Below are 51,692 nucleotides of genomic sequence, written 5' to 3'. Positions count from 1 at the left end.
CTGGGGCTGGTCCGGCACACCAGCGGCGTCATCGCGGCGACCAGCGGCGCGGTGCCGATCGGTGACCTGAGGACGGCGGCCGGTGTCAGCAGCACCCATCTGGCGCAGCGGTTCAGGGAACTCGTCGGCGTCACGCCGAAGCGGCTGGCCCGCACCTACCGCTTCGCCGCCGCCGTGTTCGCGATCGACCCCGCCGGGCCGGTCGACTGGGGTGAGCTCGCAAGTCGCGCGGGCTACTTCGACCAGGCCCACTTCGGCCACGAGTTCCGGGCGTTCACCGGGCTCACGCCGACCCGGTACGTCGAGGTCCGGCGGCGGTTCCTGCGCGAACACCCCGGCCACGTGATCGACGGCTGGCCGCTGCCGGCCGATTGATTTCCTACAAGAACGGCGGCCCGCGGGACGCTAGCTTGGGGGCACCCGAGGCAGAGGAGAACCGGCGTGGGCACTGTGGTCCTGTACAGCTCGGTGTCGGTGGACGGCTTCGTCGCGGACGACAACGACCAACCCGGCCCGCTGTTCGACTGGTTGACCAGCGGTGACGTTCCGCTGGACGACAGCGGCGCGCTGAAGGTGTCGCAGACGTCCCACGACTACGTCCGGCCGTACTGGGACCAGATCGGGGTGACAGTCGTCGGACGGCACGTCTTCGACCTGACCGACGGCTGGGACGGGACGCCGCCGAGCGGAATCGACCACGTGGTCGTCGTGACGCACCGGCCGGCGCCCGACGGCTGGAACCCCGAGGCACCGTTCCACTTCGTCGACGGCGTCGAGGCGGCCGTGGCCAGGGCGCAGGAACTCGCGGGGGACCGCATCGTCGAGATTGCCGCCGGTGACGTCGGAGGCCAGGCGCTCGCCGCGGGCCTGGTCGACGAGGTACGGATGGACGTCGTACCCGTGGTGTTCGGGTCCGGCAAGCGCTTCTTCGGGTCGGTCGACGCGCAGCACCTGCTGGAGGATCCCGACGTGGTCCTTCCGGGCGAGCGGGTGCTGCACCTGCGCTACCGGGTGCGCCGCTGACCGAACGCGAACGCGGCGTCCGATCCCCGCCGGACAGACGGCCCGTCGTCGACCAGGCTTGCTCCCATGAACAACGCACTCGACGGCAAGGTAGCTCTCGTCACCGGTGGTGGCCGTGGCATCGGCGCGGCGGTGGCCCTGCGCCTGGCCGAGGACGGCGCCGATGTGGCGCTGACGTTCCAGCAGAATCAGCGTCGCGCCGACGACGTGGTGGAGCAGATCAAGGCTGTGGGACGGCGCGCGATCGCCGTGCGGGCCGACAGCGCCGATCCGGCAGCGGTGATCGCGGCGGTGGACCGGGCCGCCGGTGAGCTGGGCCGGTTGGACTCCTGGTCAACAACGCGGGCGCGTTCCTGCTCGGGCAACTGGAGCAGTTGAGCCTCGACGAGTTCGAGCAGACAGTCGCGGTGAACGTCCGGGCGCCGTTCGTCGCCTCGCAGGCCGCGGTGCGCCACATGCCGGCGGGCGGACGGATCGTCAACATCGGCAGCAACGTGGCCGAGCGGGCGGTCTTCCCGGGCTTCTCGCTCTACGCGATGAGCAAGACCGCCCTGATCGGTCTGACCAAGGCGCTCGGGCGCGAACTCGGCGGTCGAGCGATCACGGTGAACCTGGTGAACCCCGGTGCCACGGACACCGAGCTGAACCCGGCCGACGGCCCGAACGCGGACACGATCAACGGGTTCACCGCCCTCGGCCACTACGCGCAGCCGGCCGACGTGGCCGCCGCGGTGGCGTTCCTCGCCGGCCCGGACGGGCGTTACGTCACCGGCGCGACTGTGAACGTCGACGGCGGATTCACCATCTGACCATCGGGAACGGCCAGGGTCGTGACGGGAAGGACAGCCGCCCAGGACGATCCAGAGCATCGTCGTGGTCGGGTCAGGCGGGCGACCGCAGCGAGTCGAACCGTACGCCGGTGGCCTGTTCGGACAGCTCCCACAGGCGGCGGCCGTGCTCGGGGTCGGCCGCGGCGGGGGAGAGCTTTCCCGGCGCGGGGTGGCCGCGTAGTTCGCCTGGCCCGCCCGGGGCGATGAGACCGCCCGACGGCGCCGTGGGGTCGGTGGCGGCGAACAGTTGCGGCCAGGCGCCGTGGTCGGCCGGCTGGGCGAGCAGCGGGTTGCCGATCCGGCCCAGCAGGATTCGCCACATTCCGGTGGTGGCGCCGGTCTGCAGGTTCGTGGCGGTGTAACCGGGGTGGGCGAGGATGCTGCGTAGCGGGCTCGCCGCGGCGCTGAGCCGACGGTGCAGCTCGACGCCGAACATGGCGTTGGCCAGCTTGGACGTGTTGTAGCAGCCCATCGGGGAGTAGCGCCGCTCGCGGGCCGGGTCGGCGAAGGGCGGTTTCGCGCGCTGGTGGTTGACCGAGGTGACGGTGACCACCCGGGGGTCGCGGCCGGCCAGCAGCAGGTCGAGCAGGAGCCCGGTGAGCGCGAAGTGCCCGAGATGATTGGTGGCGAACTGGAGTTCGTGCCCCTGTGGACTGAGGGTGTGCGGCGTGGCCATCACGCCGGCGTTGTTGATCAACACGTCCACCCGGCGGTGGTCGGCGTGCATCCGGTCGGCGAACTCGCGTACCGAATCGAGGTCGGCCAGATCGAGCCGCCGTACCTCCAGATCCGCGCCGGGTTGGGAGGCGGCGGCCCGGCGGCCCTTCTCCTCGTCGCGGACGGCCAGCACCACGCGAGCGCCGCGGGCGGCGAGCGCCCGGGTGGTGGCCAGGCCGAGGCCGCTGGTCGCGCCGGTGACGACGAAGGTACGGCCACTCAGGTCGGGGATCCGCTCCGCTGTCCAGCCATCAACACCCATGAGTCTCACTGTGCGCTCGGTGGCACTGAGTGTCAACGATTGCGTCAGATGTCATCATCGGCATCGCATAGCATCGGTGAATGGGATCTCGTGTGGACGGCGGCATGGCCGAACGCAAACGGCAGCTGGTCGCCGACGAGTTGCGTGACGCCGCCCTGATGCTGCTCGCCGACCGCGGCTTCGACGTGGTGACGATCGACGACATCGTGGCGGCGGCCGGCATGTCGCGGCGTACCTTCTTCCGCTACTACGCGTCCAAGGAGGACGTGGTTGTCCGGTTCCTGGCCGACATGGGGGCGGACGTCGTCGCCGAACTCGCCGCGCGGCCACGCGCCGAGCCACCGTCGGTCGCGCTGCGCCACGCCGTCTGGGTGCCGCTCGCCTCCTGCGCCGGCCATCCCGACCACGCCGAGCGGGCCCGGGTCGTGGTCCGGTTGATCCTGGACACCCCGGCGCTGCAGGCCCGCTGGCTGGAACGCCAGATCCAGTGGCGCGCCGGTCTGGCCGCCGAACTGGCCGCCCGCCGCGACCTCGACCCGGGCGCCGACCCCTATCCGGGGATGGCCGCCGGGATGGCCCTGCTGGCATTGGACACGGTGCTGCGGCAGTGGCGGGCGGGAGACGACGAGCAGCGTCTGGCCGAGTTGACCGACCAGGCGTTCACCGTCGTGGCCCCGGCCCTCGACGCGCCTGCTGCGCCGGGCGCCGACGGTTTGCGTTGACATCAGCCCGGGACCGGGCCACTGACGGTGGTGCGGACCCCTCCTACCGTGAGGACATGCGGTGGTATCTCCTGCTCGCCGGCATCGGGCTCACCACGGGCCTCACAGTCCTGATCCGTCTGCGCGTACGCCGTCGCCCGGAGACCGCGGCGGACAAGGCGGCGGCCGCGCGGGCCGCCATGCGATCCATTCGCCGTAGCTCACCGCGTCCCGGTCGCGACATCTTCGAGCGCGGCCGAGGCGTCCCCGACCGGCACTCCGCCGCCATCGCGGAGAACGCTGTCTACGGCGACGCCGCGACCTTTGATTCGGGCGGTGGCGGCGGGGGAGTGGACTGAGGCGGACAGCGCGCCGGATACCCGCTGGCGTGTGCCGGGCGCGGCGGGTACACCTGGGCGGTGATCCTCATCCAGCGGGTCCGCGTCCGGTGGACCGCCGACGCCCGCGGCGCGCCCGCGGCGAACGCCCGCCGCGGGCTCGTCCGGGCGATGCCGCTGCCCCGGGCGCTGCCGGAGGGCGAGGTGGTCGTCCACGACGTGCTCGCCGACCAGGCGGCCGGCTACCGGCACCGGGACGGGGTACGCGCCGCAGGCGTCGCGCTGGCCCGCGAGGCCGGGCTCTGGATCGGGTATGACCAGGCGTCGATAGTCGTGGACCGGCTGCCCGGGCCGGCGGCCTTTCCGCGCCCGTCGGCGTCGTCGCGGCTGTTCACGCTCGCCCCGGGGCAGGTCGGCCGCTACCGGGCCAACTTCCGCTTCACCGGCTGCTCGTGCAGCCCGAGCTGGTACTACGAGGAGTGGCTGGTGCACGTCGTACACGGCGCGGTGGCATCCTTCGGCCCGCCGGACCGCGACGTCGACCACCGCGTGCGCCTGTACGGGTGACGCGTCAGCTGCCGAACCAGACGACGAGTCGTACGTGGTCCTCGCCGTACCGTTCGGCGCGTTCCACCCGCCACATCATGTCTCCCGAGCGCACGGGGCCGCAGTCCCGGTCTGCCCACTGCGGGGTGGCGCGGTGGCTAGGCTGTGCCGGTGTGGAAGACGGTGTGCCGGGGTGACCGTCATGGTTGACGCGGACGACGTCCGCCGGCTGGCGCTGTCGCTGCCCCACGTGGTCGAGATCGACAGCGACGGCTTCGACTTCCGGGTCGCCGGCAAGGGGTTCGTCTGGTCCTATCCGGAGCGTACGCCCGGGAAACCGCGGCGCATCCGCACCGACATCGCCGTGCTGTACGTGGGAGACGAGGCGGAGAAGCAGGCGTTGCTCCTCGGCGAGCCCGACCTCTTCTTCACCACCCCGGCGTACGACGGGTCACCCCTGGTCATGGTGCGGCTTGCGCACGTCGGCGTCGAGCGCCTGACGGAACTGGTCACCGACGCGTGGCGGATGCGTGCCCCCGACCCGCTCACCGGTGACCTCGGCGAGGGCACCGGAGCGTGACGCCGCCCTTCCCGTCCTCGTCGGTGACCGACGATTGACACGTCCGAGGCGGAGGAGGAATAGTCGGCGTCGACCCCGCTGTTCGCGTGGGCACTCTGCATGAAGGAATGACGCCTGTGATCCGGGTAGGCCGAGCGGCCGCCTGAGTGTCGGGCGCGCGACGGACGACCGTCGTGCGGCCGCGACACGGTGGGAGCGGCCCGATGTCTCCTCCATCAGTCGCAGTTCCCCTCATGCAGCGAGGTTTCACGTTGAGCATGGATTTCCGCATCCAACAATCAGTCGTCGTCAACCTGTCCCGTCGGCCCGCGCCCGTCGAGGTGGGGCCCTTCGTGCTCGGGCTGGACCCGACGACAACCAGCCCGTACGTCAACTACGCGACGCCGCGTCCCGGCGCGGCCGTCACGGCGGCCGACGTCACCACGCTGGTCGCGGCGTTCCGCGCCGCGGACCGCACACCCCGTCTGGAGTACGTCACCGGTTGCGCTCCCGATCTGGAGGCGCTGCTGACCGCCGCGGGCTTCGTCGTGGAGGCCCGGCACACCTACCTGCTCTGTGTGCCGGCGACGCTGGTGTCCCCACCGGTGCCGGACCGTTTCCGCCTGTGCGAGCCGGGTGCCGACCCCCTGCGCGCCGCGCTGATCAGCGTGCAGAACGAGGCGTTCGGCGACGACTCGGTCGCCTCCGAGGCCGACGTGGCTCGGCTGCGGCACCAGCAGGACGCCGGGGGCGTGGCCGTCATGGCTCTCACCGAGGACGGCGGCTGCGCGGGCGGCGGCGGTGCGGCTGCGCCTGCCGGCGCGGTCAGCGAGGTGGCCGGCATCGCCGTCCGCGCGCCCTACCGCCGCCGGGGACTGGCGTCCGCGATCACCGCCGAGGTGACCCGGCGGCTGTTCGGCGCCAGTACGGAGGTCGCCTGGCTGGAGGCCGGCGGCGAGGACTCGTGGCGGGTCTACGAGCGTGTCGGCTACCGGCCCGGCGGTCAGCGGCTCTACCTCGCGATGAACTGAGACGGAGAGCCCGGGCCGGGTTGCGGCGACCCGGACCCGGGCCACCTCTGCGGCAGTCGCGAGGTCACAGGCCGTGGCACCGCGTTACGCCAGGACACGATCAACGGGTTCGCCGCCCTCGACCACCACGCTCAGCCGGCGGATGCGTGGCCCCGACTCGTCGAGCGGCACGTCACGCCGCCCGCTGTCCGTCGATGATCTGCTCCCGGAGGATGTCCGCGTGCCCGCAGTGCTGGGCGAGCTCGCGCAGGACGTGGAGATACACCCAGCGCAGCGGAACCGGGCCCCGTCGGTGGCCGGTGAGGATGTCGTCCAGACCTCGCGTGGAGGTCGCCCGGCGTGACGCGGCTCGGGCGTCGCGGTAGGCCTGTCGGACCCCGGCGATCGTGTCGCCGTCGTCGAGGAGGAACGAGTCCTCCGACCGCTCGGGGATGCCGATCTCGGCTCGCGACCGACCGGTGACGGCTTCGTCGAACCAGACCTTCTCGACGAAGGTCGCGTGCTTCACCAGACCCAGCAGCGTCGTCCGGGAGGACACCAACGATCGGCGTGCCTGTTCCTCGGTCAGTCCGTCCAGGAAACGGTCGAGCGCGTCGCGGTGCTCGTCGAGAAACGCCTCGAACTGGGCCTGGATCGGCTGCGCGACGATCTCGGCGGAGAAGGTGGGCGGGAAGGACGGCATGGCCGAAGCATTCCAGATCGGCGCCCGCAGCCCCGCGGACAAACGCCGGACCGGTGAGGTGAGCCCGGGCGAGGAGACCGGGCTGAAGGGCTCGGAGCCGCAGGGGACGGTCGACGGACGTCAGCTCCGCACCCGTGCGCCCGGATGAGCGCAGGGCGTCTCAGGCGGGTCGCTGACGTACCGCGACGATCTCGGCGTGGTGAGCGACCGCCCAGTCAGCCAGCGCGGAAAGCGGATCCAGAAGGCTGACACCGAGTGGCGTCAGCCGGTACTCGACGCTCGGCGGCAACGTCGGAAACACCTCACGTTCGACCAGGCCGTCGTTCTCCAACGCCCGCAAAGTCCGGGTGAGCATGCGCGGGCTGATGCCCTCCACGGCCCGGTGCAACTCGTTGAACCGGTGCGGACGTCGGCCGAGCAAGGTGATCAGCAGCAGCGTCCACTTGTCGCCCACCCGTCGCAGCAGGTCGGTGACCGGACAGCGGTCGTACTCGCCGGCCGGAACCGGCATCGGCAGCCGATGATCGTGCAGCGAGGCACTCACCTCGGTGTTACCTGTGGACATGAAAGTGCCTTCTTTCGCCTCCGCCGCCCTGCTGCCCACGATGAGGCAGGCCGATGAGCAGAACGATAGGGGGCGTCGTGGGCGTCGTGGTGGTCAGTGGCGGTACGAACGGGATGGGACGCGCGTTCGCCCTGGGGCGGGCCGAACGTGGCGACCGGGTCCTGGTGCTCGGCCGCAACCGTGAACGCGGCGAGGCGATGGCCGGTGGCCTGATCGCCTTCCTTCCCGTCGATCTGTCCAGCGTGGCCGAGACGCGGCAGATCATCGAGCACATTCTCGGCGAGCACCAGGTCGTGGACGCGTTGGCGCTGTTCGCCAATGCTGTGACGCCGCGTCGTGTCGTGACGGTGGAGGGACTGGAGCGCACGTTCGCGCTCTACTACCTCAGTCGCTACCTGCTCAGTTTCGGTCTGCGTCCGGCTCTGGACCGGGCGACCGCGCCGGTGATCGTGAACGTCGCGGGTGTCGGTGTCAGGAAAGGCGAGGTGCGCTGGGCTGATCCGCAGATGACGACGGGCTACTCGGCCATCGCCGCGCAGTTGCAGGCCGGTAGGGCCAACGACCTGCTCGGCGTGGGCTTCGCCCAGCGGTCCGGTAGCCGCGCCCGATACGTGCTCTACCATCCCGGGTTCACCAGGAGCGGTGACCGCAGCGCGCTCCCGTTCGTGGTCCGGGGAATGCTGGCGGTGGCGGCGGCGGTCGCCGCCCGGTCCGTCGCGGACGCGGTGGCGCCGATTCACCGGTTCCTGGACGCGCCGCCGACCGCACCGGTGACCGCCGTCGACCGGGGGAAGCGACTTCCGCCCGGTTTCCCGACCCTCGACCCCCATGACGCCGAGCGGTTGATGGACCTCACGGAAAGGCTCCTGCGGTGAGGCGCCGCGCCCACTCTACGGCTGGAAGTATTCGGACATCATGTCGCTGACCCACTCCGGCTGTCGGACGTCGGCGGGGACGAACTCCTTCATCACCGGCTTCAGGTCGATCACGGGCGTGCCGGACACCGCGTCGAGGCCCACCACCGTCAGCTCGCGGCCGTTCACGGCCTCGATCGCGCAGCACGTCACGCCGATGCGGTTCGGCCGCCGGGGGCCACGGCCGGCGAAGACGCCCATCGGCGGCAGGCCGGCCCGGCCCCGGTAGGGACGGGGCTCGCGGTGGTCGCCGTCGTCCGCGAACCGGTCGAAGACGAACACGACCTCCACGTGCGAGAACTCCTCCAGGCCCTGCAGGCACGCCTCGCCGAAGCGCTCGTCGACGACGATCGTGCTGCGGACGGCGCCCCAGTTGTCGCTGTGCTGGATGTCCGTCCGGTCGTTGTGCACCGTGCCGATCGGCGTGATCTCGAAGGAGCTCATGACCGGAGACTAGTTCCGCATCGAGCGCACCGGTGTCCCTGCTGCGCCGGGAGCCGGTCACGGGGCAGACGAGCCGGACCACCGGCGCTAGGCTCATGATCATGGACATTCTCCGATACGCCGCGTTCACCGCCGACCCCACCGGTGGCAACCCGGCCGGTGTCGTCCTGGACGCCACCGGGGCGGGCGACGCGGAGATGCAGCAGGTGGCGGCCGAGGTCGGCTACTCCGAGACGGCGTTCCTCGTCCCCGGCGGGGACGGGCGGTTCACCGTGCGCTACTTCAGCCCGAAGGCGGAGGTGCCGTTCTGCGGCCACGCGACAATCGCCTCGGCGGTCGCCTACGCCGAGCGGCACGGCCCGGGTGTGTTGCACCTGGACACCCGCGCCGGGCTGGTCGAGGTCGCCACGAGCGTGCAGGCGGACGGCATCACCACCGCCACGCTGACCAGCGTCGCGCCGCGCAGCGTACCCCTGGGCGTGGACGACCTCGGGGCGCTGCTCGCCGCGCTGCGCTGGTCGCCGGAGGATCTCGACCCGGCGCTGCCGCCGCGTGTCGCGTACGCCGGGGCCTGGCATCCGATCGTGGCCGCCGCGACCCGGCAGCGCCTGGCGGACCTGGACTACGACATGGCGGCGCTGAGCGCGCTGATGGCCGAGCGGGACTGGACGACCATCGACCTGGTGCACCGCGAGTCCGAGCTGGTGTTCCACGCGCGCAACCCGTTCCCGCCCGGCGGCGTGGTCGAGGACGCCGCGACCGGCGCGGCGGCCGCCGCGTTCGGCGGCTACCTGCGCGAGCTGGGCCTGGTGCGACCGCCCGCGACGGTCACCGTGCGGCAGGGCGACGACATGGGCCGTCCGAGCCTGCTCACCGTCGGCATTCCCGCCGATCCCGGCGCCGGGATCGCGGTGACCGGCACCGCCGTGCCCGTCCCGCAGACAGCCCGATGAGACCGGACCACTACGACGGTTTCGCCGAGCGGTACGCGGCGGAGAACGAGTCCAGCCTGTTCAACGCCTACTACGAGCGGCCCGCGATGCTGGAACTCGCCGGGGACGTGCGGGGCCGGCGGATCCTCGACGCCGGCTGTGGCGCCGGCCCGCTGTCCGAGGCGCTCGCCGCGCGCGGCGCCGTCGTGACCGGTTTCGACGCCAGCCCGGCGATGGTCGAGCTGGCCCGCAAGCGGCTCGGCGGGGCCGCGACGCTGCTGGTGGCCGACCTGGGCGGGCCGCTGCCGTTCGCCGACGACGCCTTCGACGACGTGATCGTGTCGCTGGTGCTGCACTACTTCGAGGACTGGACCGCGCCGCTGGCCGAGCTGCGCCGGGTGCTGCGTCCCGGCGGCCGGCTCCTGGTGTCGGTGAACCACCCGATCGGCTACGAGGTGGCGTTCCCGGAAGCCGACTACTTCGCCGTCGCGAGATGGTCCGAGGAGTACGACTTCGACGGGCAGCGGGCCACGCTCACCTACTGGCACCGGCCGCTGCACGCGATGGCCAAGGCGTTCACCGACGCCGGTTTCCGCCTGTCGGCGATCAGCGAACCGCCGTTCTCGCCCGACACGCCGCGCGAGCTGCTGCCCCCGGAACTCGACGGCCGTACGGCGTTCCTCTGCTTCATCTTCTTCGTTCTCGAAGCGCGGTGAATCCGCCGGCGGCGTGACGTCGGATTCGCGGCGGCTCGTTCGTCGTACAGGTGAGGAGGCGGCCGGACCGGGCCGCCCGGACAAGGGAGTCATGGCATGCCGCGGTACCTGATCTCGTTCAACGACGGCGCGATGGACCACATCCCCGCCGAGGAGCTGCCCGAGGTGGGCAGGGACGCGCACGCGGTCATCCAGGAGGCCGTGAACGCGGGCGTGTTCGTCTACGGCACCGGGCTCGAACGCCAGCAGGCGAGCATCGTGGGCACGGACGGGATGGTCACCGACGGGCCGTACCCGGAGACCAAGGAGGTCATCGGCGGGTTCGTGATCCTCGACGTGGCCTCACGCGACGAGGCGCACAAGTGGGCCGCCAAGATCGCCGTCTCGTGCCGGTGCGCCCAGGAGGTCCGGGAGATCATGCCCGACCCCGAGACGGAGGCGATGCTCCGCGCGGCGGGCCGCTGACGGGTCCGATGTCGACGCGACGACGGTGGGCGGGGCACCCGGACGGAGGTCACGCCCACCATGATCGCTAGCCTCGTGCGGTGAAACGTGAACTCGCCGCGCTGTCCCTGCTGTTGGTCGTCTCCGCGTGCGCGCCCGCGGAACCCGCGCCGTCGTCCTCCACCGCGCCGTCGTCCTCCACCGCGCCGTCGTCGTCCACTGCTCCGCAGGCCGGCTCGACGGCGCCGGCGGACAAGTTCGCCGCCGGGGCGTGCAACATGGTGGCCCGGGTGATCGAGCAGCAGGACGTCAAGTTCACCTCGAACACGTCGATCGCCCTGCGTGCGGCAAAGGCGACCGATCCGGGCGTACGGGAGGCCGGCCAGCGACTCGCGGTGGTGACGAAGGAATCCGGAGACATGTTCGTCCGCAACGACCCGAACGAGGACACCGGCCCGGTCGACGCCCGCATGGCCGAGGCGCAGCGCGGGCTCCTGTCCGCGTGTACGGCGCTGTTCGGGCCGCAGCCGTGGCCGTTCGCCCCGTCGCCGACACCGACCACCTGAGCCGCGGCGCTGATGCCGGCTCATGCCGGGCCGGCGGCCCCGGCGATGGCGAGGGTGTGCTGATATTCGCGCCAGTGGGCCAGCTTGCCGTCCCGGGTCCGCAACACGCCGATGAACGGCGCGGAGGCGGTCACCCCGGTCACCGTGTGCGTGCCGACGAGTTCGTACTCGACCACGATCACCTCGGGATCGGCGGTCTCGTGTACGACCACGCCGCGGCAGTCGTCGAACCGCACCGGGAACGACGCCCGGCCCGCCCGCATGTACGCGAGAACGGCCTGCTTCCCCTCGGTGCGCGTCGGGTGGCCGGGTGCGGCGAAGGGCGTCTCGATCACCACGTCGTCGGCCAGCGAATCCGCCTCGAAGGTGGGCAGGTTCGCCAGCCACCGGGCGCACATGCCCTCGAAGATCTGCTGTGGTGTCATGCCGGCCTCCGAGATAATGAGTCGTAACTCGACTTGTGGCACGAAGAATAATGAGTGGAGACTCACTTTGGTAGAGGGTCCGCCCCTGCGCGCCGACGCGCAACGCAACCGGGCACGCATCCTGGACGCCGCCGAGGCGGTCTTCGCCGAGTTCGGTACCCGTGCCTCCACCGAGGAGGTGGCCCGCCGGGCCGGCGTAGCCATCGGCACGGTCTTCCGTCATTTCCCCACCAAGGAGGACCTGCTCGCCGCGCTGATGAAGCGACTGCTCGCGCAACTCGCCGAGGAGGCCGGAAGACACGACCTCTTCGGGTTCTTCCGGCACACGGTGGCGCAGGCCGCCGCGAAGAAGACGGCAGTGGAACTGCTCGCCGGATCCGGGGTGGACGTCCGGCTTCCGGACGCGGTGGGCCACCTGGAGGAAGCGGTGGGCAGGCTGCTGGAACAGGCCCAGGCCGCCGGAGCCGTCGCCGACTCGGTACGGCTCCCCGAGGTGATGGCGCTGCTCGCCGGCATGTGCCAGGGCGCGCTGCACGGTGGATGGGACGAGCATCTGCAAACCCGGACGCTGGCTGTCGTGTTCGCCGGCTTCGAGCGCGGCTGACGGCCCGGCGCGGATCACGCCGCGATAAACCGGTTGGCCGGCCCCGGCGAGCGCTGCTAGCTTGCCGGTGGCCGTGCCGGAGGACGAGGGAGGTGGTACCCGTGACCGCAGTATCGACATGGGTGCTCCCCTCGGGGGTCACGGCCGGGCGATAGGTCGTCCGGGAGCGCCGTCGCACTCCCGAAAGGCACGACCATGCGCTTCACCTCCGAACAGCGCCTCGCCGACGGCGTACGCGAGCGCGAATTCACCCTCGGCGACATCCCCGGCCTCCTGTGGACGCCCGCGTCCGCGTCCGAGCCGGTCCCGCTCATCCTGCTCGGCCACCCCGGCGGACTGCGCCGGATGTATCCGCGCCTGGTGGCCCGGGCACAGGGCTGCGTCGAGCAGGGCTTCGCCGCCGCAACCATCGAACTGCCCGGCAGCGGCGACCGGCCCGCGTCCGCCGCCGCCGAGCAGGCCCGCGCCGACCTGCGCCGGGCACTGACGGCCGGCGAGCCGGTCGCCGACGAGGTCGTCGACCGGCTCGTCCTGCCGCTGGTGGAGAAGGCGGTCCCGGAGTTGCGGGCCGCGCTGGACGCGCTCCTCGCGCTGCCCGAGGTCGGCGGCCCGGCCGGGCACGCCGGCGGGGTGATCTCCATCGGCGTACGGCTGGCGGTGGTCGAGCCGCGCATCGCGGCCGCGCTCCTGTTCGCCGGGAGCTTCGTGCCGCGCGCCATCGTCGCCGAAGCCCGGCGGGTCACCATTCCGCTGCACGTCCTGCTGCAGTGGGACGACGAGGGCAACGACCGGCAGATGGCCCTGGACCTGTTCGACGCCTTCGGCTCGGCCGAGAAGACGCTGCACGCCAACATGGGCGGGCACACGGGCGTCCCGTGGTTCGAGGGGGAGGCCGCGAACCGATTCTTCGCCCGGCACCTGAAGGCGGCCCCACCGGCGGCGACCTCGGCGGATCCGGGGGAGCGGACGCCGTCTCGCCAATAGGGTGATCGCATGGCGCCCGTGACCGGACTGGACCACGTCGTCATCGCCGTGTCCGACTGGCGGGCCGCCACCGACTTCTACCGCGACGTCGTCGGCGCCGAGGTGATCGGCGTCGGCGGCGACCGCGTCGCCTTCCGGATCGGACCCCACCAGTTGAGCGTGCACGGGCCGGGCGTAGACCTCGGCGGCAACGTCGCACGGATTCCCGTCCGCCCGGGCAACAGCGACATCTGCTTCCTCTGGGCGGGGCCGATCGAGGAGGCGGTGGCGCACCTGCGGCGGCACGACGTCGAGGTGGAGACCGGACCGGTCCGGCGGATCGGCGCCGGTGGCACCGGGACGAGCGTCTACTTCCGTGACCCGGACGGAAGCCTGCTGGAGTTCATCTCCTACCAGGAGACGCCGTAACGATGTCCGGTCAGAGCGGCGAGGCCACCGGCGGCGCCCAGGTGGGTCGCGGGATCAGGCAGAACGGATGGCCGGCCGGGTCGGCGTACACGTGGTCGCCCGGCAACCGCCGCGCGCCCAGCGCGAGCACCGCCGCGCCCGCCGCGTCCTGGTCGTCGACCATCACGTCGAGGTGCATCTGCTGCGGCACCGCCGGCTCCGGCCACGTCGACGGCGTCAGCCCGGGGGCGCGCTGGAACGCCAGCCCGGACGCCGCCGTACTGGCCGACACCACGGCGAAGTCGTCGTCCGCGTACGTGATCGGGTCGCCGAGGACCGCGCTCCAGAAGCGTGCCTCGGCCATCGGATCCGGGCAGTCGACGATCAGATGGTGGAGCCGCCCGACCGGCAACGCGATCACCCCGTTCCGCCGCGGCGTCAGCTCAGCCGCAGATCGTGTTCGGCGAGGGCGGCCTCGATGATGCCCAGCGCCTTCGGCCCCATGCCGTGCAACCGGGCCAGCTCCGCTCGCGGCACCCCCGCGAGCCGGCGCAGCGTGGTGTAGCCGGCCGCGTTCAGCGCCCGCGTGGCCGGTGCGCTGATCTTCGGCAGGCGGTCCAGGGGCGACGTCATCGCCCGATGCTAGACCGCCACGGCACGGCTCGCCTGCCCGTCCTCCGGCCGTCAGGGCCGGAATGGGGGAAAGACCCGACGGGCATATCGGGGCGTTTCCGTATGGGACTCGGGTGGGACGCCGCTGAAGAATCGACAGGCATCCAGACACCGGGAGGTGCCGTGTTCCGACGTACCGTGGCCGTCGCCCTGACCGCGCTCACCGTCCTGGCGGGACTGCCCGGCCCGGCCCGCGCCGGTGGTCCGCCGCAGCGGCTCGTGTGGGGCGAGTGCGCCGACGACCTGCCGAACGTCCCGCCGGATGAGCGCGTGCGATGCGCCCGGCTCCGCGTGCCGGTGGACTGGGCCCGGCCGAACGGCCCGACGTTCGAACTCGCCGTGGCACGCCGGCTCGCGCGAGCGCCGGAGCGGCGGGTGGGCACGCTGGTGTTCGGGCCGGGCGGCCCCGGCGACTCGGGGGTGGAACGCATCCGTAAGGGCGACCGGTTCAGCGACGAGTTGCTGGACCGGTTCGACCTGGTCAGCTTCGACCCGCGTACGGTCGCCCGCACCGCCGCACCCGTCTGCACGCCGGATCCGGCGCTGCGCAAGCCGCCCGTCCCGCTGACCGGTCCGGCCGACTTCGACGCCGCGGTGGCCTACAACCAGGCCCTGTGGGCCAGGTGCCGCCCGACCAGCCCAGTGTTCGACCACGCCGACACACTCAGCACGACCCGCGACCTCGACGCGTTGCGGCGGGCGCTGGGGGAGCGCCGGCTGTCCTTCCACGGCAGCTCGTACGGCACACTGCTGGGTCAGCAGTACGCCGAGCGGTACCCCGGCCGGGTACGGGCGGTCGTGCTGGAGGGCGTGTTCGACCACAGTCTCGACGTGCGATCGTTCGTGCGGACGCAGGCCGCCGCGTTGCAGGACTTGTTCGACGAGTTCGTGTCCTGGTGCGACAGGTCGGCCGACTGCGTGCTCCACGAACGGGACGTGCGGTCGGTGTGGGCGCAGGTTCTGGCCCGCGCGGACCGTGGCGAATACGCCCCCCGTACCGCGTTCGACGTCACCGCCGTGGCACTCGGCCTGCTCGCCGGCCCGCGCTGGCCGCAACTGGCCGCGACCGTGCGGGACATGGACGCCGGCACGCCGCCACCGGCTGTGAACCTCCCGCTCTCGGTCGCGGCGTTCTGCGCGGACTGGCCGGCGCGGGTGCGCGACTACACCGACTACGCCGGCCTGGTCCGAGACGCCGCGGCTGCCGCCCCGGACGTCCGGTACGGCGCCGGTCTGCTGGCCGTGCAGACCTGCCTGGGCTGGCCGTCCCCGGTCCGCAACCCGCCGCACGCGCTGAACGTGCACACCCGCACGCCGCTGCTGCTGCTCAACGCCCGGCACGATCCCCGCACCGGCTACACCTGGGCGGTGAACGTCGCCCGGCAACTCGGCCGGCACGGGCGCCTGGTCACCTACGAGGGCTGGGGCCACGGCACCTACCAGCGCACCGACTGCACGGAGGCGGTGGTGGACAGGTACCTGGTCGACCTGACGGTGCCCGCCCCCGACGCGCGATGCCCGGCGAACTGACCGCTGCTAGACCGCCGGCCCCGGCGCCCGGCGAGCGGGCGGGCCGCCGGGCGCCGGTAAGGCAGCGCCGCCAGGCCCAGCACGAGCAGCAGCAGGGCCGTGCCGACCAGGAACGGCAGCGACAGGGCGGGCTGGCCGAGCCACTCCCACGGCACGTGCCAGCGCGGATGCGGCTCGTCCAGGTGGTGCGTCAGCATCAGCGGCGCGCCCAGCAGGATCGGCCCGGCCCAGAACACCATCGCGACGCCGTACAGGACCTTCGCGGGCCCCTGCACCAGCGGGCGCCGTCCCTCGGTGCGCCGGCTGGCCCAGCCGAACAGCACCCAGCCGCCGGCCAGGCCCAGCACGAAGCCGAGCAGCCCGGCCGGGTAGGCGGTGCCGGGAGTGGCACGACTGAGGGTGACATTCGTCGAGCCGTCGCCGGTGAGTTCCACGGCGAGGATGTGGTCGCCGCGTTCGGCGTACACGGTGATGTCGGAGGGGATGGACGCCGGGTCGCATTGCGGAGTGTCGGGGACGCAGTCGTAGGCGTTGGCGTAGAAGGGCTCGTGGCGCTTCCACCCGGCGGCGTCCAAGCGCTGCCGCAGGTCGGTGAGGCCGCCGGCCGGCGTCTGGTCGAACGACGCGGTCAGCTCGGCCAGCGCGTACTCGCCGCCGTCACCGAGCAGCAGCTCGGACAGGAGATCCTCGTTCAGCGGGTGGCCGTAGATGAGGAACACGGCGGGCGGGTCGTCCTGGTCGATGTGGCTGACCTGCCGGTCCGGGTAGAGCTGCCCGACCACGGCGGCGAGGTCCCGGTGGTCGAGCGGGCGGGAGCCGAGCCAGGCGAGCCAGGTGCCGAACGACGCGGCGAACAGACCGCAGACCACCGCGAACACCGACGCCCAGGCCACCACGGAACGGCTCGCCGGCCGTCCCAGCCGGGCCCGCAGACCATGGCGTACGAGATTCGCCGCCACCCGGGTACGGCGGTGGGCCGGGCCGACGTCCCGTACCGTCTCCAGGATCTCGGCCCCGCGCGCGCGGCGGTAGTCACGGGGGTAGGCCAGCAGCAGCCAGCGGTGCATGGGTTTCTCCCTACGGGACCGCGACGGCCGGGGTCAGGCGGTGCGGGGCCGCAGGGCGCGCAGCCGGGTCTCGGCGGCGGACGCGAGCTGCCGCAGCCGCTCGGTCTGGCGTGCCAGCTCGGCCTGGCCGTCGGCGCGCAGCCGGTAGTAGCGGCGCAGCCTGCCGTCGACCACCTCTTCGTGGCTGAGTTCGACGAGGCCCTGCGCGACCAGCCGGTCCAGGGCGGCGTAGAGGGTGCCCGGCAGCAGGTTGACGCGACCGCCGGACAGACCGGCGACCTCCTGGATGATCCCGTAGCCGTGGCGCGGCTCGTCGGCCAGCGCGGTCAGGATCAGGAAAGTCGCCTCGCGCATTTCAGTCACCGAGGCAACATATACAGCCGATCAATACATCGTCAACGATTGCCGAGCAGTCCGCGTCCGGTCAGGAAGGCGCGCAGCGTCCCGGCGTCCTCGGCGGACATCAGCCACCGGGGGATCACAGTGGCCGGCATCCGTCCCACGTACACGATCCAGAAGTCAGGGGTCTCGGTGACCCGCTCGACGCCGTCCCAGGCGATGCCGCCGGACTCCGAGCCGCTGCGCATCATGATGTTGGTCTCGTCGATGTCGTAGCCGCCCTCGACGGCGTAGCCGCCGGAGCGGCGCCGGGCCCGCCACCGCACCCACGGCGCGTACAGCATCGACAGCACGCCGGCCACGATGAACGCGGTCCACAGCGACGCGAACCGGCCACCCCGCTCCGACGCCTGCGAGGCGACCCAACCGATCACCCCGATCGCGGCGAGGACCGCGCCGATGTAGCCGAAACGGCGCAGCCGGGCGGCGGCGAGCGCGGCGGCCACGCGGGCCGGATAGGCAGGGTCGGCCGGTACGGCGAAACGGATCTGCATCGGCACCGAGGACCACCCACCGGACTCGTGTTCTGGACGGCGGGAGCGCTGCCCCGCGACGACGTGCGGCTCCACGTTACCGGTGGCCGGCGGGGGTCTCAGATCCGGCGCAGCACGAACGTCACGAAGCCCAGCATGTTCCGGTACCCGCGCAGCCACTGGTCACGGTGCTCGCGGGCGGCCGTCAGCGCCCCGGCGGCGTCCGGGTGACCGGGGTTGTCCAGCGCCCACTCGGTGAGCGAGCCGGTCCACGACCACTCGTAGTCGTCCCACTCGGCGGTGTCGCTGACGTGCGCGTACACCGGGGTCCAGCCCGCCTGCTCGGCGGCGTCGACCAGACCGGCGAGGTCGGCGTGGTCGTCCGGTTTCGCGCCCAGCGCCGCCAGCGCCCCCGGCGTCGGCGGCACCTGCCAGAACCCCTCGCCGACCATCAGGATGCCATCGGTCTTCACGTGCCGCCCGGCCAGCCTCAGCGTCTCGCCGAAGCCGCCGAGTGCGTGCGTCGACCCGACGCACAGCACCAGGTCGTAGTCGCCGTCCGGCACGTACGCGCGGGCGTCGCGCTCGTGCAGCGTGAGCCGTTCGGCGAGGCCGCGTTCGGCGGCGGCGTCCGCTGCGCGTTCGAGCGCGTACGGGCTGAGGTCCACGCCGTCCGCGTGCCCGTCCGGGTAGTGCGCGAGGGCCTGCAACGCCCAGGCGGCCTCACCGCAGCCGAGATCGAGGATCCGGGCCTCCGGCCGCCGGCCCGCCCGGCGCAGCAGCCGGTTGAGACTGAGGCCGGAGATCGGGGCCGCGATCGGGTGGTGCGAATGCGCGATGCTGCTCAGGCGTTGACGGTCCATCGCCGCAGTCAACACGAGGACGGCGGGCCCGCGCACGCGGGTGGCCGCCGCCGGTCAGTGCCGGCAGACGATCGTCGCGTCATCGGTGGCGACGCCCTCGCGTGCCTCGGCCTCGCGGACCCGGCGGATGACGTCGGCGGGACCGTCGGTCTCCAGCAGACGCAGCAGGCCCGCCCAGCCGGCCAGCCCGAACGTGTCCACGAGCCGGCTCGCGCCGTTGCTGAGCAGCGCCGCCGTGCCCACCTCGCCGGCCGGGCACTCGCCGGTGACCGCCTCGTCCACCACCCGCGGGTCTTCCTTCGCGACCCAGAACCCGCCCGGGCTGTTGCGCCTGGCCCGCAGCTCCGTCAGCAGCCGCCGGTACTCCTCGCCGCCCTCGGGCACGTCCTTCAGCCGCTCCTCGAAGGACCGGGCGATCACCACCTCGCGCGGATCGTGGGCGACGAGCGGCTCGCCGCCCGCGCGGCCGACGACCGCCACCGCGTCGCCGAGAACCAGATGCTCGACGGTCCCGCCGGAGAACCGGAGCATCGCCACGGCCGCGAACGGGCTGATCGGATCGGCGACGTCGCACGTGTCGCGGTGCGAGTCGGTGACCCGCTCGATGCCCTCGGCCAGCACGTCGCGCAGGCTGCGATCCTGGTCCAGCGCGCCGAGGAGGGTGCCGCCGAGCCGGGTCGCGTACCAGGCGACGCCGTGGTGGCAGACCTTCTCCACGCCGGAGATGCCGCCGGCGCCGTCGACCAGGACCATGCCGCACGGTACGGCGCCGGCGAAGTCCTCGTTGCTGCGCCCGGGATGCCCCGCGTCGGTGGCCATCGCTACCCGCATCGACCCATCATGCCGTCATCGACAGGTACGCGATGCCCCGCGCGACTTGATCTGAAGCGCGGTTGAGGTCCTAGCGTCGTGCTCACCCGATAACTGCCGGAGGTAGATCACCATGACGACGCCGCACCTGTCCGACGCCGAACTCGCGGGCCAGCCGGCCGCCTACTGGACGGGAGTCGCGTACGAGTCGCTGATCGCCTTCACCCGGGCCCAGCAGGCCGTGCACGGCTTCACCCAGCCGCAGTTCTGGCTCCTGCGCAACCTGTCCACGAACGACCTTCTGCCCGGCGGTGGCGGGCTGACCGTCCCCGAGCTGCGGCAGGCGATGCGCTCCTACCTGCGTGCCGAGGACGATCTGGACGCCGAGGCGGAGGTCCTGCTGGAGCGCGGCTGGCTGACCCGAGACGCGGACGGCAGGCTGCGGATCACCGAGGCGGGCGAGGGCGCCCGGGTCAGGTTCAAGCAGTACGCGCCCGCGATCCGAGCCCGCATCCACGAGGGCGTCGACGACGCGGACTACGTCACCACGCTCAGGGTGCTCCGGCAGATGATCCGGAACACCGGCGGCACGGTGTAGCGCACCGGCCCGCCTCAGGACGCCCGAAGGCTTCGGATCGCCAGGCGGGCTCCCTGGTGGAGCAGCACGCCGGCGCCGGTGTTCGCGACGGCGAGCACCGCCGCGCCGAGCAGCCCGGCGCCGACGTCCATCACGCCGGTCGCGACCAGCAGGACCGGCCAGCCCAGCGCGGCGGCGACGAGCGACGACCGCCACCAGCGACCCAGGAGAACGCCGAACAGGATCAGCACCGGGATCATCGTGGGCGACCTCCTGCCGTCGGCTCGTTCGAGCGTACGCCCAGCTCACCCCCGCCGGTCGCGGTCCGGGTGCCGGAATCGGGCGTACGGGCGCGGCCGGGCCGCCAGGATGAGGTGATGCGCGCCAGCCAGAAGATCCGCCACCGGCACGTCGACGTCGACGGGCTGGAGGTGTTCCTCCGCGAGGCCGGACGCCCCGGCGACCCGGCCGTGCTGCTGCTGCACGGATTCCCCAGCTCGTCGCACACGTTCCGCGAGGTCATGCCCACCCTCGCCGAGGTGGCGTACGTGCTCGCGCCCGACCTGCCCGGCTTCGGCATGTCGTCCTCTCCCACCGTCGGCGAGTACGACTACACGTTCGGGAACCTGTCGTGGACCGTCGAACGCCTGCTCGGCCTGCTCGGCGTCGACCGCTTCTTCGTCTACCTGCACGACTTCGGCGCGCCGGTCGGCTACCACCTGGCCACCCGCGCCCCGGAACGGATCCGCGGCCTGATCGTGCAGAGCGGCAACGCGCACGCCGACGGGCTCGGCGCGCAGTGGGACACCGCGCGGGCGTACTGGGCCGACCCGGGCGAGGCCACGCGCGCCGCGCTGCCGGACTGGCTGACCTTCGCCGGCACCCGGGACCAGTACCTCGCCGGGCTGCCCGCACACGTACGGCCTTTGCAGGCGCCCGAGGCGTGGCACCTGGACTGGGAGCGGATGACCCGGCCCGGCAACGTCGAGGCGCAGTTCGCGCTCTTCACCGACTACGCGAACCACGTCGCCCGGTTCGGTGAGATCGCCGCGTACCACAGCGCCCACCAGCCGCCGGCGCTCGTGCTGTGGGGCCGGCACGACGCGTACTTCGACGTGGACGAGGTGCTCGCGTACCACCGTGCGCTGGACCGGATGGACGCGCACATCCTCGACGGCGGCCACCTGCTGCTGGAGACGCACGCGGCCGAGTGCGCCGCGCTCATGCGCGCGTTCGTCCGGGACCACTCGTGAGCCACGACGGTCACGGCGTGGCCGGCGGCTTCGCCTTCTGCGGGTGGAACGTCTCGTGGCGGGCCAGCATGGCGACGAACTCGCCGATCTTGCGCGTCCGGGTCTCCGCCCGCTTGACCGCGTTGAGCCGGTGGATGAGCGCGAACCGGTTGGCGCTGGTGAGGACGTCGAACATGGCCTGGGCGGCGGGCTCGGCCGCGACGGCGGCGAGCAGGTCGGCCGGCACCTCTGCTTCCGACGGCGGCGCGTAGGCCGCCGCCCACCGGCCGTCCGCCTTCGCGGCCTCCACTGCGGCCCGGCCCGCGGGCGTCATCCGCCCCTGCTCCTCCAGCCGGGCCACGTGCGTGACGTTGCGCTGCGACCAGGAGCTGCGCGCCCGGCGCGGGGTGTAGCGGATCCACGAGCTCTCGTGGTCGCGCTTGCGGCCCTGCCCGTCGATCCAGCCGAAGCAGAGCGCCTCGTCGACCGCCTGCTGCCAGGTCAGCGTGGTGAGCGTGCCGCCCTTGCGGCCCAGGGCGAGCCAGACACCGGGCGACGTGTCGTGGTTGGCGGACAGCCACGCGCGCAGCGCGTCCGCGTCGGGCACGATCAGCTCGTCCAGCTCGGCGGTTCCCATGGTCGGCAGACTATGCCGGGGGTACGACATCGGCGCCCGCCCGCCGTTCGTGTGACCGGCGGGCCGCCAGCAGTTCGCCCAGGTGCTCCTCGCTCCACGACCGGGCGGCCGCCACCAGCGTCAGCAGGCTGCGGCCCAGCGGCGTCAGCGCGTACTCCACGCGCGGCGGGTTCTCGTCGTAGGCGGTGCGCGTGACCAGCCCGTCGCGTTCCATCGCCCGCAACGTCTCGGCCAGCACCTTCGGCGTGATCGTGCGCAGCGGCGCCCGCAGCTCGGTGAACCGGCGCGGCCCGTGCTCCAGGCACAGCACCACCATCGCGGTCCACTTGTCGCCGATCCGCAGCGGCATCGTCCGCGACGGACACGCGGGATGGAACATGTCCGGATCGAGCGGCGTCACCGCCCGAGCGTAACGCCGGTACCGTTGCGGTAACCGGCACCCGGCGCTCTAGCGTCGCGCCATGACCAGCATCGCCGTCTTCGGCGCGGGCGGCCGGGCCGGCCGCGCGATCACCGCCGAGGCCCACCGCCGCGGCCACCGCGTCACCGCCGTCGTCCGCGACCCGGCCCGCCATCCCGACCTCACCTCCGCGGTACGCGGCGACGTCACCGACCCGGAGACGGTCACCTCGATCGGGTACGGGCACGACGCCGTCGTCCACGCGGTCAGCCCGGCGTCCGGGCCGGACGTGCTCGCCGCCACCGGCCCCGATCCGGAGTTCTTCGTCCGGGCGGCCGACGCGCTGCTGCACGGACTGGCCCGCGCAGGCGTGCCCCGGCTCGTGGCGGTCGGCCTGTTTGCCACGCTCACCGACGCGCACGGCCGGCCCCTCTACGACGACCCGGCCGTCCTGCCCGCCGAGCTGCGGCCGTTCGCGCTCAGCCACGCCGCCGGCCTGGACCGGCTCCGCGCGGCGGACACCACAGTCGACTGGCTCGTGCTCACCCCGCCCGCGGCGCTGAACGTGGACGGTCCCCGCACCGGCCGGTACCGCCTCGGCGGCGAGCAGGCCCCGGCGTCGGCGCACCTGTCGTACGCCGATCTGGCGGTCGCGGTGGTCGACGAGATCGAGTCGCCGCGCCACCACCGCACCCGGCTCTCGGTCTTCGCCGACGGGTCGGCCTAGCCGCCCGCCGCGTTGTGCCGCGCCACCAGGGCCGGCAGCTCGTCCAGCGAGTCGATGCGGAACAGGCACCGGTCGGCCACCGCCGGCATGTCGAGGATGTGGCCCCACGGTCCGCGCCGGATCAGGCACGCGGGCATGCCGGCGGCCATCGCCGGGGCGGCGTCGTTGTCCGGCCGGTCCCCGACGTACAGGATCGCCGACGCGTCGCCGCCGCCCTCCCGGACGACCCGGGCGAAGAACTCCGGCGCCGGTTTCGCCACGCCCCACGCCGCCGACGTGCCGATCACGTCCACCGGCAGGTCCAGGGCCCGCAGTGTCGCCTCGGCGTGCTCCGGCTGGTTGCCGGCCAGGCCGACGCGCACGCCCTGCTCCCGCAGGGCGGCCAGGCAGGCGCGCGCGTCCGGGTAGAGGTCCTGCTCGCCGAACGACTCCGGGTCACCGGCCGCGACCCGGCGCGCCAGCTCGGCGGTGAGGTCGAAGCCGGGCCGGAAGGCCCGGAACACCTCCTGGTAGTCCAGGCCCCGGGCGATCACCGCGCCGAAGACGGCGGAGAACGTGTGCCGGGGTACGCCGAGCCAGTCCGCCCAGGTGGCGAACTCGCGGGTCTCGTCGAGAATCGTCCCGCCGACGTCGAAGAAGACCGTCCGGATCATTCGCGGATCGTACTGTCGTTGATCAGCCAGTGGGGGACGCCCGGGTGCCGCAGACTGCCCGCATGAATGCCGCCTTCCTTCCCGAACCGCCGCAGAGCCCGGCGGCGAAAGCCGCGTACGAGGACGACCTCTCCTCCGACGGCTATGTCAACAACCTCACCCGCGTCTGGTGCTGGCGACCCGACGTGCTGATGTCCTTCCAGAACACACGCGCCGAACTGCTGTCCGCGTCCACGCTTTCCGGGCGGGAGGTGGCGGTGCTGGTCGCCGCCACCGCCGCGGCCCGGGGCGACTCATACTGCGCCCTGGCCTGGGGCACACGGCTGGCCGGGATGAGCGACGACGCGGCAGCCGCCGAGGTGCTGCGCGGCGGCGAGGCGGACCTGTCCGCGCGGGAGACGGCGCTGGCCGACTGGTCCCGCCGGGTCGTGACGGACCCGAACGCCACTACCGAGGCCGACACGCAACGCCTGCGCGACGCCGGCCTGAACGATCAGGAGATCTTCGAGGCGACCACGCTGATCGCGTTCCGGCTGGCCTTCTCCACTGTGAACGACGCGCTCGGCGCACGGCCGGACGCGCAGCTGGCGGAGAAGGCCCCGAAGCTGGTCCGGGAGGCGGTCACGTTCGGCCGCCCGGTCTGAACGAGCGGGTCCCGACCCCGGGCCGCGCCTCGACCGGGCGGCCACGGGGCGGTCCGCCACATGAGACGGCCACGGCATGTCGTACCGGTGTGGGAGGGTCCGGACATGACGACGTTCGTGCTCATCCACGGCGGCGGGGGCAGCGCGTGGGACTGGCACCTGCTGGTTCCCGAGCTGGCCGCGCGGGGTCACGACGCGGTGGCGCCGGAGCTGCCGATCGGTGACCGGTCGGCGGGGTTCGCCGACTTCCGCCAGACGGTGATCGACGCCGTCGGCGACCGCGACGACCTCGTGGTGGTCGGGCACTCGTACGGCGCGTTCACCGCGCCGCTGGTCGCCGACCGGCTGCCGGTGCGCCTGCTGGTCCTGCTCACCCCGATGATCCCGCGGCCCGGTGAGAAGCCGGGGGACTGGTGGGGCAACACCGGCTACCGCGAGCCGGAAGGGCTCAGCGAGGAGCAGCAGTTCTACAACGGCGTGCCGGCCGGGATCGTCGCCGAAGCGCCGGCGCACGCCCGGGAGCAGGTCAGCGCGGAGTGGGACGAGCCATGGCCACCGGCCGCCTGGCCGGACGTGCCGACGACGGTGCTGATCGGCCGTGACGACCGGTTCTTCCCCGCCGACTTCCAGCGCCGGGTGGCCGCCGACCGGCTCGGCGTGGTGCCGGACGAGATCGACGGTGGTCACGCGGTGGCGCTCAGCCGTCCGGGTCCGCTCGCCGACCGGCTGACCGCCTACCTGGCGTCCTGATCAGGGCAGCGGCGTTCGCCGGGCCAGGTGGACGGTGACGTCGGAGGTGACCTCGACCGTGTCGGGCAGGACGTCCCGGACGCGGCGGAACACCTGCTCGCGTACGAGCGGCGGCAGTTCGAGATAGGCCGAGACGGTCGACAGGAGACCGACGAAGTCGTCGGCGCTCATCGTGATCCGCCGCTCGATCGCGGCCTGCCGCACGTCGGTGAACCACTCGGACGCGCGCAGCTCGGTGCCGGGCCACTGCATCTCTGCCGCCGGTGACGTCCCGTCCGGCGACGGGATCTCGTCGTCGGCGACGTGCTCGGCGCGGGCCGCGGCGACCGCGTCGCGCAGGGCCGGGTCGGCCAGCCGCAGCGGCCCGCCGAACGAGGCGAACACGCCACCGGGCGTCAGCAGCGCGGCCACCCGCTCCCACCGCCGGTCCGGGGCCGTCCAGTGCAGCGCGGCTGCCGCGTACACCAGGTCGTGGCGCTCGTCGGCGGGCAACTCCTCGAACGCGGCCTGCCGGACCCGCACGTCGGCGGGCACGTGCCGGCGCAGTTCGGCGAGCATCGCCGGGTCCGGGTCGGTGGCGGTGACCGTGATGCCGCGCCGGGCGAACAGCCGGGTGGCTTTGCCGGTCCCGGCGCCGATCTCCAGGGCGGCGCGGACGGGCCGGCCCGCGTACGCCAGCACCAGGTCGGCGAGTTTCTCCGGGTAGCCGGGCCGGAACCGCTCGTACGCCTGCGCGGCCGCTCCGAAGCTCAACGCACGACCCGGCATGCCGGGCATCCTCCCACGATCAGGCTGCGGTCCTACGCGTCCGGGTCCCACGCCGCGATCCGGTCCAGGACGCGCCGGTCGCCCTCGATGGCGAGCGCGTCCAGCGGTATCCGGCCGTAGAAGGCCAGCACCAGGTCACCGGCCGTGGAACGGGCGGAGGTGTCGGCCGGGCTCGCGCCGGCTCCGGCGGCCAGGCGGGTGACCCGTGCGCCGTCGGGGGAGAGCCGCACGCGCCACCATCCGCCCTCGGCGAGGTGGTAGTCGAGGACGGCGGGCTCGTACGGCCACGCCACAGTGGTCGCGCAGCAGGTGAACAGGAAGTCCTCCACGCCGTCGAGGGCCACCTCGACCGGCAGCGGCTGCGGCGCGCCCACGGTGAGCTGGGCGTCGTAGGTGTGCACCGCGATCTCCTGGAGCTGGTGCCGGGCGACGGTGCCGCAGTTCTGCGGGGACTGCGACGTGTCCCACCACGTCCAGCAGCCGCGATCGGGTCCGGCTTCGCGCAGCGCGGCCAGCAACTGCTCGGTGGACTCGGCCAGCCAGTCCCGCAGGGCCGTACGCTCCCGTGGCGCGCCCGGACCGCCGGGCGCGGCCCGCCCGGACGCCTCGGGACCGGCGGCGACGGTGGCCGCCCACGAGCGCCGTCCCTCGCCGATGTGCCGGGCCAGGTCGAACAGCGTCCACTCGGGGCAGGTCGGCACCGGCGCGTCGAGGTCCGGCGCAGCGGCGACCGCGTCCCGGAATGCGGCCGACCGGTCGTCGATCAGCCGCAGCCGATCGGGAAACGTCAGGGGTTCGCTCACTCCGGCTGTCTATCACCGTCCCCGGAGACCTGACAGCGAGTTTCGAAGCGCACGTGCGCGGCGACGGCATCGGCCACCTGCTCGGGCGGGGGAGAGGCGTCGATCAGGCAGGCGTCGGTCACCGACGCGAACGTGGCGAGCGCCCGGGCGACGTGGTCGTGCCGCCAGCCGCGCGCGCCGGCCTCGATCCGGTCGGCGTCGATGCGCTCACGCAACCGGTCCTCGGCGAGCGTGAGCACCACCTCGCGGACGTCGACGCCCGCGGCGCGGACGCCGCCGAGGATCTCCGCGCGGTACGCCGGGTCGAGCAGGCTCATCGGCACGATCCAGACGCCCCCGTGATGCCGGTCCAGGCCGCTGACGGTCTGCACGACGAGGTGACGCCACAGCGGCAGGTCCTGGAAGTCGCCGGTCGGCGGGGTGACGAACGCGGTGAGCATCGAGCCGAGGAACTCGGGGTCGAACAGCCTCGCGTCCGGCAGCGCGTCCGTGAGCAGCCGCGCCGTGGTCGTCTTGCCGACACCGAACGCGCCGTTGATCCAGACAATCATGACGGTGATGGTGCCAGTGAGCGGGTTAGCCTGGCGTCGTGGGATTCGATGTCGGCGCGGACGCGTACGGCCGTTTCATGGGCCGCTTCGCCGAGCCGCTGGCGGTCCGCTTCGCCGACGCGGCGGGCGTCGCGCCGGGTCTGCGGGCACTGGACGTCGGCTGCGGCACCGGAGCGCTGACCGCGGAGCTGGTCGCACGGCTGGGCCCCGAGGCGGTGTCGGCTGTCGACCCGTCGGCGCCGTTCGTCGAGGCGGCCCGGGCACGGCTGCCCGGGGTCGAGATCCGGCGGGCGACGGCCGAGCGGCTGCCGTTCCCCGACGGCGGCTTCGACGTCACCCTCGCGCAGCTCGTCGTGCATTTCATGACGGACCCGGTGGCCGGCCTGCGGGAGATGGCCCGCGTGACCCGTCCCGGGGGCGTGGTGGCGGCCTGCGTGTGGGACCACGCCGGCGGGCGGGGGCCGCTGACCGTTTTCTGGGAGGCGGTCCGGGCGCTCGACCCGGGCGCGCACGACGAGTCGGGGCTGGCCGGGACGCGGGAGGGCGGCCTCGCCGAACTGTTCGCCGCCGCCGGACTGCGGGACGTGCGGTCGTCCACGCTCACCGTCCGGGCGAGTTTCGCGAGCTTCGAGCAGTGGTGGGAGCCGTACACGCTCGGGGTGGGCCCGGCCGGGGACCACGTGCAGGCGCTCGACGCGGCGGGGCGGGCGGCGCTGCGCGACCGGTGCGCGTCGCTGCTCGGCGACCGGTGGCCGGTGGAGGTCGACGCCTCGGCCTGGACGGCGGTCGGGCGGACCCGGTAGGCGGTCAGTCGGCGAAGTCGACGCCGGTCAGCGGCACACCCCGGTACGCGGCGAGGCGCTCGGCCTCCGCGACCACCGCGTCGCGGGTGCTGCCGGTGAGCCTGCGCCACGGCTGGACGGCGACGGTGAACGTCCGGCCGGACTTGCGGGGCCGCCAGGCGCCGACCAGCTCGCCGTCGGCCAGCACCGCGCCGGGACGGCCCAGCACGGGCCACAGCTCCTTGACGCGGGCCGCGTCGGGCACCAGCGTCGCCCGGTCTTTCGCCTGGAGGAACAGGTCGAACGGGCCGAGCAGGCGGGTCGTGCTCACCTCGGCCGAGGCCAGTGCCGCCTCGTCGGCGGCGAGCAGCCAGCGCGTCTCGCCGTCGACGCTCACCTCGACCGCGTCGCCCGGCCAGCGGGCCTTCACCTCCTTGACCGGGGCGTCGAGGTAGTCGGCGACGTGCTTCGGGGTGGCCGGGCCGAGCAGCCGCAGGTAGGCGCGGACGAGGTCGAACCGGTCGCCGGGCGCGGCCGCCGCACGGAACCCGCGGATGCGTTCCAGGACCGGCGGTGACGTATCGAGCCGCAGCTCCAGCCCGGCGCGCACGGCGGCCAGCCGGAACGGCATCTCGTAGAGGTGGATCGCGTCGCACGGCCGGCAGTGCCGCAGGTAGGGCTCGGGCATCACCTCGGCGAGCCGCCCGGACACCTCGCCCTTGACGGTCGGCCGCCGGACGATCTCCCGCATCCGCGCGGCCACCTCGTCCAGCGCGGCCAGGATGCCGATGCCGGCCGCCTTCAACGGCTTCGCCGCGTCGTAGATGCGCTTGCCCGCGTCCGCGTCGGAGAACGGCTCGACAGCGGCGGCCACCACGCCCACGTCGGCGCGGCGGTAGAGGTGCGGCGCGCCGCGTACGGTCCAGAGCATGACCACGTCGTCGCCGGTCAGCGGGGTCACGTCGACCCCGCGCGTGGCGAGGGCCCACCGGCAGCCGTCGGGGCCGGTGTCCTGCACGCCGATGTCGAGCACCGCGGTGTCGGCGAGCGAGCCGCGTGCCCGGTCGAGCTGCTGAGCGCGTACGCGGAAGGCCATGACCTGACGCCTGTCGACCATCGCCACAGCGTAGGCGGCGGCACCGACATCTCCCCGCGTCGCGGCGGGGTCCGGCGCGTCAGCGGGCGGCGCGCGGCGCCGAGTCCGTCCGCCGGTCGGGGCCGGAGCGCTTGAGCAGGAACACCCCGCCGCCGATGAACAGGATGCTGAGCACGATTCCGACCAGGTTGCCGTCGGCGAGCGTGCCGAAGATGCCGAGCAGGCCGACGATGACGGCGACGCCGCCGACCAGACGCATGACGTAACGACCGACTGACATACCCCGTGAATCCACCATGGACGCTCGTCTACCCCTGTCGTCGCGCCGGCAAACGGGCGGCCTGCGTCAGCGGGCGGCGAGCAGCCGTTCGCGGACCTCACGGCGCAGGATCTTGCCGATCTGCGAGTAGGGCAGCTCGTCGACGACCACGACCCGGCGGGGCACCTTGTAGCCGGCCAGGTGGGTGCGGCACGACGTCCGGATCGCCTCCGGCGTGGCGGCCACCGCCGGGTCGACCACCACCGCCGCGACGACCTCCTCGCCGTCGGCGGTGGGCATCCCCACGGCGGCGGCCTCGCGTACGCCGGGGACGCGGCGCAGCGCCTCCTCCACCTCGGACGGGTAGACGTTGAAGCCGCCGGTGATGATCAGTTCCTTGATCCGGTCGACCACTGTGACGAAGCCGTCGGTGTCCATGGTGACGATGTCGCCGGTGCGCATCCAGCCGCCGGGCAGCAGCACCTTCGCGGTCTCCTCGGGCCGGTGCCAGTAGCCGGAGAACACCTGCGGGCCGCGTACCAGCAGCTCACCGGCCTCGCCCGGGGCGCGGTCGCGGGACGGGTCCTCCGGGTCCACGATGCGTACGTCGGTGGAGGGGAACGGCACGCCGACGGTGCCGGGGCGGCGGGTCGGCGCGACCGGGTTGCCGACGGTGATCGGGGACGTCTCGGTCATCCCGTACCCCTCGACCAGCAGGCCGCCGGTCACCTGCTCCCACAGCTCCACGGTGGCCGGTGGCAGCGACATCGCGCCGGACAGCGCGTACCGGATGGAGGTGAGGTCGACGCCGCGCTCGCGGGCGACGGTGGCCAGCTTCGCGTAGACCGGCGGCACCGCGGGCAGGAACGTCGGCGGGCGGCGGCGGACAGCGTCGAGCACCTGGTCGGCGTCGAAGCGGGGGAACAGCACCAGCGTCGCCCCGATGCTGACGGCGAAGGTCAGGCAGAGCGTCAGTCCGTAGGCGTGGAACAGCGGCAGCACCGCGTACACGGTCTCCGCGCCGTCGCGCAGGCCGGGCACCCAGGCGCGGCCCTGCGCGGCGTTGGCCCGCAGGTTGCGGTGGGTCAGCACCGCGCCCTTGGGCTCGCCGGTGGTGCCGCCGGTGTACTGGAGCAGCGCGACGTCGCCGGCCTCCGGCGCGGGATGCCCGGCGGGCAGCGGCCCGGCCGCGGCGACCAGGTCCGACCAGGCCAGCGCACCGGGCGCGGGGGCGGTCATCGCGGCGCGCGCGGCGCGGACCTTCGGCAGCGGCGCCCGCAGCGCCCACCGCTTGAGCCGCGGCAGCGCCGCGGTCAGGTCGACCGCCACCACGGTACGCACGGCGCCGCGTCCCGCCACCAGCGGTGCGACCTTGTCCCACGCGATCGCGACTGTGGCGCCGTGGTCGGTGAGCTGCCGGTCCAGCTCGTCGGCGGTGTAGAGCGGGTTGTGCTCGACCACCACCGCGCCAAGGCGCAGCACGGCGTAGAAGGCGACCACGTGCTGCGGGCAGTTCGGCAGCACCAGGGCCACCCGGTCGCCGGGGCCGACGCCGAGGCGGCGCAGCGCCTCGGCGGCGTGGGACACCTGCTCGGCCAGCTCGGTGAACGTGGTGGTGGCGCCGTAGAAGTCGAGCGCGACGCGGGGGCCGAACCGCCCGGCGGCCTCGGTGAGCAGGTCGACGAGCGAGCCGTCCGGCTCGGCGATGTCGGCCGGTACCCCCGGCGCGTAGCTACGGGTCCAGGGTCGCTGGGCTGTCGCGTCCATCGCCGTTACTCCTCGTCGCGCGGGTGACGACCCCAGCGTAACTTAACCGCCCGGTAACCTACGCTCACGTAGGTTGCCGGGTCGGTCACATTCCGCCGCAGGTCACCGGCGGCCCGTCGAGTGCTGGTGTACCACCCGCCGGCCCTTCACGATCCCGACGACGATGACCGCGGCGAGCGCGATCACGCCGATGATGACGAGCCAGCGGACCGCCTCCAGCAGCAGCCCGAGCAGGATGATCACACCGGCGGCCACGCCGACCACCCACAGCAACGCGCGCATGTCCCAGCCTCCCGTCGTACGGTCGGCCGTCCGCTTTCCCGCTGGTCGTGCAGCCATGCGCGGCCGGGCGGCGTCAGTGCCGGGCCACGTACACGGTGTTCGCCGCCTCCCGGCCCTGCAACGGGTTCGGGAACCGGACGACGTGCGCCACCGAGGTCGGGAACACCTCGGTCAGTGTGCGCTGGAACGCCTGGTCCGGCGGGTCGTTCGACCACAGCGCGAAGACCCCCTGCGGATGCAGCAGCGCGGCCAGGCGGCGCAGCCCGTCGACCGTGTAGAACGCGGCGTGGCTCGGGTGCAGCACCTGGCGGGGGGAGTGGTCCACGTCCAGCAGCACCGCGTGGAAGCGGCGCCCCGGCTCGTCCGGGTCGAAACCGCCGTCGGCGACCGCGGCGAAGAAATCCGCCCGCACGAACCGGGTACGCGGATCAGCGGCCAGGCCGGCGGCGAACGGCAGCAGGTCCCGCCGATGCCAGTCGATCACGTCCTCGATCGCCTCGACCACCAGCAGCGAACGCACCCGGGGATCCTCCAGCGCGGTACGCGCCGTGTAACCGAGGCCGAGCCCGCCGACCACCACGTCCAGCTCCGTGCCGGTGAGCGGGGCCAGCCCGAGCCGGGCCAGCTCGATCTCCGCCACCGGGAAGGCGCTGGACATGAGGTACTCGTCGTCGAGCTTCACCTCGTAGACCTCGGAGCCCAGCGCCGGGTCGCGCCGCCGCCGCAGGCTGATCTCGCCGATCGGCGTCTCCCGCCAGGCCAGTTCCTCGAAACGCGCGCCCACCCGGTGTCCTCTCCGCTGATCCGTCCCCGGATGCTACCGGCCGGTCCCGGCCCGGCCCGGCGGAACCACGGCGCGCGGCGCTCAGTCGGCGGGGCGGGTGGCCACCACGACCGTGTCCAGCGCGTCGACGGCGCCGCCGTCGCTCGTCGGGACCGGCCGGCGTGCGGTCTCGGCCCGCTGGACCCGCAGCCCGGCCAGCCCGTCGACCACCGCCTCGGGCGTGAGAAGCACGGCGGGGTCCTGCGGGCCCCCGGTGCCACCGGTGAGGTTGGCCAGGTCGTGCCCGACCACCACGAGCGTGCCGCCGGGACGCAGCGCGGACTTCGCCGCGGCGAGCACGCCTGCGAAGTCGGCGGCGGTCAGGTGCAGGTAGCTGATCAGCACCAGGTCGTAGCTGTTCGGCACCGGCCGGTACGCGGTCACGTCCGCGACCCGCCAGTCGACAGTCACGCCCCGCGCGGCGGCCATCTGCCGCCCCCGCTCGACGGCCACGGTGGAGAAGTCCACCGCGTTCACCCGCCAGCCCTGACCGGCCAGCCAGACCGCGTTGCGTCCCTCGCCGGCGGCGATGTCCAGCGCCGACCCGGGGGTCAGGCCGGTGACCGACTCGACCACGAAACGGTTGGGCTCAGCGCTCCACACCAGTCCGGGCGTGTCGGCGTACCGGTTGTCCCAGGCGCTGCTGTCCACTGTGTCCCCTTCCTCGGCGGGCCCGCACCGCCATGGTGACCGTACCGGCCACGGCGACCGCTCCCACGGCGAGTCCCCAAACCGGCGGCAGTTGCTGCGCGAGCACGAACACGCCCATCACCACGACGAACCAGCCGAACCCGCGGCGCAGCAGATCGGCCGGGATCCGCCCGGCGACCCGGCCACCGAGCAGGCTGCCGACGACCGCGGCGACAGTGACCGCGCCGGCCAGCCCCCAGTGGATCTGCACGCTGGACAGGTAGCCGGCCAGGCCCGCGAACGACTTCATCGCGATCACGACGAGCGAGGTGCCGACCGCCACCGGCATCGGCAACCCGCCGAGCAGGGCCAGCGCCGGTACGACCAGGAAGCCGCCGCCCGCGCCGACCAGGCCGGTGACCAGGCCGACGACCACGCCGTCCCCGACCACCCGCAGCATCGGCAGCTCGTGCGGCTTCGACCGGCCCTCGGTGGACCGGCGGCCCCGGAGCATCGCGACAGCGGTGGCCAGCATCATCAGGGCGAACCCGGTGAGCAGGACACCGGCCGGGACGAACTCGGCCAGCCGGCCGCCCGCGTACGCGCCGGTCATGCCGGCCACGCCGAAGACGAGCCCGGTACGCCAGCGGACCCGGTTCGCCCAGGCGTGCGGCAGCACGCCCACGGCGCTGGTCACGCCGACGACGAGCAGCGAGGTGGCGATGGCCTCCTTGGCGGGCAGGTCGGCGACGTAGACCAGCAGCGGCACGGCGAGGATCGACCCGCCGCCGCCGAGCAGGCCCAGCGTCACGCCGATCAGCACCGCGCCGGCCAGCGTCAGCACGAGGGTGGTCACTTACGGCCCCCGTCGCGCAACTGCCCGACGATCGTGTCCAGGTCGCAGCTCGCGCCGCGGTTGTACGGCAGCTTGCTCAGCAGCATGCCCATGGCGCAGGTGTTGGTGAGCGCGGCGAACGTGAGGCCGGCGCCGATGAACGCGGCGACCCACTTCAGGCCGGGCACGAACACCGAGCCGAGCACGGCGGCGAGCACGATCGCGCCGGCGACGAGACGCACCTGGCGCTCCAGGTCCCAGCGGGCCCGGCCCTGGTTGACCTGCGCGCCGGTGGCCTGCCAGGCCAGCATGCCGCCGTCGAGCACCTTCAGGTTGGGCAGGCCGACGGCGCCGAGCGCCTGCCCGGCCTGGCTCGCCCGGGCGCCGGAGCGACAGACGAGCACCACGTCCTCGTCCAGGTGGTTGCGCAGCTCCGCGCGGTGCTCGCGGAGCAGGTCCAGCGGCACGTTGTACGCGCCGGGGATGTGCGCCGCCTCGAACTCGCCGGGCGTACGCACGTCGAGAATCCGGGGCGGACGGCCCGCGGCGATCAGCTCGCGCAGGGTGGCCGAGTCGATGGTGGTGGTGGGGGTGCTCGTGGTCATGCTCTGTCTCCTTGACTGTTTTCGGGCAGGGTCCGACGCCGGCCGGCGTGTCGGGCACGCCGGCCGGGCGTCGGGGGAGAAGGTCAGGCGGCGGGCGCCATCCGTACGCCGGCCTCAGCGGCCCGGGCGTACGCGTCGTCGATCAGCACCACGTCGCGGCCGGCGTTGGCGAGAAGGGACGCGGCGGCGGTGGCCCGGTAGCCGGAGCCGCAGTGCACCCAGACCGTCCCGGCGGGGATGTCGGCGAGCCGCTTCGGCACGTCCGGCAGCGGTACGTGCACCGCGCCGTCGATGTGCCCGGCCTTCCACTCGTTCGTCATCCGCACGTCGAGGACGACCTGCGGCTCGGGCAGCCCGGCCGGGGTCTTCCCGGCCTGCGCGGCGGCGAGCGCCGGGAAGTCGGCCACGGCCATCTCGCGCAGCTGCGCCGGGTCGGCGGTCCACTGCTCGGGCTCGCCGGTGGCCTGGGCGGCCGGGCGGTCGATGCCGATGCGGACCAGCTCCCGCTGGGCGTCGGCGACCTGCTCCGGGGTCTGCGCCAGGAACGTCACCGGCACACCCCAGTCGATCAGCCAGCCGAGCCAGGTCGACATCGGCCCGTCCAGGCCGAGACTGACGGTGCCGGCCAGGTGCGAGGCCGCGTACGCCTTGCGGTGCCGCAGGTCGACCACCCACTCGCCGGCGGCGATACGACGGCGCAGCTCGTCGGCGTCGGCGCGGGACACCGGCGTGAGGTCGACCGGGGCGGGCCCGGCGGCGTTGGCGACGCCCATGTGGGCGTAGTAGGCCGGGTAGGCGTCCAGCCCGGCGAGCGTCTCGGTGACGAACTGGTCGGCGGCCAGCCGCAGCACCGGGTTGGCCTCCTTCTCCCGGCCGATCGTCGACTCGGGCGCGTCGGCCTGACTGGCCGAGCAGAAGCTGCCGAAGCCGTGCGTGGGCCACACCTGCGCGCCGTCGGGCAGCAGGTCGGCCAGCTTGCGGGCCGAGGCGTACTGGTGGTGCGCAAGCTCGTGCGCGTACTGCTGGCCGAGCAGGTCGGTGCGGCCGGTGGTGCCGAACAGCAGCGACCCGCCGGTGAACACGCCGGCCGGCGTCCAGCCGCCGTCGCGCTCGTCGAGCACGTACGACAGGTGGTGGAACGTGTGGCCCGGGGTGCCGAGCACCCGCAGCCGCATCGTGTCCGAGACCGGCACGGTGTCGCCGTCGGAGACCGGCGTGCGGTCGAACTCGACGGTGTCGGCGGCCGCCACCAGGTACTGCGCGCCGGTGATCCGGGCCAGTTCCAGGCCGCCGGAGACGTAGTCGTTGTGGATGTGCGTCTCCACCACGTGGGTGATCCGGACGCCCTTGGCGCCGGCCAGGTACAGGACGCGGTCGATGTCGCGCTGCGGGTCGACCACGATCGCTACCCGGCCGTCGGAGGCCAGGTAGCTGCGGTCGCCGAGCGAGGAGGTCGCGATGACGGACACGTCGAGAGTCATGCCGTTTCCTCTCTTTGCCTATATACCCCGGGGGGTATGCGAGGGACAGTCTGCGGCCCGGGTTCCCCAGGCAGTGGTTTACCCACCCGCGCCGTGGTCACACGGCGCGGGCGGGACTCAGCCGGTCAGGCGGGTGCCGTCAGGCCAGGGGCCGTCAGGCCAGGGACAGGAAGAGCTTCTCCAGCTCCTCCTCGGTCATCTCCGGCTCCTCGCCCGCCTGGCGGGCGGCGTCGCAGTAGCGCATGCCGGAGGCAATGATCTTGAAGCCGGCCCGGTCGATGGCCTTCGAGACCGCGGCGAGCTGGGTCAGTGCGGAGCGGCAGTCCTCACCGTTCTCCATCATCTCGATGACGGCGTTGAGCTGCCCGCGGGCCCGCTTGAGCCGGGTCAGCGCCTCGCCGGTCATCTCGGGTCGAAGATTCACGTCGTACCTCCTGCGCTCGAAGATACCCCAGGGGGTACCCGTGCCGCCACCCTTCAGGCGGTCTTGGCCCGGACCTCGTCCATGTCGAGGTCGCGCACGGCCCGGATCAACTCCTCCAGCCCGGCCGTCGACAGGGCGCCCGGCTGGGCGAACACCAGCACGCCGTCCCGGAACGCCATCAGTGTCGGGATCGACCGGATCTGCGCCGCGGCCGCGAGGGCTGGCTCCGCCTCGGTGTCGACCTTGCCGAAGGCGATGTCCGGATGCTGCTCGGCGGCCTTCTCGTAGACCGGCGCGAACGCGCGGCAGGGGCCGCACCAGCCGGCCCAGAAGTCGACCAGGACGATGCCGTCCCGGTTGACGGTCTCCGCGAAGTCGGTGGTGGTCAACGCCACGCTGGCCATCAGTACCTCCGTTGGTTCGGGTTCCGGCATGTGTAACACACCCCCCGGGGTATCCATTCCGGGTGGGTGCCTGGTGCGGCGGGGCCCGGCCACCTTGATCGACTCCAGTTCGGGGAGGTGGTGGGGTCCAGGTGGGTGTGATGCAGCAACTTCGGGGAGCTGGCGGGCGGGTTGCCTCGGGGCTGGGCGGGTTTGGAGCGGGCGGGTTTGGCGCGGGGGGTGTCTCGCCTGGGGTGGTGCGTGCAGGGCGTGTGCGGAGGCGGGGCGTTGGCTCGGCTGATGGGTGGCCGTGCCTGTCCCTGTCTTGATCGACTCCAGTTCGGGGAGGTGGTCGGGTCGGGCCGGTGTGAGGTGACTACCTCGGGGAGCTGGCGGGCGGGGCATCGGGCGAGGGCGGTTTCGATCGCACTGTCCCGCGGGGGCCTGATGTCTGTGGGGCTCATGCGGAGCTTGTGGGTTGGCTGATGCCCGTGGTGCCTGTTCCGTGCCTTGATCCACTCCAGTTCGGGGAGGTGGTGTGGTCCGGGTGGGTGTGATGCAGCAACTTCGGCGTGCTTGCGCTGGGATGGGGCGCGGGCGCTCAGCCCGTGGGTTGATCCACTTCAGTTCGGGGAGGTGGTCGGGTCCGGGTCGGTGGGATGCAGCCACTTCGGCGTGCTTGCGGGCGGGTGCTTCGGGAACGAGGGAGGTTTCGAACGCGCTGTCCCGCTGGGCATGGTGCCGGCGGGCCCATGCGGAGCGCGCGCGGTGGCTAGGTGCCTGTTTCGGGGCTTGATCCACTGCAGCTCGGGGAGGTGGTCGGGTGCGGGTCGGTGGGATGCAGCCACCTCGGCGTGCTTGCGCTCGGGCCGAGCGCGGGCGCTCACCCCCGTGCGGTGATCCACTCCCGTTCGGGGAGGTGGTCGGGTCCGGGTCGGGGGGATGCAGCCACCTCGGCGTACTGGCGGAACGGGCCGACAACGAAGGGCCGGCGAGGGACACGCAGGGTCGCCGAGGCATCGACGGAGCGCTTATCCTGTGCGCCGACCATCCCGGCGGGAAGGGACCCGATGGCGTCGCGGCAGGACCAGCTGCACTCGTACCAGTTCACCGTCCAGCGGGCGGTCGCCGCGCTCGTCATGCGGGAGACCGACCCGCCGCAGTCGCCGTTCCGCAGGCTGGCCGGCGCCGGTCTGGCCAGCGTCCTGGTCGCGGCGATCGCGCTCGGCGGCGTCGCCCTCTACGGCCTGTTCACCGGGGGCGGCGACTCGTGGCGCGAGACGGGCGCGGTGATCGTGGAGAAGGAGTCCGGCGCGCGGTTCGTCTACCGGGACGAGAAGCTGCACCCGGTGCTCAACTACGCCTCCGCGCTGCTGATCATCGGGGCGGAGCAGCCGAAGACGGTGCTGGTCAGCCGCCGTGCCATCGAGGGGGTGCCGCGCGGTCTGCCGCTGGGCATCGCCGACGCGCCGGACTCGCTGCCCGCACCGAACCGGCTCGTCCGCGACGCGTGGACGCTGTGCTCGACGGAAGGGGACGAGGCGGGGCGCGGCGAGGCCCGGTCGGTGCTGCTGATCGGCCGGGAGGCCACCGGCGGCCGGGCGCTCGGCGACCAGGGTCTGCTGGCACGCCACCCGGACGGCGGCCTGCACCTGGTCTGGCACGACCGGCGCTACCTGCTGCGCGACACCGACCGGGTGCTCGCCGCGCTGGCCGCCACCCGGGAACGGGCGGTGCCGGTCGCGGCGGCGCTGCTCAACTCGCTGCGGGCCGGCGCCGACCTGGTCCCGCCGCAGGTCGGCGACCTCGGTGAGCCGTCCGAGCGGGTCACCGGCGCGAGTGTGGGTGACGTCTACCTGGTGCGCAACTCCGGTGGCGGGCGGCAGTACGCGGTGGCCCAGCGCGGCGGGCTGGCCGGCATCACCGAGTTGCAGGCGGCGCTGCTGCTGGCGCGTACCGGCCAGGGGGAGCCGGAACCGATCACGCTCGGCCGGTTCGCCGCGCTGCCGAAGCTGCCCGGTCTGGTGCCCGGCGGGCCGGCCGCGCCGCCCGCCGTCCCGCCCTCGCTGGCCGCGGCGGAGGGCGGTGCGCTCTGCGCGCGGGCCGGCGACGACACCGGGGTACGCGAGATCCGCGTCGGCGTCACCGCGCCGGACCTGGCCGCCGCCACGCGGACACCCGGCGGCCGGGCCGGGCTCGCCGACGAGGTGGTGGTGGAGCCGGGACGCGGCGCGCTGGTGGAGGCGGCGGCCGCGCCGGGCGCGACCGGCGGCGCGATCTGTGTGGTCACCGACCTGGGACGGCGGTACGCGCTGGCCGGCGCAGAGGTGGCCGGCATGCTCGGGTACGCGGGCGTGCGCCCGGTGCGGCTGCCGGCGGGCCTGGTGGACCTGCTGCCGGCGGGCAGCCCGCTCGACCCGGAGGCCGCCCGCACCGTGGCCGCACCGGCCTGACCGGTCGGTGGTAAAGAGCGCCGGCCGCACAGTCCGTCGGCACGCGCCCGCCACATTCAGTTGGTGACGAGCGTGCAGGTCGGGGTGGGCCAGATCGCACGGCGCCGGCCGGCGGAGGTGCGGGAGCGGATCAGTCGGCGGGGCGGCGCAGCACGGTCACCGCGAAGTCGGCGTCGTCGCGCCAGGGACGCAGGTCCCAGGTGGCGAAGCGGTGTTCGGGGCGCAGTCCGGCGGCCACCGCGTCGGCCTCCAGGTCGGCCACCGGGTAGCCCCGGTCGGTGGCGAAGCCGACCACGACCAGGCCGTCCGGGCGTACGTGCGCGGCGACCCGGCCGAGCACGTCGCGTTCGGTGCCGGGGGCGACGAAGACCATCACGTTGCCGGCCAGCACGGCGGCGTCGAACGGCTCGGGCTCGCCCTGGGCGGGCAGGTCCAGCTCGGCCAGGTCGGCGACGAGGAAGCGGGGGCCGGGGTGGTCGGCGCGGGCCGCCTCGACGAGTGTCGGGTCGGCGTCCACGCCGACGGCGTCGTGCCCGCGTGCGGCGAGCGCGGCGGCGACCCGGCCGGTGCCGCAGCCGGCGTCCAGGATGCGCGCGCCGGGCGGGACGAGCGCGTCCAGCAGCCGCGCCTCACCGGACAGGTCGGCGCCTTCGGCGGCGAGCTGGCGGAAGCGGTCCACGTACCACTGCGAGTGGCCGGGGTTCGTGTCGGTCACCCAGCGGGTCGGCTTGCCCATGAGGCCACCGTAGCTGATCTTGTGGGCTGGGGTCAGGCGAGCGCCAGGAACGTGGCGGCGGCCAGCGGCCCGCCCAGCGCGACGCCGGCCAGCACCTGCGGCCAGGTGTGGTCGCTCAGCCGTACCCGGGACCAGCCGACCGCCGCCACGAGGGGCCAGCCGAGGTTCGCGGCCGGGCCGACCAGCGGCACCAGCACGGCGACGGTGGCGGCGACCACCGCCGCGTGGATGCTGAGCTTCCACCAGTGGTTGACCAGCGCGCACGCCGCGCCGACCACGAAGACCACGACGATCACGGCGAACAGTTCGGCGGGCGCGCGTACCGCGGCCAGCAGCAGCAACCCGGCCGCGACCGAGGCGAGCCCGATCGACAGCGGCCGAGCCCGCTGGGTGCGGTCGCCGACGTGCCGGTCGGTGAGCCGCCCCCGGCGTACGCCGTGTACGAGCACGCCGATCGGGATGACGGCGCAGAACAGCAGCGCGATGCCGCCCCAGAGCAGGAACTGGCCGACCGAGCGGCTGACCCGGGCGGCGGCGATCAGCGGCAGCGCCGTGACCAGGACGGTCGGGGCGAGCGCCTCGGTGAGCAGCCGGGCCGCCCGTGCGCCGGCCGGCCGCTCCTCCCGTGATGCTCGCACCCGATCATCCTGGCACGGACGCTCAGCCCTTCTCGGCTCCGCTGGTGAGTCCCTCGGTGAGCAGCCGCTCTCCGGCGAAGAAGAGCACCACGATCGGCAGTGTGAGGATGACCGAGCCGGCCATCAGCACGGTCTTGGGCACCTCGACGCCGTCGGCGAGCAGCGACAGCCCCAGCGACACGGTCCACCGGTCGGGCCGGTCGACCAGGAAGAGCAGCGCGAACAGGTACTCGTTCCAGGCGATCATGAAGTCGTACAGCGCGACGGCCATCACCGACGGCGCGGCCAGTGGCAGGCTGACCCGGCGGATGATGCCCAGGCGGCCCGCGCCGTCGATCGCCGCCGACTCCTCCAGGCTGACCGGGATGGTCTCGAAGTAGTTCTTCAGCATGTAGACCGAGACGGGCAGCGTCTGCGAGATGTAGACGAGCACGAGCCCGGTCAGCGACCCGCGCAGCCCGGCCCGGGTGAAGACCACGAACAGCGGGATCGCGATGACGATCGACGGGAACAGGTAGACCGCCAGGAACAGCGCGCTGACCTGCCGGCGGCCGAAGAACCGCAGGCGGGACACCGCGTACGCGCCGGGAATGGCGATCACCAGGGTGAGCGCGGTGGCGGCGAGCGCCACCAGGCCGCTGTTGCGGATGAACGTGAGGAAGCCCTGGCCGCCGTCGGAGACGGACTTGAGGACCTCGGCGTACGTGGCGACGGTCAGCTCGCCGAACGGCACCCACAACGAGCCTGGTTCGAGCAGCAGGCGTTCGATGGGGCGTACCGACAGCACCAGCATGTACCAGAACGGCAGCAGCGTGACCACCAGGAACCCGGCGATCACCAGCCGGCGCAGCCAGCGCAGGCTGACCGTCTCGATCCGGTCCCGGTCCATCACGCCTCCCGTCGCGCGCCGAAGAAGCGCAGGTAGATCGCCACGAACACGAGCAGCACCACGGCGAGCACGACGGCCTGGGCGGCGGCCGCGCCGATGTCGGTACGGGCGGTGAGGAACTGGTAGACGCGCACGCTCACCACCTCGGTGCCGGCGGAGCCGCCGGTGAGCAGGTAGACGTCGTCGAACTTGTTGAACGTCATGATGAACCGCAGTACGCCGATCAGCGCGATCACCGGCATGAGCTGCGGCAGCAGGATGTGCCGGAACCGCTGGGTGGGTGTCGCGCCGTCGACCCGGGCGGCCTCCTCCAGCTCGCCGGGCACCGCCTGGAGCCGCGCGAGCAGGAACAGGAACGCGAACGGGAAGTAGCGCCACGCCTCGAACGCGATCACCGTCCACAGCGCGGTGGACTCCTGGGACAGGAACGGCACCGGTTGGTCCCAGCCGAGGAAGCGCCGTCCCCAGTCGTTGACGATGCCGAGTTGCGGGTCGAGCATGACCTGCCAGACGAACGTCATGGCGACCACCGGCGCCACGTACGGCAGCAGCATCGACGCGCGTACCAGGGTGCGGCCCCGAAACGGCCCGCGGACGGCCAGCGCGGCCACCAGGCCGACCACGATGGAGCCGGCGGTGCCGCCGACGCTGTAGAGCACCGTGGTCCAGAGCGTGTCGGCGAATCCGGGGGTGTGCAGGACCCGGTCGATGTTGTCCAGCGTCAGCTCGCCGAACAGGCCGGTCTTGCGCAGTGTCGCCAGGCGTACCCGTTGGAAGGCCAGCACCACCGTCCAGACGATGGGTATGCCGATCACCGCGAGCACGACGAGCAGGGTCGGGGCGACGAGCGCGAGCCCGGCGCGGGACTCGCGGCGGCGCAGCGTCAGCGGGCGGCGGCCGGGTCGGCGCGGTCGCTCCGGTGCGGGGGAGCGGCCGGCCTCCGGCGCGGTGGTGGTCAATTGACGCCCTTGGCTATCGCTTCGACGTCCTTGCGGGCGCGTTCGGCGGCGGCGCGGGCGTCGGACTTGCCGCCGACGACGTCGGCGAGCGCCTTGGGTACGGGCAGTTCACCGAGGATCGCGCCGACAAGTTTGCCCTGGTTCTCGGTCAGGCCCCAGCGCTGGAACGTGTCGGGGCTGCGCCGCAGCGTGGCGAGCACGTCCTCGCCGTAGACCTCGGACAGCGGCTTCTTGGTGTCCACGCCGGCCGGGCTGGTGTTCCAGACGGTGTGGAACTTCTGCTTGTCCTCCGGCGTGCCGGTGCGCACCGGGAACCGTCCTTCGGGGGACATGCCGAACCAGCGCGGGTAGCCGTCGGAGAGCATGTACTCCACGAACGACTTCGCCGGGTCGGCCGCGCCGTCGAGCACGGACCAGGAGCTGACCTCGCCGTACTGGGCGGGTTCGGTGCCGTTCGGGCCCTTGATCGCGGTGACGAACCCGCTGTTCTTCGCCAGCCAGGCCGGGTCGGACTGGCACTGGGGGCAGGTGGGGCGGGCGTCGGCGCGCAGCCCGGCCAGCTCGTCGAGGATGAACGGCGACCAGATCAGCATGGCTGCCTTGCCGGCGAAGTAGGTGGCGCGGGTGGTGTCGACGTCCTGGGCGCCCTTGACCGAGTTGTTGCGCATCAGGTCGCCGTAGAAGCGGAACGCCTCGACGCACTCGGGGGAGTCGAGCGTGACCTTGCCGGAGTCGTCGGTGAGCCGGCAGTTGTTCGCCAGCGCCAGGTGTTCGAACGTCTGCTGGGTGAACACGTCGCCGGGTGCGGTGGCCGCGGTGATGCCGGCGACGCCGCCGGTGTTCAGCTTCGCCGCCGCGGCGGCGATCTTCTCGTACGTGTCGGGCGCGGGCAGGCCGGCGGCGGCGAACAGGTCCTTGCGGTAGACGAGCAGCTGGCCCCACCCGTCGCTGGGTACGGCGAGCTGCTTGCCGCCGTCGCTGGTGAGTTCCAGCGCGCGGGGCGTGAACGTGTCCTTGCCGAGCCGGTCGACGACAGCGCCGTTGGCGTCGGCGTCGACCAGTTCGTTCGCGGACAGCGTGCGCACCCCGGCCAGGGAGACCGAGCCGACCACGTCGGGCAGGTCGCCGGCGGCGGCGCTGGAGGCGATCAGGGACGGGAACTGGTCCTCGTTGACGGTGACCAGGTTGACCTGTACGCCGGTCTTGGCGGTGTAGTCGGCGATGATCGCCTTGGTGGCGGCGACCCGGTCCGCCACGTCTTCCAGGCTCCAGACGGTGATCCGGGAACTGTCGGATTTCTGCCCGTCGTCGCTGCATGCGGCCACGCCGGTCCCGGCCAGTGCCAGGATCAGGCTGATTGCGAGCCGCCGCGTTGAGGGTGATGACATCGGTGGCACTCCTCTCGAAAGAGTACGGCTTGCCGCTAATACCCATCGATTCATCAATGTAATCACATATGCCCATTTTTTGGGTTAGAATCGAGGTCGGCACTTTCTTCGGAGCGACGCCATGAGCAACTGGGTTGTCTCTCTGGCCGGGCCCCGGCACGTACGCCTGGAGCCCTGCCCCGCGGACCGGCTCGGTCCGGGCCAGGTCCGCGTCCGCACCCGCTACTCGGGCATCTCCGCCGGCACCGAACTCACGCTCTACCGGGGCAGCAACCCGCGCCTGCGTAAGGACTGGGACGCCGGCGCCCGCATGTTCGTGCCCCGGCAGGCCGGGCCCGCGTACCCGGTGGTGGGTTTCGGCTACGAGGAGGTCGGCGAGATCGTCGAGGCCGCTCCCGACGTCGCCGACCGGCTACCCGGCCAGCTCGTCTGGGGCATCTGGGGGCACCGCGCCGAAGCGGTGCTGCCCGCCGCGGCGGCACATCCGCTGCCGCCCGGCATCGACCCGCTCGCCGCCGTCTTCGCCCGCCCCGGCGCCATCGCGCTGACCGCGGTGCTCGCCGGTGACCTGCACCTGGGCGACTGGGTGGGCGTCTTCGGGCAGGGCGTGATCGGGCTGCTCGGCACCCGGCTCGCGGTGCTCTCCGGCACCCGCGTGGTCGCCGTCGACCGGATGCCCGGGCGGCTCGCGCACGCCACCGGGCTCGGCGCCCGCCGGGTGGTCGACGCCGCCGCCGAGTCGCCCGCCGCCGCGCTGCGCGGCGCCACCGGCGGCCGGGGCGCCGACGTGTGCCTGGAGCTGTCCGGGTCGTACCCGGCGCTGCACGAGGCGATCCGGGCCACCGCGCGCGCCGGCCGCGTCGTCGCGGCCGGCTTCTACCAGGGGTACGCCCACGGGCTGGAACTCGGCGAGGAGTTCCACCACAACCGGATCCAGCTGGTGGCCGCCCAGGTCTCCGGGCCGGATCCGGCACCCGGCACGGCCGGCCGGTGGTCCGGGACCCGGATCGCGGACACGTTCATGGACCTGGTGGCCGAGGGCAGCGTCGACCCGCTGCCGCTGGTGAGCCACGTCGTCGACGCGGGCGCGGTGGCCGACGCCCTGGCGTTGCTCGACCGCGGTGACGGTGACGTCCTCCAAGTGGTGCTGAGGTTCTGATGGACATTCCGCTCGCCTGCCAGGAGCAGCTGCTCCCCGGCGTCGACCTGACCCGGAAGTACGCCCTCGCCGTCTCCCTCGGCTATCAGGGCATCGAGCTGCGCGGCCGGGGCGGGCTCGCGCTGGCCGGGCGGCTGCCGGAGCTGCGCCGCGCCCGCGCCGCCGGCGTGGTCATGCCGACCGTCTGCGTGGAGATGGACCACTTCATCGGCGACTTCGACCCGGGCCGCTCCCGTGACGCGGTGGACAACCTGCGCTCCCAGCTCTCGGTGATCGCCGAGCTGGGCGGCGTCGGCGCGATGACCCCGGCCGCGTGGGGCATGTTCTCCTACCGGCTGCCGCCGTTCGAACCGCCACGCTCGCCGGACGGCGACCGGCGGGTGCTCGTCGACGCGCTGGGCGAGCTGGCCGGGCACGCCCGCGCCGAGGGGGTCACGCTGTTCCTGGAACCGCTCAACCGGTACGAGGACCACATGGTCAACCGGCTCGACCAGGCCGTCGAGCTGTGCCGCGCGGTCGGGTCACCGGCGCTGCGGGTGGCCGCCGACACGTACCACATGAACATCGAGGAGGACGACCCGAACGCCGCGCTGCGCGCTGCCGCGCCGTACCTCGGGCACGTGCAGCTCAGCGACTCCAACCGGCATCAGCCCGGCGCCGGGCACCTGGACTGGGCGGCGCTGCTGGCCACGCTGGACGCGATCGGCTACTCCGGCTGGCTGGCCCTGGAGTGCCGGTTGCGCGGCGAGCCGGTCGCCGCGCTGCGCCAGGCCGCCGACGCGCTGGCCCAGGCCGGTACCCGGCGGGCCGCCGCATGACGCTCACCACCGGGGTACGCGCCGACGCGGAGCGCCACGCCCGGCTGCGCCGCCTCGCGCTGGCCACCCTGGACGCGAACTGGGAACACGACCACACGGTGCCCTCGCGCACGCTCTACCCGCACCAGTGGAGCTGGGACTCGGCGTTCATCGCGATCGGGCTGGCCCACGTGCGCCCCGACCGGGCCTGGCGGGAACTGCGCACACTGTTCGCCGCGCAGTGGATCGACGGCCGGGTGCCGCACATCGTGTTCAACCCGGCCTCGCGCGCCGGGCCGTACTTCCCCGGGCCGCAGTTCTGGGACTCCGCCCGCGCCGACGGCGCCCCGGCCCGGGCCACCTCCGGGATCGTCCAGCCGCCGGTGCACGCCCCGGCCGCCTGGCTGGTGCACCGCCGCGCGCCCGGCGAGGCGTCGGTGGCCGCGCTGCGCCGGCTCTACCCGAGGCTCGTCGCGCAGCAGCGCTACCTGACCGGGCGGCGCGACGCCGGCGGCGGCGGGCTGGCGTCGATCGTGCACCCGTGGGAGTCCGGACTGGACAACAGCCCGGCCTGGGACGCGCCGCTCGCCGCGGTGCCGGCCGACGAGGCGGTGATGCGCGCGTACCGCCGGCACGACACCGCGCACGCCGACGCGGCGCAGCGCCCCACCGACCTGGACTACGCGCGCTACGTCGCGCTCGTGGAGTCGTACCGCGCCGGCCGCTACCGGGACGAAGGGCTGCTCGGCCGGCATCCGTTCCTGGTGGAGTGCCCCCTGGTGAACGCGGCGCTCGGCGTCTCCGAGTACGCCCTCGCGCGCATCGCCACCGTGATCGGCGCCGACCCGGGGCCGCACCGCGACCGGGGCGCCCGGATCACCGAGGCGATCGTCACCCGCCTCTGGGACCCGGTCACCGGCACGTTCCGCCCCCGCGACGTACGCGCCGACCGGCTCGTGCCGGCCCGCACCGTGCTCGGGCTGATGCCGCTGGCGCTGCCCGAGCTGCCGTCGGCGCAGGTGAGCGCGGTGCTGGCCGAGGCGTGCTCGCCGCGCTTCGGGCTGGCCGCCCGGATGGACCGGCCGCTGCCCACGTACGACCGCACCGCGCCGGACTTCGAGCCGCTGCGCTACTGGCGCGGCCCGAGCTGGATCAACACCGGTTGGCTGCTCTGGCAGGGCCTGCGTACCCACCGCCGGGCCGACCTGGCCGCCGGGCTGCGCGAGTCGCTGCTCGACCTGGTCGACCGGGCCGGCTGCCACGAGTACTTCCACCCGGACACCGGCGCCGGGCTGGGCTCGCCCGCGTTCAGCTGGACCGCCGCGCTGGTGCTGGACGCGCTCGGGGCGGAGTGACGACGGTGGCGCCGGCCCGGGCCGGCGCCACCGATCCGTGCCGGGTCAGCCGATGCCGGCCGGGGTGCCGCCGCCGATGCGCAGGGCCGCCATCGGGGCGTCGTCGATCGCGTAGCCGAGCGCGTCGACCACCTCGACCACGCCGCTGACCTGCCGGGCCAGCCGCACCGCGAGCTGTGCCGTGGAGCGGCGCTCCACCTGCCCGGTCAACGTCACCACACCCCGATGCACTGTCACGTCGACCACGCCGTCGCGGACGCCGAGGCTGCGCCACAGCACCTCCTCGACCACGTCGCGGCGGATGCCGGCGTCCGGGCGCAGGTGCACCTTGAGCAGGTCACCCCGGGTGACTATGCCGACGAGGCGGCCGAGGTCGTCGACCACCGGCAGCCGCTTCACGCCGCGCACGTCCATCAGCCGGGCCGCCTCGACGATCGTCGCGTCCGGCGTGATCGTGACCGGGGGAGTGGTCATCAGGTCGGCGGCGAGCGTCGCGCCGGCCTTCGCCCGTGCCTCGCGGTGGTGCCGGTCGGGCAGGATCCGCCGCTCGCGCGGCTGGCCCAGCAGCTCCACCTTGTACATCAGGTCCGCCTCGGACACCACGCCGAGCACCCGGCGGGTCTCGTCCACCACCGGCGCCGCCGTGACGTGCCGGTCGGCCAGCACGTCGACGATCTCCCGGTACGCCGTGCCCTCCCGCACCGACGCCACGTCCCTGGTCATCACGTCCTGCACCTGCCACGTACGCATGGCGAACCTCCCTGTGTCCGCCTCCGACGCTAGGTGGCGGCGACGGGCCGGAGCAGGGGCACAAAGACCAGGTCAGAGGGTCGGAGGTCCCGAATCACCCGGCCGCGACGGGCTCGGCGACCTCATCGAGGGGCGGCTCGGCGGTCAGCAACTCGGCCGGCGCCGGCTCGACCTCCACCCGGCAGTCGTGGAACGTCGGCGCCTCGCCCAGGTCGGTGTCGCGGACCCCGGTGACCGCGTTGACGGTGGAGCGCCCCGGGCTGCGCCGCGCCCAGTACGCCTTGTAGGTGAACGCGCACCCCGGCCGGGTCGCCTCGTCCACCGCCACCGCCGCGAGGAACGAGCCCCGGTCGTTGTGCACGCGTACCGCGTCGCCGTCGGCGAGGCCGCGCTCCGCCGCGTCGGCCGGGTGCAGGTGCACCCGGGGCGGCCCGGCCCGCCGGGCGTGCCAGGGCAGCGACGCGAACGTGGAGTTCATCAGGTAGCGGTTGGCCGGGGTGAGCAGCGTCAGCGGGAACCGGCGGGCCAGTTCCGGGTCCGCCGCCTCGGCCGGCGGCGTGTATCCGGGCAGCGGGTCCACGCCGAGCGCGGCCAGCGCCGGGTCGTGCAGCCGGGCGCGCCCGTCCGGGGTGGGGAAACCGCCCTCGGCGTACGGCGCGGAGCCGACCGGCACGCCGGTGAGCCGGGCGTACGTGCGCTCGCGCAGTTCCTCGAACGTGATCGGCGCGCCGGCCAGCAGTTGCCGGGCCAGGTCCTCGTCGCTGTCCGAGAACGCCGGGTGGTCCACGCCCAGCGCGGCGGCGATCCGGCGGAAGATCTCGGTGTTCGGCAGCGCCTCACCGGGCGCGCGGGTGGCCGGCAGGTTCAGCGTCGTGTAGTGGTGCCCGTACGACGTCTGCAGGTCCAGGTGCTCGGGCTGCATGGTGGCCGGGAGCACCACGTCGGCGTAGTCGCAGGTGTCGGTCCAGCGTTGCTCCAGCACCACTGTGAACAGGTCGGGGCGGCGCAGCCCGGTCAGCAGCCGGGCCTGGTCCGGCGCGGTCGCCGCCGGGTTGGCGTTGAACACCACGAGCGAGGTGACCGGCGGGTCCGCCTCCCCGGTGAGCACGGTGGCCAGCCGGCTCATGTTCAGCGTCCGGGCCGGTGGCGCGGGCATGCCGGCGGGCCGGATCACCGGGCCGTTGTCGATCGGGTGGTGGCCGCTGGTGGTCACCAGGGCCCCGCCTCCGGGGTACCGGAAGTCGCCGGTGAGAAGCGGCATCGCGCAGATGGCCCGGATCGCCTGCCCGGCGCCGTGGTGCCGTTGCAGGCCCAGCCCGACGCGGATCGCGGTGGGCCGGGTGGTGGCGATCCGCTCACCGAGGCGGCGTACCGTCTCGGGCGGCAGGCCGCACTCGGCGGCGGCCCGCTCCACCGGCCACTCGTCGAGCCGGGCGGCCAGCTCCGGCCAGCCGCTGGTGTGCCCGGCCAGCCACGCCTCGTCGGCCGCCCCGGCGTCGCGGACGTGGCGCATCAGCCCGAGCGCGAGCGCCGCGTCGGTGCCCGGTAGCGGCGCGACGTGTTCGTCACTGCGGGCCGCCGTGTCGGTACGCAGCGGGTCGACTGTCACCACGTACGCGCCGCGTTCGCGGGCCTGCTGCACGAACGGCCACAGGTGCAGGTTGGTGACCAGCGGGTTGGCGCCCCAGAGCACGATCAGGTTCGCCGCCACGATCGACTCCGGCTCGAAGCCGACGGAGCTGCCGTACAGCGAGCGCAGCGCGGTCCGTGCCGCCGCCGTGCGGATGGTGGTGTCCAGCCGGGACGCGCCCAGGTGGGCGAAGAGCCGGGGGCCCATGGTCCAGCCCTGGACCAGGCCCATGGTGCCGGCGAAGTAGTAGGGCAGCACCGACTCCGGGCCGTCCCGTTCGATGCTCGCGCGCAGCCCGGCGGCGACCCGGTCGAGTGCCTCGTCCCAGCTCGCCGGCCGGTACGCGACCCGTCCGGCGCCCTTCGGGCCGGTACGGACCCAGGGCGTGGCGAGCCGGTCCGGCCCGTTCACCGCGTCCAGGTAGCGGTTGACCTTCCCGCAGAGCGCGCCCCGGGTGAACGGGTGGTCGCGGTCGCCGCGCAACGCGACCGCCCGGCCGTCGTCGACGGTGAGCTGCCAGACGCAGGTGTCGGGGCAGTCCAGCGGGCAGGCGCCGGGATGGGTGGTGACGGGGGCCATGGGGCGGATGCTACCGACGCGACCCGCCACGTGCCCTGCCGCTTTCCCGCCTGCCGGCGGGGTGGGGGAGTTTGGCCGGGGTGGGGGCGGGTACCCGCCGGGGCCGACCGGGGCGGGCGTGGTGCCCGCCGGCGGCGAGGGGAGGGGTGGGATGCGGTTCCCCCTGTTCGTCGAAGCGGTGGCGCGGCGGTCCGAGTTGCCGTCCGACGAGGCCGCGACCATCTCCCGGGCGGTGTTGCAGACCCTCGCCGAGCGGGTCGGCGCGGACGAGGCGGCCGACCTGGCGGCGCAGTTGCCGGACGACGTCGGCGGCTACCTGGAGCCGGGTGGGACCGCGACGACCGGCGGCGCGGTGGACTTCCTGTACCGGGTGGCCGAACGCGCGGCGGTGGATCCGGCGGTCGCCGAGGTGGGTGCGGCGGCGGTGCTCGCCACGCTGCGCGACACGGTGACGGTGGGGGAGTTCCAGGACCTCGTGGCGCAGCTCCCGAAGGGCTTCGACGCGATGGTGGACCCGATCCCGCGCCCGCCCTACGATGTCTGAGCAGGCTCCCCGCGATCCGGGTTGAGCTGCGCCACGGGGGCGCCGCAACGAAGATTCGACTGCTAGAAAGTATTTTCACCGTAAAATAACTCGTGGGCCATCACCTACGCTGCAAATCGTCTACGCGCTAGAGGGATGATCGGACGAATTCCTCCGTCCGAGGTTCCAGGACGCCTTCCTCCCTTCGGCTCAAGCCGCATCGATGCTCTTCCGGCGCGGAGATTGAGCCATATTCTGCTTCCAATGTGAAGTCCTGGGGGGGATCAATGATCACATTCGTCGATTGCTGCGTGCCTGTCCTCTGTGGAGCGTATCCCGCTTCCTGACATGGCAGAGACGATGATTGTCAATCGTTTCGGCGCGATCACAGCAGTACACGGCGGACGTCCGGCCCTGCTCGGTGAGACCCACGAGGTCACCTACACCGAGCTGGCCGAGGCGGCCGGCGGGCACGCTGCCGTGTTCGCCGCCGCGGGCCTGCGCGCCGGAGACCGGATCGCGCTGCTCACCGCGCACGGCGCACCGACCGTCGCGGCGCTGCTCGGCGCCCTGGCCGCCGGGTGCGCGTACGTGCCACTGGACCCGGGCTTCCCGGTCGCCCGGCTGCGCCACATGGTCGACGCCGCCGGGGTCACCGCAGTGGCGTGCGCCGCCGAGCACCGCGACCTGGCCACCGCGCTGGCCGGCGCGCGTCCGGTCGTGCCGCTGGACGAGGTGCCGCCGGCCCCGCTGCGCCCGGTCGCGGACGACCCGGACGCGCTGGCGTACGTGCTGTTCACCTCCGGCTCCACCGGCGTGCCCAAGGCGGTCGGGCAGACCCACCGCAACCTGGCCCACGTCGTCGACAACCAGATCGCCGCGCTGGCCGTCGGCCCGGACGACCGGCTCAGCCTGCTCGCGTCGTTCAGCTTCGACGCCGCAATCCCCGACCTCTACCCGGCGCTGCTCACCGGCGCCGCCGTCGTCCCGGTCGACCTGCGCCGCCAGGGGCTGGCCCACGCCGTCGAGCAACTCGACCGCCACCGCGCCACGGTGCTGCACTGCACGCCCACCGTCTACCGCTTCCTGCTCGACACGCTCGGCGCGCGCCGGCTGCCCACGGTGCGGGCCGTGCTGCTCGGCGGCGAGCAGGCCACCTGGACCGACGCGGCACGCGGCCGGGACCGGTTCGCCGCCGAGTGCGTGCTGGTCAACGGCTACGGCGCCACCGAGATGACGTTCG

At 73.3% G+C, this 51,692-nt stretch carries 66 protein-coding genes and 1 pseudogene (2 of these 67 cut by a window edge); 30 read left to right on the top strand and 37 right to left on the bottom strand.

The window, feature by feature from the left end:
- The 3 genes and pseudogenes from ACSDG8_RS03785 to ACSDG8_RS03775 form a co-directional block, all read left to right on the top strand.
- Positions 1–375 carry the 3' portion of an AraC family transcriptional regulator gene (locus ACSDG8_RS03785; protein ID WP_210891614.1) on the top strand. It extends 447 nt beyond the left edge of the window, so 375 of the gene's 822 nt are visible here — the last part of the coding sequence; the start codon falls outside the window, past its left edge; its stop codon occupies positions 373–375.
- Between the two features lie 66 nt (positions 376–441).
- On the top strand, positions 442–1,023 hold the full coding sequence (locus tag ACSDG8_RS03780; RefSeq protein WP_210942666.1) for a dihydrofolate reductase family protein: 582 nt from the start codon (positions 442–444) through the stop codon (positions 1,021–1,023).
- Positions 1,024–1,089: 66 nt separating this feature from the next.
- Positions 1,090–1,832: pseudogene (locus tag ACSDG8_RS03775) on the top strand (SDR family NAD(P)-dependent oxidoreductase).
- A 73-nt stretch (positions 1,833–1,905) separates the two neighbouring features.
- On the opposite strand, the gene ACSDG8_RS03770 reads toward ACSDG8_RS03775, so the two are convergent.
- Positions 1,906–2,832 carry an oxidoreductase gene (locus tag ACSDG8_RS03770; RefSeq protein WP_210942665.1) on the bottom strand — a complete coding sequence of 309 codons (927 nt, stop codon included), beginning with the start codon at positions 2,830–2,832 and terminating at the stop codon, positions 1,906–1,908.
- An 80-nt stretch (positions 2,833–2,912) separates the two neighbouring features.
- Between ACSDG8_RS03770 and ACSDG8_RS03765 the strand changes: the two genes are divergently transcribed.
- From ACSDG8_RS03765 to ACSDG8_RS03745, 5 genes are all read left to right on the top strand, one after another.
- The gene (locus ACSDG8_RS03765; protein WP_210891147.1) at positions 2,913–3,554 is read left to right on the top strand and encodes an acyl-CoA-like ligand-binding transcription factor; all 642 of its coding nucleotides are present in this window, start codon (positions 2,913–2,915) and stop codon (positions 3,552–3,554) included.
- 56 nt (positions 3,555–3,610) lie between these two features.
- Complete coding sequence (locus tag ACSDG8_RS03760) at positions 3,611–3,892, top strand: hypothetical protein (protein WP_210942664.1); 282 nt, start codon at positions 3,611–3,613, stop codon at positions 3,890–3,892.
- 60 nt (positions 3,893–3,952) lie between these two features.
- Entirely contained in the window at positions 3,953–4,438 is a 486-nt protein-coding gene (locus ACSDG8_RS03755; RefSeq protein WP_307856157.1) for a hypothetical protein, read from the top strand.
- 181 nt (positions 4,439–4,619) lie between these two features.
- The gene (locus tag ACSDG8_RS03750; RefSeq protein ID WP_439427660.1) at positions 4,620–4,997 is read left to right on the top strand and encodes an MmcQ/YjbR family DNA-binding protein; all 378 of its coding nucleotides are present in this window, start codon (positions 4,620–4,622) and stop codon (positions 4,995–4,997) included.
- A 257-nt stretch (positions 4,998–5,254) separates the two neighbouring features.
- Entirely contained in the window at positions 5,255–6,007 is a 753-nt protein-coding gene (locus ACSDG8_RS03745) for a GNAT family N-acetyltransferase (RefSeq protein ID WP_439427659.1), read from the top strand.
- Between the two features lie 172 nt (positions 6,008–6,179).
- Here ACSDG8_RS03745 and ACSDG8_RS03740 read toward each other — a convergent pair whose 3' ends face one another.
- Positions 6,180–6,689 (bottom strand): DinB family protein, encoded by a 510-nt coding sequence (locus ACSDG8_RS03740; protein ID WP_439427658.1) that lies wholly within the window; start codon positions 6,687–6,689, stop codon positions 6,180–6,182.
- Here ACSDG8_RS03740 and ACSDG8_RS03735 point away from each other — a divergent pair.
- Complete coding sequence (locus ACSDG8_RS03735; RefSeq protein ID WP_439427657.1) at positions 6,688–6,837, top strand: hypothetical protein; 150 nt, start codon at positions 6,688–6,690, stop codon at positions 6,835–6,837. The two genes, ACSDG8_RS03740 and ACSDG8_RS03735, sit on opposite strands and share 2 nt — an antisense overlap.
- Positions 6,838–6,849: 12 nt before the next feature.
- On the opposite strand, the gene ACSDG8_RS03730 is transcribed toward ACSDG8_RS03735, so the two are convergent.
- Positions 6,850–7,293, bottom strand: a complete 444-nt coding sequence (locus tag ACSDG8_RS03730) for a winged helix-turn-helix transcriptional regulator (RefSeq protein WP_439427656.1) — start codon at positions 7,291–7,293, stop codon at positions 6,850–6,852.
- 14 nt (positions 7,294–7,307) lie between these two features.
- Here ACSDG8_RS03730 and ACSDG8_RS03725 point away from each other — a divergent pair, with 14 nt between their 5' ends.
- A complete protein-coding gene (locus tag ACSDG8_RS03725) occupies positions 7,308–8,129 on the top strand; it encodes an SDR family NAD(P)-dependent oxidoreductase (RefSeq protein WP_439427655.1) in 822 nt (273 codons plus the stop codon).
- Between the two features lie 15 nt (positions 8,130–8,144).
- Here the strand turns inward: ACSDG8_RS03725 and ACSDG8_RS03720 are convergent, their stop codons facing one another.
- Positions 8,145–8,612 carry an SAM-dependent methyltransferase gene (locus tag ACSDG8_RS03720; protein WP_210891159.1) on the bottom strand — a complete coding sequence of 156 codons (468 nt, stop codon included), beginning with the start codon at positions 8,610–8,612 and terminating at the stop codon, positions 8,145–8,147.
- Between the two features lie 101 nt (positions 8,613–8,713).
- Between ACSDG8_RS03720 and ACSDG8_RS03715 the strand changes: the two genes are divergently transcribed.
- From ACSDG8_RS03715 to ACSDG8_RS03700, 4 genes are all read left to right on the top strand, one after another.
- Positions 8,714–9,565 (top strand): PhzF family phenazine biosynthesis protein, encoded by an 852-nt coding sequence (locus ACSDG8_RS03715; protein ID WP_210891162.1) that lies wholly within the window; start codon positions 8,714–8,716, stop codon positions 9,563–9,565.
- The gene (locus ACSDG8_RS03710) at positions 9,562–10,260 is read left to right on the top strand and encodes a class I SAM-dependent methyltransferase (protein WP_210891163.1); all 699 of its coding nucleotides are present in this window, start codon (positions 9,562–9,564) and stop codon (positions 10,258–10,260) included. Before ACSDG8_RS03715 ends, ACSDG8_RS03710 begins: the two co-directional genes overlap by 4 nt.
- 96 nt (positions 10,261–10,356) lie before the next feature.
- Positions 10,357–10,725 carry a YciI family protein gene (locus ACSDG8_RS03705; protein ID WP_210891165.1) on the top strand — a complete coding sequence of 123 codons (369 nt, stop codon included), beginning with the start codon at positions 10,357–10,359 and terminating at the stop codon, positions 10,723–10,725.
- 80 nt (positions 10,726–10,805) lie between these two features.
- Positions 10,806–11,270, top strand: coding sequence for a hypothetical protein (locus ACSDG8_RS03700; protein ID WP_439427654.1), 465 nt, complete (start codon positions 10,806–10,808; stop codon positions 11,268–11,270).
- 20 nt (positions 11,271–11,290) lie between these two features.
- On the opposite strand, the gene ACSDG8_RS03695 is transcribed toward ACSDG8_RS03700, so the two are convergent.
- The gene (locus ACSDG8_RS03695; protein WP_439427653.1) at positions 11,291–11,695 is read right to left on the bottom strand and encodes a nuclear transport factor 2 family protein; all 405 of its coding nucleotides are present in this window, start codon (positions 11,693–11,695) and stop codon (positions 11,291–11,293) included.
- A 67-nt stretch (positions 11,696–11,762) separates the two neighbouring features.
- On the opposite strand from ACSDG8_RS03695, the gene ACSDG8_RS03690 reads away from it, so the two are divergent.
- The 3 genes from ACSDG8_RS03690 (at position 11,763) to ACSDG8_RS03680 (ending at position 13,691) form a co-directional block, all read left to right on the top strand.
- The gene (locus tag ACSDG8_RS03690) at positions 11,763–12,299 is read left to right on the top strand and encodes a TetR/AcrR family transcriptional regulator (RefSeq protein ID WP_439427652.1); all 537 of its coding nucleotides are present in this window, start codon (positions 11,763–11,765) and stop codon (positions 12,297–12,299) included.
- A 195-nt stretch (positions 12,300–12,494) separates the two neighbouring features.
- Positions 12,495–13,283 carry an alpha/beta hydrolase gene (locus ACSDG8_RS03685; RefSeq protein ID WP_439427651.1) on the top strand — a complete coding sequence of 263 codons (789 nt, stop codon included), beginning with the start codon at positions 12,495–12,497 and terminating at the stop codon, positions 13,281–13,283.
- Positions 13,284–13,292: 9 nt separating this feature from the next.
- Positions 13,293–13,691 carry a VOC family protein gene (locus ACSDG8_RS03680; RefSeq protein ID WP_439427650.1) on the top strand — a complete coding sequence of 133 codons (399 nt, stop codon included), beginning with the start codon at positions 13,293–13,295 and terminating at the stop codon, positions 13,689–13,691.
- A 10-nt stretch (positions 13,692–13,701) separates the two neighbouring features.
- Here the strand turns inward: ACSDG8_RS03680 and ACSDG8_RS03675 are convergent, their stop codons facing one another.
- Both ACSDG8_RS03675 and ACSDG8_RS03670 read right to left on the bottom strand, forming a co-directional pair.
- Positions 13,702–14,091: a VOC family protein gene (locus tag ACSDG8_RS03675; protein WP_439427649.1), complete on the bottom strand. Its 390-nt coding sequence runs from the start codon at positions 14,089–14,091 to the stop codon at positions 13,702–13,704.
- A gap of 17 nt (positions 14,092–14,108) precedes the next feature.
- Entirely contained in the window at positions 14,109–14,303 is a 195-nt protein-coding gene (locus ACSDG8_RS03670; RefSeq protein ID WP_210891178.1) for a DNA-binding protein, read from the bottom strand.
- Positions 14,304–14,465: 162 nt separating this feature from the next.
- Here ACSDG8_RS03670 and ACSDG8_RS03665 point away from each other — a divergent pair, with 162 nt between their 5' ends.
- Positions 14,466–15,872, top strand: coding sequence for an alpha/beta fold hydrolase (locus ACSDG8_RS03665; protein WP_439427648.1), 1,407 nt, complete (start codon positions 14,466–14,468; stop codon positions 15,870–15,872).
- On the opposite strand, the gene ACSDG8_RS03660 is transcribed toward ACSDG8_RS03665, so the two are convergent.
- The 5 genes from ACSDG8_RS03660 to ACSDG8_RS03640 all read right to left on the bottom strand — a co-directional run bounded on the left by ACSDG8_RS03660 (position 15,779) and on the right by ACSDG8_RS03640 (position 19,505).
- A complete protein-coding gene (locus tag ACSDG8_RS03660; protein ID WP_439427647.1) occupies positions 15,779–16,939 on the bottom strand; it encodes a hypothetical protein in 1,161 nt (386 codons plus the stop codon). The genes ACSDG8_RS03665 and ACSDG8_RS03660 overlap by 94 nt on opposite strands.
- Before the next feature lie 33 nt (positions 16,940–16,972).
- On the bottom strand, positions 16,973–17,293 hold the full coding sequence (locus tag ACSDG8_RS03655; protein ID WP_120573821.1) for a PadR family transcriptional regulator: 321 nt from the start codon (positions 17,291–17,293) through the stop codon (positions 16,973–16,975).
- 41 nt (positions 17,294–17,334) lie between these two features.
- Positions 17,335–17,832, bottom strand: coding sequence for a YcxB family protein (locus ACSDG8_RS03650; protein WP_439428028.1), 498 nt, complete (start codon positions 17,830–17,832; stop codon positions 17,335–17,337).
- A 98-nt stretch (positions 17,833–17,930) separates the two neighbouring features.
- A complete protein-coding gene (locus ACSDG8_RS03645) occupies positions 17,931–18,674 on the bottom strand; it encodes an SAM-dependent methyltransferase (protein ID WP_439427646.1) in 744 nt (247 codons plus the stop codon).
- 54 nt (positions 18,675–18,728) lie between these two features.
- On the bottom strand, positions 18,729–19,505 hold the full coding sequence (locus ACSDG8_RS03640; RefSeq protein ID WP_439427645.1) for a hypothetical protein: 777 nt from the start codon (positions 19,503–19,505) through the stop codon (positions 18,729–18,731).
- A 112-nt stretch (positions 19,506–19,617) separates the two neighbouring features.
- On the opposite strand from ACSDG8_RS03640, the gene ACSDG8_RS03635 reads away from it, so the two are divergent.
- The gene (locus ACSDG8_RS03635; protein WP_439427644.1) at positions 19,618–20,082 is read left to right on the top strand and encodes a MarR family transcriptional regulator; all 465 of its coding nucleotides are present in this window, start codon (positions 19,618–19,620) and stop codon (positions 20,080–20,082) included.
- Positions 20,083–20,096: 14 nt separating this feature from the next.
- Here the strand turns inward: ACSDG8_RS03635 and ACSDG8_RS03630 are convergent, their stop codons facing one another.
- Positions 20,097–20,321 carry a hypothetical protein gene (locus tag ACSDG8_RS03630; protein WP_439427643.1) on the bottom strand — a complete coding sequence of 75 codons (225 nt, stop codon included), beginning with the start codon at positions 20,319–20,321 and terminating at the stop codon, positions 20,097–20,099.
- Between the two features lie 117 nt (positions 20,322–20,438).
- On the opposite strand from ACSDG8_RS03630, the gene ACSDG8_RS03625 reads away from it, so the two are divergent.
- Positions 20,439–21,314 carry an alpha/beta fold hydrolase gene (locus ACSDG8_RS03625; protein ID WP_210891190.1) on the top strand — a complete coding sequence of 292 codons (876 nt, stop codon included), beginning with the start codon at positions 20,439–20,441 and terminating at the stop codon, positions 21,312–21,314.
- A gap of 10 nt (positions 21,315–21,324) precedes the next feature.
- Here ACSDG8_RS03625 and ACSDG8_RS03620 read toward each other — a convergent pair whose 3' ends face one another.
- Positions 21,325–21,930, bottom strand: a complete 606-nt coding sequence (locus tag ACSDG8_RS03620; RefSeq protein ID WP_210891192.1) for a YdeI/OmpD-associated family protein — start codon at positions 21,928–21,930, stop codon at positions 21,325–21,327.
- Positions 21,931–21,940: 10 nt separating this feature from the next.
- Complete coding sequence (locus tag ACSDG8_RS03615) at positions 21,941–22,330, bottom strand: winged helix-turn-helix transcriptional regulator (RefSeq protein WP_307856155.1); 390 nt, start codon at positions 22,328–22,330, stop codon at positions 21,941–21,943.
- A gap of 61 nt (positions 22,331–22,391) precedes the next feature.
- Between ACSDG8_RS03615 and ACSDG8_RS03610 the strand changes: the two genes are divergently transcribed.
- Positions 22,392–23,057: an NAD(P)-dependent oxidoreductase gene (locus ACSDG8_RS03610; RefSeq protein ID WP_210891194.1), complete on the top strand. Its 666-nt coding sequence runs from the start codon at positions 22,392–22,394 to the stop codon at positions 23,055–23,057.
- On the opposite strand, the gene ACSDG8_RS03605 is transcribed toward ACSDG8_RS03610, so the two are convergent.
- Positions 23,054–23,710: an HAD family hydrolase gene (locus ACSDG8_RS03605; RefSeq protein WP_210891196.1), complete on the bottom strand. Its 657-nt coding sequence runs from the start codon at positions 23,708–23,710 to the stop codon at positions 23,054–23,056. The genes ACSDG8_RS03610 and ACSDG8_RS03605 overlap by 4 nt on opposite strands.
- 62 nt (positions 23,711–23,772) lie before the next feature.
- On the opposite strand from ACSDG8_RS03605, the gene ACSDG8_RS03600 reads away from it, so the two are divergent.
- Both ACSDG8_RS03600 and ACSDG8_RS03595 read left to right on the top strand, forming a co-directional pair.
- The gene (locus ACSDG8_RS03600) at positions 23,773–24,354 is read left to right on the top strand and encodes a carboxymuconolactone decarboxylase family protein (RefSeq protein WP_247677910.1); all 582 of its coding nucleotides are present in this window, start codon (positions 23,773–23,775) and stop codon (positions 24,352–24,354) included.
- A 105-nt stretch (positions 24,355–24,459) separates the two neighbouring features.
- The gene (locus ACSDG8_RS03595) at positions 24,460–25,104 is read left to right on the top strand and encodes an alpha/beta fold hydrolase (protein WP_439427642.1); all 645 of its coding nucleotides are present in this window, start codon (positions 24,460–24,462) and stop codon (positions 25,102–25,104) included.
- Here the strand turns inward: ACSDG8_RS03595 and ACSDG8_RS03590 are convergent, their stop codons facing one another.
- The 3 genes from ACSDG8_RS03590 to ACSDG8_RS03580 are packed head-to-tail and all read right to left on the bottom strand — an operon-like array spanning position 25,105 to position 27,226.
- Positions 25,105–25,872 carry a class I SAM-dependent methyltransferase gene (locus ACSDG8_RS03590; protein WP_439427641.1) on the bottom strand — a complete coding sequence of 256 codons (768 nt, stop codon included), beginning with the start codon at positions 25,870–25,872 and terminating at the stop codon, positions 25,105–25,107. It abuts the gene before it with no gap.
- Between the two features lie 32 nt (positions 25,873–25,904).
- On the bottom strand, positions 25,905–26,675 hold the full coding sequence (locus tag ACSDG8_RS03585; protein ID WP_439427640.1) for a maleylpyruvate isomerase N-terminal domain-containing protein: 771 nt from the start codon (positions 26,673–26,675) through the stop codon (positions 25,905–25,907).
- Positions 26,672–27,226 carry an AAA family ATPase gene (locus ACSDG8_RS03580; RefSeq protein ID WP_210891206.1) on the bottom strand — a complete coding sequence of 185 codons (555 nt, stop codon included), beginning with the start codon at positions 27,224–27,226 and terminating at the stop codon, positions 26,672–26,674. Before ACSDG8_RS03580 ends, ACSDG8_RS03585 begins: the two co-directional genes overlap by 4 nt.
- Before the next feature lie 38 nt (positions 27,227–27,264).
- Here ACSDG8_RS03580 and ACSDG8_RS03575 point away from each other — a divergent pair, with 38 nt between their 5' ends.
- Positions 27,265–28,029: a class I SAM-dependent methyltransferase gene (locus ACSDG8_RS03575; RefSeq protein ID WP_439427639.1), complete on the top strand. Its 765-nt coding sequence runs from the start codon at positions 27,265–27,267 to the stop codon at positions 28,027–28,029.
- Positions 28,030–28,033: 4 nt separating this feature from the next.
- Here ACSDG8_RS03575 and ACSDG8_RS03570 read toward each other — a convergent pair whose 3' ends face one another.
- From ACSDG8_RS03570 to trxA, 11 genes are all read right to left on the bottom strand, one after another.
- Complete coding sequence (locus ACSDG8_RS03570) at positions 28,034–29,125, bottom strand: winged helix DNA-binding domain-containing protein (RefSeq protein WP_439427638.1); 1,092 nt, start codon at positions 29,123–29,125, stop codon at positions 28,034–28,036.
- Positions 29,126–29,183: 58 nt separating this feature from the next.
- The gene (locus ACSDG8_RS03565) at positions 29,184–29,384 is read right to left on the bottom strand and encodes a hypothetical protein (protein WP_210891211.1); all 201 of its coding nucleotides are present in this window, start codon (positions 29,382–29,384) and stop codon (positions 29,184–29,186) included.
- 66 nt (positions 29,385–29,450) lie between these two features.
- The gene (locus ACSDG8_RS03560) at positions 29,451–31,130 is read right to left on the bottom strand and encodes a long-chain-fatty-acid--CoA ligase (protein WP_210891213.1); all 1,680 of its coding nucleotides are present in this window, start codon (positions 31,128–31,130) and stop codon (positions 29,451–29,453) included.
- Between the two features lie 102 nt (positions 31,131–31,232).
- Positions 31,233–31,412: a hypothetical protein gene (locus tag ACSDG8_RS03555; RefSeq protein ID WP_210891215.1), complete on the bottom strand. Its 180-nt coding sequence runs from the start codon at positions 31,410–31,412 to the stop codon at positions 31,233–31,235.
- A 73-nt stretch (positions 31,413–31,485) separates the two neighbouring features.
- The gene (locus ACSDG8_RS03550; protein WP_210891217.1) at positions 31,486–32,196 is read right to left on the bottom strand and encodes a spermidine synthase; all 711 of its coding nucleotides are present in this window, start codon (positions 32,194–32,196) and stop codon (positions 31,486–31,488) included.
- 81 nt (positions 32,197–32,277) lie between these two features.
- Entirely contained in the window at positions 32,278–32,886 is a 609-nt protein-coding gene (locus ACSDG8_RS03545) for a class I SAM-dependent methyltransferase (RefSeq protein ID WP_439427637.1), read from the bottom strand.
- Positions 32,825–33,721, bottom strand: coding sequence for a sulfite exporter TauE/SafE family protein (locus tag ACSDG8_RS03540; RefSeq protein WP_210891221.1), 897 nt, complete (start codon positions 33,719–33,721; stop codon positions 32,825–32,827). The genes ACSDG8_RS03545 and ACSDG8_RS03540 overlap by 62 nt, the downstream gene beginning before the upstream one ends.
- On the bottom strand, positions 33,718–34,305 hold the full coding sequence (locus tag ACSDG8_RS03535; protein WP_439427636.1) for a rhodanese-like domain-containing protein: 588 nt from the start codon (positions 34,303–34,305) through the stop codon (positions 33,718–33,720). The genes ACSDG8_RS03540 and ACSDG8_RS03535 overlap by 4 nt, the downstream gene beginning before the upstream one ends.
- Before the next feature lie 83 nt (positions 34,306–34,388).
- Positions 34,389–35,786, bottom strand: a complete 1,398-nt coding sequence (locus ACSDG8_RS03530; protein ID WP_439427635.1) for a rhodanese-like domain-containing protein — start codon at positions 35,784–35,786, stop codon at positions 34,389–34,391.
- A 154-nt stretch (positions 35,787–35,940) separates the two neighbouring features.
- Complete coding sequence (locus ACSDG8_RS03525; protein ID WP_210891227.1) at positions 35,941–36,210, bottom strand: metal-sensitive transcriptional regulator; 270 nt, start codon at positions 36,208–36,210, stop codon at positions 35,941–35,943.
- A gap of 53 nt (positions 36,211–36,263) precedes the next feature.
- A complete protein-coding gene (gene trxA, locus ACSDG8_RS03520) occupies positions 36,264–36,614 on the bottom strand; it encodes a thioredoxin (protein ID WP_210891229.1) in 351 nt (116 codons plus the stop codon).
- Between the two features lie 1,049 nt (positions 36,615–37,663).
- On the opposite strand from trxA, the gene eccB reads away from it, so the two are divergent.
- Positions 37,664–39,046 (top strand): type VII secretion protein EccB, encoded by a 1,383-nt coding sequence (gene eccB, locus ACSDG8_RS03515; protein WP_439427634.1) that lies wholly within the window; start codon positions 37,664–37,666, stop codon positions 39,044–39,046.
- Between the two features lie 130 nt (positions 39,047–39,176).
- Here the strand turns inward: eccB and ACSDG8_RS03510 are convergent, their stop codons facing one another.
- The 5 genes from ACSDG8_RS03510 to ACSDG8_RS03490 are packed head-to-tail and all read right to left on the bottom strand — an operon-like array spanning position 39,177 to position 43,656.
- A complete protein-coding gene (locus ACSDG8_RS03510; protein ID WP_210891240.1) occupies positions 39,177–39,782 on the bottom strand; it encodes a class I SAM-dependent methyltransferase in 606 nt (201 codons plus the stop codon).
- Positions 39,783–39,814: 32 nt separating this feature from the next.
- Positions 39,815–40,420: a phosphatase PAP2 family protein gene (locus ACSDG8_RS03505; RefSeq protein WP_439427633.1), complete on the bottom strand. Its 606-nt coding sequence runs from the start codon at positions 40,418–40,420 to the stop codon at positions 39,815–39,817.
- Positions 40,421–40,442: 22 nt separating this feature from the next.
- Positions 40,443–41,309: a carbohydrate ABC transporter permease gene (locus ACSDG8_RS03500; protein ID WP_013285935.1), complete on the bottom strand. Its 867-nt coding sequence runs from the start codon at positions 41,307–41,309 to the stop codon at positions 40,443–40,445.
- The gene (locus ACSDG8_RS03495) at positions 41,309–42,268 is read right to left on the bottom strand and encodes a carbohydrate ABC transporter permease (RefSeq protein WP_210891244.1); all 960 of its coding nucleotides are present in this window, start codon (positions 42,266–42,268) and stop codon (positions 41,309–41,311) included. The genes ACSDG8_RS03500 and ACSDG8_RS03495 overlap by 1 nt, the downstream gene beginning before the upstream one ends.
- The gene (locus ACSDG8_RS03490) at positions 42,265–43,656 is read right to left on the bottom strand and encodes an ABC transporter substrate-binding protein (protein ID WP_439427632.1); all 1,392 of its coding nucleotides are present in this window, start codon (positions 43,654–43,656) and stop codon (positions 42,265–42,267) included. Before ACSDG8_RS03490 ends, ACSDG8_RS03495 begins: the two co-directional genes overlap by 4 nt.
- A 121-nt stretch (positions 43,657–43,777) precedes the next feature.
- On the opposite strand from ACSDG8_RS03490, the gene ACSDG8_RS03485 reads away from it, so the two are divergent.
- Genes ACSDG8_RS03485 through ACSDG8_RS03475 form a run of 3 tightly spaced genes read left to right on the top strand, consistent with a single transcriptional unit; the run spans position 43,778 to position 46,967 of the window.
- Positions 43,778–44,815 carry a zinc-binding dehydrogenase gene (locus ACSDG8_RS03485; protein ID WP_210942662.1) on the top strand — a complete coding sequence of 346 codons (1,038 nt, stop codon included), beginning with the start codon at positions 43,778–43,780 and terminating at the stop codon, positions 44,813–44,815.
- Positions 44,815–45,633, top strand: coding sequence for a sugar phosphate isomerase/epimerase family protein (locus ACSDG8_RS03480; protein ID WP_210942661.1), 819 nt, complete (start codon positions 44,815–44,817; stop codon positions 45,631–45,633). The genes ACSDG8_RS03485 and ACSDG8_RS03480 overlap by 1 nt, the downstream gene beginning before the upstream one ends.
- On the top strand, positions 45,630–46,967 hold the full coding sequence (locus ACSDG8_RS03475) for an MGH1-like glycoside hydrolase domain-containing protein (RefSeq protein ID WP_210942660.1): 1,338 nt from the start codon (positions 45,630–45,632) through the stop codon (positions 46,965–46,967). The genes ACSDG8_RS03480 and ACSDG8_RS03475 overlap by 4 nt, the downstream gene beginning before the upstream one ends.
- Positions 46,968–47,012: 45 nt before the next feature.
- On the opposite strand, the gene ACSDG8_RS03470 is transcribed toward ACSDG8_RS03475, so the two are convergent.
- Both ACSDG8_RS03470 and ACSDG8_RS03465 read right to left on the bottom strand, forming a co-directional pair.
- Positions 47,013–47,717: a CBS domain-containing protein gene (locus ACSDG8_RS03470; RefSeq protein WP_210942659.1), complete on the bottom strand. Its 705-nt coding sequence runs from the start codon at positions 47,715–47,717 to the stop codon at positions 47,013–47,015.
- A gap of 94 nt (positions 47,718–47,811) precedes the next feature.
- Entirely contained in the window at positions 47,812–49,926 is a 2,115-nt protein-coding gene (locus ACSDG8_RS03465; RefSeq protein ID WP_210942658.1) for a molybdopterin-containing oxidoreductase family protein, read from the bottom strand.
- A gap of 151 nt (positions 49,927–50,077) precedes the next feature.
- Between ACSDG8_RS03465 and ACSDG8_RS03460 the strand changes: the two genes are divergently transcribed.
- The gene (locus tag ACSDG8_RS03460) at positions 50,078–50,470 is read left to right on the top strand and encodes a DUF2267 domain-containing protein (RefSeq protein WP_210891258.1); all 393 of its coding nucleotides are present in this window, start codon (positions 50,078–50,080) and stop codon (positions 50,468–50,470) included.
- Between the two features lie 339 nt (positions 50,471–50,809).
- Positions 50,810–51,692, top strand: partial view of an AMP-binding protein gene (locus ACSDG8_RS03455; protein ID WP_247688122.1) — the start only. The gene runs 2,567 nt beyond the window's last position; 883 of the gene's 3,450 nt are visible here — the first part of the coding sequence; it begins with the start codon at positions 50,810–50,812; its stop codon lies off the right edge, out of view.

Source organism: Micromonospora sp. LA-10 (assembly GCF_051853095.1).
GTDB lineage: Bacteria > Actinomycetota > Actinomycetes > Mycobacteriales > Micromonosporaceae > Micromonospora > Micromonospora echinospora_A.
Note: the sequence above shows the minus strand (reverse complement) of the source record. Positions and strands in the feature narration are given on the sequence as shown.

Bases quoted from the DNA above. Each gene is read 5' to 3' on its own strand.
- ACSDG8_RS03770 (WP_210942665.1), bottom strand. From the start codon at position 2,832: ATGGGTGTTGATGGCTGGACAGCGGAGCGGATCCCCGACCTGAGTGGC.
- ACSDG8_RS03765 (WP_210891147.1), top strand. From the start codon at position 2,913: ATGGGATCTCGTGTGGACGGCGGCATGGCCGAACGCAAACGGCAGCTG.
- ACSDG8_RS03760 (WP_210942664.1), top strand. From the start codon at position 3,611: ATGCGGTGGTATCTCCTGCTCGCCGGCATCGGGCTCACCACGGGCCTC.
- ACSDG8_RS03750 (WP_439427660.1), top strand. From the start codon at position 4,620: ATGGTTGACGCGGACGACGTCCGCCGGCTGGCGCTGTCGCTGCCCCAC.
- ACSDG8_RS03745 (WP_439427659.1), top strand. From the start codon at position 5,255: ATGGATTTCCGCATCCAACAATCAGTCGTCGTCAACCTGTCCCGTCGG.
- ACSDG8_RS03735 (WP_439427657.1), top strand. From the start codon at position 6,688: ATGGCCGAAGCATTCCAGATCGGCGCCCGCAGCCCCGCGGACAAACGC.
- ACSDG8_RS03740 (WP_439427658.1), bottom strand. From the start codon at position 6,689: ATGCCGTCCTTCCCGCCCACCTTCTCCGCCGAGATCGTCGCGCAGCCG.
- ACSDG8_RS03725 (WP_439427655.1), top strand. From the start codon at position 7,308: ATGAGCAGAACGATAGGGGGCGTCGTGGGCGTCGTGGTGGTCAGTGGC.
- ACSDG8_RS03720 (WP_210891159.1), bottom strand. From the start codon at position 8,612: ATGAGCTCCTTCGAGATCACGCCGATCGGCACGGTGCACAACGACCGG.
- ACSDG8_RS03715 (WP_210891162.1), top strand. From the start codon at position 8,714: ATGGACATTCTCCGATACGCCGCGTTCACCGCCGACCCCACCGGTGGC.
- ACSDG8_RS03710 (WP_210891163.1), top strand. From the start codon at position 9,562: ATGAGACCGGACCACTACGACGGTTTCGCCGAGCGGTACGCGGCGGAG.
- ACSDG8_RS03705 (WP_210891165.1), top strand. From the start codon at position 10,357: ATGCCGCGGTACCTGATCTCGTTCAACGACGGCGCGATGGACCACATC.
- ACSDG8_RS03695 (WP_439427653.1), bottom strand. From the start codon at position 11,695: ATGACACCACAGCAGATCTTCGAGGGCATGTGCGCCCGGTGGCTGGCG.
- ACSDG8_RS03685 (WP_439427651.1), top strand. From the start codon at position 12,495: ATGCGCTTCACCTCCGAACAGCGCCTCGCCGACGGCGTACGCGAGCGC.
- ACSDG8_RS03680 (WP_439427650.1), top strand. From the start codon at position 13,293: ATGGCGCCCGTGACCGGACTGGACCACGTCGTCATCGCCGTGTCCGAC.
- ACSDG8_RS03670 (WP_210891178.1), bottom strand. From the start codon at position 14,303: ATGACGTCGCCCCTGGACCGCCTGCCGAAGATCAGCGCACCGGCCACG.
- ACSDG8_RS03660 (WP_439427647.1), bottom strand. From the start codon at position 16,939: ATGCACCGCTGGCTGCTGCTGGCCTACCCCCGTGACTACCGCCGCGCG.
- ACSDG8_RS03655 (WP_120573821.1), bottom strand. From the start codon at position 17,293: ATGCGCGAGGCGACTTTCCTGATCCTGACCGCGCTGGCCGACGAGCCG.
- ACSDG8_RS03650 (WP_439428028.1), bottom strand. From the start codon at position 17,832: ATGCAGATCCGTTTCGCCGTACCGGCCGACCCTGCCTATCCGGCCCGC.
- ACSDG8_RS03645 (WP_439427646.1), bottom strand. From the start codon at position 18,674: ATGGACCGTCAACGCCTGAGCAGCATCGCGCATTCGCACCACCCGATC.
- ACSDG8_RS03640 (WP_439427645.1), bottom strand. From the start codon at position 19,505: ATGCGGGTAGCGATGGCCACCGACGCGGGGCATCCCGGGCGCAGCAAC.
- ACSDG8_RS03635 (WP_439427644.1), top strand. From the start codon at position 19,618: ATGACGACGCCGCACCTGTCCGACGCCGAACTCGCGGGCCAGCCGGCC.
- ACSDG8_RS03630 (WP_439427643.1), bottom strand. From the start codon at position 20,321: ATGATCCCGGTGCTGATCCTGTTCGGCGTTCTCCTGGGTCGCTGGTGG.
- ACSDG8_RS03625 (WP_210891190.1), top strand. From the start codon at position 20,439: ATGCGCGCCAGCCAGAAGATCCGCCACCGGCACGTCGACGTCGACGGG.
- ACSDG8_RS03620 (WP_210891192.1), bottom strand. From the start codon at position 21,930: ATGGGAACCGCCGAGCTGGACGAGCTGATCGTGCCCGACGCGGACGCG.
- ACSDG8_RS03610 (WP_210891194.1), top strand. From the start codon at position 22,392: ATGACCAGCATCGCCGTCTTCGGCGCGGGCGGCCGGGCCGGCCGCGCG.
- ACSDG8_RS03605 (WP_210891196.1), bottom strand. From the start codon at position 23,710: ATGATCCGGACGGTCTTCTTCGACGTCGGCGGGACGATTCTCGACGAG.
- ACSDG8_RS03600 (WP_247677910.1), top strand. From the start codon at position 23,773: ATGAATGCCGCCTTCCTTCCCGAACCGCCGCAGAGCCCGGCGGCGAAA.
- ACSDG8_RS03595 (WP_439427642.1), top strand. From the start codon at position 24,460: ATGACGACGTTCGTGCTCATCCACGGCGGCGGGGGCAGCGCGTGGGAC.
- ACSDG8_RS03590 (WP_439427641.1), bottom strand. From the start codon at position 25,872: ATGCCGGGTCGTGCGTTGAGCTTCGGAGCGGCCGCGCAGGCGTACGAG.
- ACSDG8_RS03580 (WP_210891206.1), bottom strand. From the start codon at position 27,226: ATGATTGTCTGGATCAACGGCGCGTTCGGTGTCGGCAAGACGACCACG.
- ACSDG8_RS03570 (WP_439427638.1), bottom strand. From the start codon at position 29,125: ATGGTCGACAGGCGTCAGGTCATGGCCTTCCGCGTACGCGCTCAGCAG.
- ACSDG8_RS03565 (WP_210891211.1), bottom strand. From the start codon at position 29,384: ATGTCAGTCGGTCGTTACGTCATGCGTCTGGTCGGCGGCGTCGCCGTC.
- ACSDG8_RS03560 (WP_210891213.1), bottom strand. From the start codon at position 31,130: ATGGACGCGACAGCCCAGCGACCCTGGACCCGTAGCTACGCGCCGGGG.
- ACSDG8_RS03555 (WP_210891215.1), bottom strand. From the start codon at position 31,412: ATGCGCGCGTTGCTGTGGGTGGTCGGCGTGGCCGCCGGTGTGATCATC.
- ACSDG8_RS03535 (WP_439427636.1), bottom strand. From the start codon at position 34,305: ATGACCACGAGCACCCCCACCACCACCATCGACTCGGCCACCCTGCGC.
- ACSDG8_RS03530 (WP_439427635.1), bottom strand. From the start codon at position 35,786: ATGACTCTCGACGTGTCCGTCATCGCGACCTCCTCGCTCGGCGACCGC.
- trxA (WP_210891229.1), bottom strand. From the start codon at position 36,614: ATGGCCAGCGTGGCGTTGACCACCACCGACTTCGCGGAGACCGTCAAC.
- eccB (WP_439427634.1), top strand. From the start codon at position 37,664: ATGGCGTCGCGGCAGGACCAGCTGCACTCGTACCAGTTCACCGTCCAG.
- ACSDG8_RS03510 (WP_210891240.1), bottom strand. From the start codon at position 39,782: ATGGGCAAGCCGACCCGCTGGGTGACCGACACGAACCCCGGCCACTCG.
- ACSDG8_RS03500 (WP_013285935.1), bottom strand. From the start codon at position 41,309: ATGGACCGGGACCGGATCGAGACGGTCAGCCTGCGCTGGCTGCGCCGG.
- ACSDG8_RS03490 (WP_439427632.1), bottom strand. From the start codon at position 43,656: ATGTCATCACCCTCAACGCGGCGGCTCGCAATCAGCCTGATCCTGGCA.
- ACSDG8_RS03485 (WP_210942662.1), top strand. From the start codon at position 43,778: ATGAGCAACTGGGTTGTCTCTCTGGCCGGGCCCCGGCACGTACGCCTG.
- ACSDG8_RS03480 (WP_210942661.1), top strand. From the start codon at position 44,815: ATGGACATTCCGCTCGCCTGCCAGGAGCAGCTGCTCCCCGGCGTCGAC.
- ACSDG8_RS03475 (WP_210942660.1), top strand. From the start codon at position 45,630: ATGACGCTCACCACCGGGGTACGCGCCGACGCGGAGCGCCACGCCCGG.
- ACSDG8_RS03470 (WP_210942659.1), bottom strand. From the start codon at position 47,717: ATGCGTACGTGGCAGGTGCAGGACGTGATGACCAGGGACGTGGCGTCG.
- ACSDG8_RS03465 (WP_210942658.1), bottom strand. From the start codon at position 49,926: ATGGCCCCCGTCACCACCCATCCCGGCGCCTGCCCGCTGGACTGCCCC.
- ACSDG8_RS03460 (WP_210891258.1), top strand. From the start codon at position 50,078: ATGCGGTTCCCCCTGTTCGTCGAAGCGGTGGCGCGGCGGTCCGAGTTG.